This window comes from Acinetobacter piscicola (assembly GCF_002233755.1).
Taxonomy (GTDB): Bacteria; Pseudomonadota; Gammaproteobacteria; order Pseudomonadales; family Moraxellaceae; genus Acinetobacter; species Acinetobacter piscicola.
In genome coordinates, this window is the sequence record NZ_NIFO01000004.1 from 1 (window position 1) to 57671 (window position 57671).

Here is a 57671-nt window from a genome sequence, read left to right on the forward strand (position 1 = left end):
AGCATACTTTTTAAAACACCACCTAGGGTTTTAATGGGGTCGTAATTATGACGCGGGAATTACGTTCAGAGCAGATTAGTGCACGATTACTCTTTCTCATGACGGTGGTAATTTTATCTGTATTGTTGATTGCTGTGCCTCAAATTGTGAATGGCTATCGCGATTATCTTCAGTCAAAACAAGCATTGATCGATATTCATAATCTACGTATTTTTGCTGAAACCTCCAATAAAATTTCCCGTGAAAGAGCGCCGTCTAATAAGGCAATGTCAGCAGAGACGGCTGAAGATTCCGTTATTAAATTCAAAGAATTACAGAAATATCGCCAAGGCGTAAATCAGCAAATTGATTTAACGGTTAAGACCTTAAATCAGGCTGGTTATTATGATTTAGCAAAACAAGTTGATGTGCAACTTCGTGCTGATTTACTGATTGCACGTAAGCAGATCGATGATTATATTTTTTTAGCGAAAGAAGCACGTACATCTGGACAGATGGATGATGCAATACTCGGGATGTTTGCTGCATGGGATAGCTGTAGAGTAATTTTTAGGCAGCTTGTGATTGAATCAAAACATAAGAATAGCGAAGTTACAAATTATGCCACGATGGTTTTGTTATTGGCAGATTTGAGAGATCAGGCTGGGAGAATTGGATCTAATATTATGGCTCCATTAAGCTTTTCTGAAAAAATTTCTGAATACAATGCTGCGCGGTCTTTACAGGCTCAGGAGCAGGCGAAATATTTGTGGCGATTAACAGATTCGATCCAGCCAGAAGAATTAAAAACCGATGAATATACGAATTTACATCAAGCCGTAAAATACCAATTTATTGATCAAGCAATTCCTATGGTCAAGCGTTTGCTGAATGAAAGTAGAACTGACCAACCGTACTTTATGAAAGCCAATCAACTGACTGAAGCATTGGTTGATAAATTTACGACAGTCATCAATTTACAAACCTATTTATTGGACACACATGCACAAGTAGCACTCAAGGAAATGCGTATTGCCCAAAGACAATTTGTTTTGACACTTTTGATTTCATTGATCTCATTGGCTGTTATCTTTTTTACGATGCTGTACATCCGAAAAAAACTACTCGAACCGCTTATTGAAGCACGCAATACCATTGTAGATTTATCTCATGTTCATGATGAAACTGCATCAATTCAAAGCAATGATACTTATACTTTATATGATGCCATTCATAAACTAAAAGAAATGTTGAAACAGCGTGATGCATTTGAGTTTCAATTAAAAGGAATGGCAAATACGGATAGTTTGACAGGTGTTTCCAACCGGCTTGCTTTGGACGCTTATCTCAAAGATATTGATACAAAAAAGAGTGATTTTAGACAGTTTAGTTTAATCGTCTTAGATATCGATAATTTTAAAGTGGTGAATGATCAATTTGGACATACATTGGGTGATATGGTCATTATGGAAATTGCGGAATGTCTAAAAACAAATATTTCACATTTGGATTTAATTGTACGTTTTGGTGGAGATGAGTTTTTGATTTTATTGGCAAAATCTCAACTTGATTGGACGATGCAGATAGCGGAAAGTATTTTGGCGGATGTTTCACGATTGCGAATTGATTTACCTGCTTCTTCAGAGAAATTAAGGGTTTCAGTCAGTATTGGTGTTGCGACTGGAGCTGATAATTGGAAAGAGTTATTTAATAAGGCTGATGAGTCGTTATTTAGAGCGAAAGCACAAGGTAGAAACAAAGCAGTGGGATGATTGCTCTGGTCTATTCACATTTGATTGAGCCATTCTAAAATTTTTATGGAATAAATAAGATGAGTGAAAATTGTATCTTTTGCAAAATAATAAACAATGAATTACCATATCACCTGATTGATAATAATGATGATTTTATGGCATTCCTTACAATATTTCCCAATACTTTAGGCGCGACTGTGGTTATTCCGAAACAGCATTATTCAAGTTATGCATTTGATTTGGGTGATGATGTACTCAGTGATTTGGTTTTATATTCAAAGAAAGTTGCGCGAAAGTTAGATGGTTTTTTTGAGGATGTTGGACGTACCGCAATGGTATTTGAGGGTTTTGGTGTAGATCATGTTCATGCCAAATTATTTCCAATGCATGGTACTAAACAAGTGCACGAAAACTGGCAAGCTGTGAACTCGAATGTCGATAAATATTTTGAGCAGTATGAAGGTTATATTTCCTCACATGATTTTCAGCGAGCGGATGATGATGAGTTGAAGTTGTTGGCTGAAAGGATTAGGGGGAGGGAATAATGAAAATTTCTTGTTTAAGAAATATTGGTCATATTTAGTATTTCTTCAGTCAGTTTTTGAAATGAAGACCTTCATATTTTAAAATAATTCAAATAAAACTAAATTAGTAGAATATTTATGAGTTTAAATGAATTGATATGAACAAAATATACCAATTACAAATTTATGAAGAGATTCAAAAAAGACAGTCACTTTGGAACAATATTGCTAATCGTTCTGGGGAGCATAGTGTTGAAGATGTAATGATTGAGGCATGGTTATTTACATGTGAAAGCTGGAAATTGAGTGAATTCTTCCAGATTGATAATGAGGGAGATTGGAAATATTTATACGGAGCAATAGATAAAAAATTAGTCCAGTACTCTGAGAAAAATGTGAAATATGGTGTCCAAATAGATCAACCTTATGTTCAGAATTCTTTTGAAGAAAATGAACATCCTGTTTTAAAAGTATTGTTTGCAGATGAATATTTGGAACCACTGAAACAACTTGAAAAATTAGAAGAACAACAAGAATATGAACAAGATTTTAATCAAAAAATTGAGCTGTTAGGTTATTCAAAACTTTCAGCATTTCTACTTTTATCTCATAGCTTTAATACTTCACGTATTCAAACAGCACAATATATGAATATGTCTTATTCATGGTTTTATCGAAGTGGGCAAATATTTCAAAATATTTATAATGTGCAAAACTCTCTTTTTGATGAGATTGATGCAAAAATACAGCTAGAGCAACTTAGAACTTGGAGAAAGTTTAGAATTATTCTTTATAAAAATCTAGTTAGCACAAAGCAGCTTAATTTATGTTTTTAATCCTGAGCCATATGATAGAGGAAAAGGACACTTACGATTAATGCCAGTCAGTTAAGAGTAATTTAGTCGTTATTCATCGAAGAATCTCCCCTAACCCCTCTTTGATAAAGAGGGGAACACCATTTGACCAATAATGGGAACTCCTTCCTTTTTAAAAGGTGAGGAGTATGCTCCGCAAGGGGAGGATTAAATCGTATTACTTCAACAACGGCTTCAAAAACTTAGCTGTATGTGAAACTTTAGATTTCACTACATGCTCAGGTGTACCTTCCGCAATAATCATCCCACCACCTGCACCACCTTCAGGGCCTAAATCAATCACCCAGTCCGCAGTCTTGATCACATCCAAATTGTGCTCAATCACCACAATGGTATTGCCCTTATTACGTAACTCATGAAGAATATCTAGCAGTTTGGCAATATCGTGGAAATGTAGACCTGTGGTTGGTTCATCCAAAATGTACAACGTTTTACCTGTATCACGTTTGGCCAATTCACGTGCCAATTTCACACGCTGCGCTTCACCACCAGACAGTGTAGTTGCAGACTGACCTAGACGAATATAACCTAAACCGACTTGATTCAGCGTTTCTAAACGACGGTGAATGACAGGAATCGCATCAAAGAAATGCATCGCATCTTCAACGGTCATATTCAGTACATCAGAAATATTCTTACCCTTATAACCTACTTCTAAAGTCTCACGGTTATAACGTTCACCATGACAGTTATCACAAGGCACATACATATCAGGTAAGAAGTGCATCGCGACTTTGATCATGCCGTCACCTTCACAGGCTTCACAACGACCACCTTTCACGTTAAACGAGAAACGACCCGCAGCATAACCACGCGCTTTGGCTTCAGGTGTTTGTGCAAATAATTCACGAATCGGGGTAAATAAACCTGTATAAGTTGCAGGGTTAGAACGAGGTGTACGCCCAATCGGACTTTGGTCAATATCAACTACTTTATCAAGGAATTGTAGACCATCAATCGAATCAAATTTTTCAGCAGTTAAAGTGGTCGCACCATTCAGCTGTGTTGCAGCCAAAGGCAATAAAGTACGATTAATCAGCGTCGATTTACCCGAACCAGAGACACCAGTAACACAAGTCATCACACCTAAAGGAATGACTAAATCTACATTTTGTAGATTATGACCCGCAGCACCCATCAGTTTAATTTGTTCTTCAGGCTTTGGCGGTTCAGTACGTTTTTTCGGTACTTCAATTTTCAATTTGCCTGATAAATACTGACCCGTAAGTGATTCATTATTGGCAAGGATTTCATCATAAGTCCCTTCAGCAATCACATGACCACCATGAATACCTGCGCCTGGGCCAATATCAATAATATGATCCGCTGCACGAATGGCATCTTCATCATGCTCGACGACCAAAACGGTATTACCCAAATCACGTAAACGGACTAAAGTTTCCAATAGACGATCATTATCACGTTGATGCAGACCAATGGATGGTTCATCGAGGACATACATCACCCCCATCAAACCTGCACCGATTTGTGAAGCGAGACGAATACGCTGTGCTTCACCGCCAGATAAGGTTTCTGCTGAACGAGAGAGACTTAAATAATTCAAACCAACAGAAACTAAGAAATGTAAACGTTCACGGATTTCTTTAAAAATTTTATCGGCGATTTCACCTTTTGCACCATCAAGATTCAAATCTAGATAATAACTTGCTGCATCACCAATCGACATTTTGGTAATTTGAGCAATGGTTTTGTCTTTGACACGAACGTGGCGTGAAATTTCATTTAGACGTGATCCACCGCAGGCATCACAAGCGGCATTGGATAAATATTGTGCCAAATCATCACGTACATAATTTGATTCGGTTTCACGATAGCGACGTTCTAAATGTGGCAAAATCCCTTCAAAAGGTTGTACACGGCTATGCTTACGACCACGTTCATCGATATAACTTAAATCAACTTTTTCTTTACCCGTACCATATAGAAATTTCTTCTTGGTATCTGCGTCCAATTCATTCCAAGGCGTATCCAAAGAAAAGCCAAAATGCTCAGCGACTTTTTGAATCATGCCGTAATAATACGGACGTTGTCTGTCCCAACCTCGGATTGCACCTTGGCTGATAGAAACATCAGGACTTGGAATTAATTTTTCAGCACTAAAATGACTACGTGTCCCTAAACCGTCACAGACAGGGCATGCGCCAAATGGGTTATTGAATGAAAATAGACGAGGCTCTAATTCTGCAACTGCACGGTCACATTGAGGGCAAGAGTGTTTTGCTGAAAAAACACGTTCAGGATGTTCGCCATTCATCCAAGATAAAACAGCAATATCACCACCTAAACGCAGTGCTGTTTCAAAAGATTCTGCAATACGGTTGCCTAAATCATCACGTACTTTAAATCGATCGACCACTACTTCAATGGTGTGTTTTTTCTTCTTGTCTAGCTCAGGTGGCGTATCAATATCAATCACTTCGCCATCGACACGTGCACGAACAAAGCCTTGACTCTGCAACTGTTCAAACAAGTTGCTATATTCACCTTTACGCTCACGCACCACAGGAGCGAGCAACATCAACGCAGTTCCTTCATCAAGGGCTTTAACTGCATCGACCATTTCAGATACAGTTTGAGCCACCATCGGTAAATCATGTTCAGGGCAATACGGTGTCCCCACGCGTGCATAAAGTAAGCGTAAATAATCGTAAATTTCGGTGATGGTTCCCACGGTTGAGCGTGGGTTATGACTTGTTGATTTTTGTTCAATTGCAATCGCAGGGCTTAAGCCTTCGATCGAGTCTACTTCAGGTTTTTCCATCTGTGATAGGAACTGTCGTGCATAGGCAGACAAAGATTCCACATAACGACGTTGACCTTCTGCATATAAAGTATCAAAAGCCAGTGACGACTTCCCTGAGCCTGAGAGTCCCGTAATTACCACAAACTTGTCGCGTGGAATATCGAGTGACACGTTTTTTAAATTATGGGTTCGTGCGCCTCGAATACGGATATGACTTTGGCTCATACAACTTTCTCGAAATTATGCAAATTAAAGTGGTATATGATAGCGATTTAATTTTGTTCAAGCTGTAAAAATTAATTTTTTAGCGACAATTTGTGTCTCTTAAATGATGAAACACGTCACTATCTTACTTTAATGAAGAATAACAAATTGTTATGGAGCACTTGATTTAGACGTTAAGTGATTTTCACTAAGTTATATCTCTATATAGTCTTATTAAAATTAATTAAAAAATAAATACTGATCAAATCAAAAATATTAATCATCCAAAATGGATTGGTACTGAATTTTTATAAAAATTATTTCACAATGACACACGTCACATTATTGTGATTTGAGCATTTTATTGAGCTATTTTCTGAGTGGTTTGACACATTTACTGTGCTTAGATTGAAAATAAAATACTTAAAAATAGGGATATACAACTTTTGAGCAATCATCAATAGTAAAGCTATATAGATGAAAATTCTTTTAGAAAATTTAATTAAATTAAGTGATTGTATTTGAATTTATGCAAATTGATTTATGGGTATGAAGAAAATTCATTCGTCCATTTAAATATGAATATTTGCATATCAGGTCATATCGTTATGCGATTAGCAAATTTTTATGAATGGTTCAAGACATCATTCATAAAAAAAAGAATAATCGTTAGATAATATTGCTGTGACATATGGTGTAAGTTGTGTAAAATATGTAAATAAAATCACATTTGTGGGGTGGGAAATGGATATACGGAAAATCATGGTGGTGATTTGTTGTACATTTTCTAGCTATGCGCTAGCTGAAGAGAGCTCGCAAGTTATATTCCAGCAAATTCTAAAAATTAAACCAGAACAACGCTACGAAGTTGAATTGGAAAATGTTCAAGCAAGCGATCAAATTTGGACAGCTGTTTATTTGATTGGGAAGCAGAATTATCCAGGACCGACTTCTAAAGTTGATTTTCTCATCGAAAATCAAGGTTTATTAAATAAAGCCAATGCCAGCGAGCATATAATTACCAAACAATTGGTTGCTGAAGAGCTGCCTGAAACACATTATTATTCCCTCAATCAATTTAAACAATTAAGACAATTTATTGAAAAAGAAACAGAGCAAAAAATAGAAGATCCAATTTTGGAAGAAGGAGATACCATTCGTATTTATAGCCAAGTCAATGATTGGATTCCTGAATACAATAGCTATGAAGCGACAAAAGTAAAAATAGCGGTTCAAAACCCTATAGATTTTAATATTGTGGCTGCTTATGTTTTGGTGGGTAAAGGTGAAAAACCTACACAATTGAATGAGTTGGATTTTAATCGTGTTTTAGTCACCGATCATTCAAACTCAGTAAAACCAATGATTTCTGAAAGTACTTATCGCTCAGATATGAGCATGACACGTTCCAATTTTAAACTGATTTGGGCTTTGGGTATTGCATTGGCATTTGCTTGTTTTGCCTTTATTTATCGCAATAAACTACGCCATCATCGCTTTTAATGATGGCTATATTCGAATAACTTTCATTTGAATTTAATTTTAATTTTTTAGACTTGGCGTAAACTCTGTTACTTCTACCAGTACAGAGTTTTTTATGCTGTCTCTATTTTTGAAATGTGCTTTAGGTGCTGCGGTTGTTTTATTGATTTCGATACTTTCCAAAAGTAAGGCATTTTATATCGCGGGCTTAGTGCCTTTATTTCCTACATTTGCTCTTATTGCCCATGTGATTGTTGCGCAAGAAAGAGGCGCAGAAGCACTGAAACAAACGGCATTATTTGGTTTGTGGTCTTTAATTCCTTATTTCATTTATTTGTTATTGGTTTATTTATTGGCAACCAAACTTTCGATGTGGTCGTGTTTAGGTGTGGCAACAGTGTGTTGGGGGATTGCAGCAGCAGGTTTGATTTATGGCTGGCAAATATTTCAACATTGATGTGTGTTCAAAAATTAAAAGAATCATTCTATTTTGACAAAAATGGATATCATCATAAAAAAGCCCTTTTACAAGGGCGAATGAATTTAAAATACTAATGCTGCTTATGCAATAAATTGTTTTGGGGATTTCAAACTTTTAATTGCATTGATAATTTGATCCGCATGGTTACAGACAATCAGTTTGGCACGATGCTGAGGAGGTAAAAAACCTTCTTCTACGGCATGATCAAGTTGTGCAATCATATGGTCATAAAAACCATTGACGTTATACAGCATCATTGGTTTCTGATGCTGATTCAATTGCCCCCAAGTGGCAACTTCTAAAATCTCTTCAAAAGTGCCGAGACCACCTGGTAGCGCAACAAAAGCACTCGCACGTTCCGCCATCATGGCTTTGCGCTCATGCATGGTTTGTACAATATGCAGTTCGGTCAATGTGTTATGCGCAATTTCATAGTCCAACATAAACTCTGGAATGACACCGACGACTTCACCACCATATTCAGTTACTGTATCTGCGACTTGTCCCATTAAACCAATGCTTGCTCCACCGTAGACAATACCAAACCCTTGTTCAGCAATACTTTGTGCGAGGTGAATGGCTTTTTCTTTATAAATGGGTTTATTTCCAAATCGAGAGCCACAATAGAGCGCGATGAGGGTTTGAGTTGTTTTTTGATTGGATTGATCTGGTTCAAACGATTCATTCATCATTACAGGTAATACACTATTCATAAATTATTTTTTCACCTTAACTTATCATGTTCTTATACTTGACACTACTTTAAGGCACATCTAAGACGAAAATATGACAATCACAGGTTATTGCTGTTAGATTTTGCAACTTTTTGTAGTGTTTAAGCCTCAGTCTAGTTCATATAAATCAACATAAAAAAGATGAAATTTTTATTCGAATTGCCTATACTGAACGCTTGTTTATCAACAAATGAATCAACATGGGTAGTGGTTGTAGTCGCTTAGAAAGTGCTCAATTTTTCGACATAATAAAAGTACAAAACCTGCTGAAGTTTCACTTCAAATCTTCTATTTTTACAGCAAAATCAGAATCAAACGCAATGGAGTTGGATCAATGATACTCGAATGGATGTCTGATCCATCTGCATGGGTTGGTCTCGCAACTTTAGTCATTCTCGAAATTGTTTTAGGAATAGATAACCTCGTATTTATTGCTATCCTTGCGGAAAAATTACCACCAGAACAGCGTAATAAAGCACGTATTCTCGGGCTTTTATTAGCGTTGTGTATGCGAATGGTGTTATTGGTATCTATCGCATGGGTCATTACCTTAACGCAGCCTTTATTTAATATCTTCGATCATTCATTTTCTGGACGTGATTTAATTTTATTGTTCGGAGGCGCATTTTTATTGTTCAAAGGGACAATGGAGCTGCGTGAACAGTTAGAAGGTCAGGGACAAATTAAAGAAGAAAATCCAGTACATGCAGCTTTTTGGATGGTTATTGTTCAAATTGTTGTTTTAGATGCAGTTTTTTCTTTAGATAGTGTTATCACTGCTGTAGGTATGGTGAAACAACTTTCGGTGATGATGATTGCCGTCGTGATTGCCGTGGGGGTCATGCTGTGGGCTTCAAGACCACTGATGGAATTTGTGAATAAGCATCCAACCATTGTAATTTTATGCTTATGTTTCCTGATGATGATTGGTTTCTCGCTCATCGTAGAAGGCTTTGGTTATCACATTCCTAAAGGTTATTTATACGCAGCGATTGGTTTCTCTGTCACGATTGAGTTCTTTAACCAAACCATGCGTAAAAACCAAGAAAAAACCGTGACAACGACTGATTTACGTTTCCGTACAGCTTCCGCTGTGATGAGAATGTTAGGTGGAAAAAGTCTGAGTACGTCAGATAATCAAAACCATAAATCTGATAATGTGCTTGCAACTCAAGCGTTGGCAGATGAGATGTTTGACCCTGAAAATGGCGTATATCATAGTGTCATGGTTCAAGGTGTTTTAGGCTTATCTGAACGCCCTGTGAAGTCAGTCATGACACCACGCCCTGAGTTGGAATGGATTGATTTAGATGATGATGCTGTTTCAATCAAAGAAAATTTAATGTCGATGACGCATTCTCGTTTAATCGTTGCGCATGGTGAACTTGATAATATTGCGGGTGTAGTTCTGACGCATAAAGTTTTAAATGATTACATTGAAACAGGTGTTCTAGACTTGGAAAAGCATTTACGTGAACCTGTCATTGTGCATGAAAATGCACAAGTGCTCATGGTCATGGAGCAGCTTCGACAAGCACCTCTTCAAATGGCTATTGTCCTCAATGAGTATGGTTCTATTGAAGGAATTGCAACGCCAATTGATGTATTGGAAGCCATTGCAGGAGAGTTTCCTGATGAAGATGAGTTAGAAAATGCTGCAGAAAGTCTTGCTGATGGCTCATTGATACTTGAAGGCTCAACTGATATTCGCCATGTATCCTTGCTTTTAGGCCGTGATTTAGTCGATGAAACTGAACAATATTCTACACTTTCAGGCTATATCTTATTTCATTTAGGGCGTTTGCCTGAAAATGGTCAAAAACTTCAAGCAGATGGTTATGTGTTTGAAGTGGTCACAATGGATGGCCATAAGATTGAGAAGGTACATATCATGGCGCTTAAACCTTCTAAAGATGATGAGTAAAGATTGATTTTGAGTAGAAGAAATCTATTAAAACCTGTCAAATGACAGGTTTTTTTATTGGTTTTAAAAAGTAATTTTGATTTATTTTCATACTTTATCTCACCGATTTTTATTCGATCTAAATGTGTGATACGTCTAAATATTGTGTCAATAAATACATTTCAGTTACACAACCACATTCATTAAACACAAATAAGGAGTGAAAAGACTCTTTTGTGCTTAATATTTAGTCGAAATTGTTTCATAAATTAACATTCCGTAATTTAGTTCTATTTTTATATAGGCTTGTGCCAAAGACTAATCACTAGGATTCTCAATGCTCAAGTTTAAAAACAATATTGTTCATGGTGCAATTTTTGATATGGATGGCACAATGTTTGATACTGAACGATTGCGTTTTCAAACACTCAAGCAAGCATCGAAAGAGCTGATTGGGGTCGAGTTTTCAGACACTTATCTCATGGCGTGTTTGGGTTTAAGTGCAAGTAGTGCACTCAAACTCGCACAGCAAGAATATACCGAGGACATTCCGTATACCGAGATTCGAAAACGTGCAGATGCGCTTGAACTAGAAGCTGTGCGTCAGTTTGGTGTACCGATTAAAAAGGGTTTATTACAAGTTTTAGAACGACTACGTAAGTCAGGGCTACGTATGGCTGTTGCGACATCTAGTCGCCGTGCAATTGCAGAAGAATATCTGATTAATGCCAATGTTTATAAGTTCTTTGATGTTCTGGTCTGTGGTGATGAGGTTGAGCAGGGAAAACCTCATCCTGAAATTTTTCTTCGTGCAGCAGAAAAAATAAATTTAGCACCGCAAGATTGTTTGATGTTTGAAGACTCTGAAAATGGTATTCGTTCTGCACATGATGCAGGGGGGATTTGTGTGCTATTCAAAGATATTAAAGCACCCAATGAAGCTATGCTGTCACATGCTGACTATTATTATGAGTGTATGTATGATTATTTAGACGTGCTAGATACATATACAGCACACTTAGATATGCCGAAAGTACCAGAAGCATTTCCACAAACCTTAAATCAGCTGAGTGTAGGTATTCATGGTTTTGGTGCGATTGGTGGCGGTTACTTAGCGCAAATTTTTTCACATTGGGACGGCTATACTCGCCCTAAAAGAATGTATGCTTCTACACGAAATACCTTATTTCGTTCAGCAGTCAATGCGTTTGGCAGCTACTGTATTCGTTATGGACAATTGTCTTATGACGAACGCATTGAAAATATGAATATCATTGATGCTGAAAATATTCAACATATCCAAGAAATGTATACCGAGTCTGTTTTAGTTGCGATTTGTTTGCCTGAAAGTGCAATCAAAACTGAAGCCACTGCAATTGCCCAAGGATTATATGCACGTTATGTTGCTCAAGATATGCAAGTAACAAGCCCCTTAACCGTGCTGATTATTTTAAATAAGATCGGAGCAAAACAGTTATTACTCAAAGCTGTGCGTGAAGCTTTAACGACAATCACAAATTCTACGGTTGTCGATATTATTCTTGGGCAAAATTATTTTTGTGATACGGTTGTGAACCGAATGGTTTCAAAACTTACAGATCAGAACCTATATCGTCAGTTGAATATTAAATACAATATTTTTAAACAATATCAAATAGATGATGATAGTAATCAGGTTGATATAGAAGATGCGACGAAATTAAATTTAGTGCAACAACAACAAGCAAATATTTATATAGAAGACATGCGTCAAAATTTTCAGTCAGGTCATATTTTACAAAATATGGATTTGATATTATTCAATGCTGAAATTGATATGCCGATTTATGTGGAAAATAATAGCCCACTGTTGCAAAAAATGCGTCAAATGGTGCTCGTTGATCAAATTAAAGATATTCAGACGATTAAAAGCCGACTTTGGAATGGCATTCATGCCATGATGGCTTGGTACGCAAGCTTACTCGGTCATTCAACGATTGGTATCGCCATGGGAGATACGCAAGTTCGAGCGCTTATTGAAAAATTGGTTGCGGAGGTCAAAATAGGATTGTCTGAGCAAATGCCAACGCGCCGTTCAGAACTCAATCGTTTAGCACAAAGTTTTTTAGATTCATGTCAATTTGCCTATAAAGATCCATGTGAGCGTGTTGCTCGAGATCCTTTACGGAAACTGCAAGCTCAAGAGCGAGTATTTGCATCACTGAGTTATAATATTGAACATCATTTAGCATTTGGTGCTTTACTCAAAGGTGCTGTATTGGGCTATGTTTATGCGACTCAGAATGACCAATCATCAGGTTTAGACATACAACAGCATTTAAAACAACAAATAGGGCTTTTACCTCTACAAGACCGTGATCAGAAATATTTAATGGACATCATTTACGAATCTGTTGAACTTATTGATTCGGGAAAAATTAGTATTTCGGGTTTTATGTTATTGAATGACTTAGATTTAAATTAAATCAGGCTTAGATCCAAAGCGGAATCAAAAAGTGAATCAGAAGAGCCTTAAAAGAGGGCAGGCAACCGATCTATAACAAGTGAATAGATGAAATACTTGCGGTGATACAAGATCGATGAGGGATGTATCATCGCTAAAAATAATCTAGATAGAGCAAAGAAAAATGTCGAATATAGCTGAAGCATATTTTTGATTTTGCTAAGCTAAAGTTGGTTAAATATGGGTATGTGGATTTCGGATGTCAGATCAAACTTGTCCTTGTGGTTCAGCACAATATTCAGAATGTTGTCAACCATTGCACTTAGGTAATGATAAAGCCCAAACAGCTGAACACTTGATGCGTTCCCGTTATAGCGCATTTGCTAAGCATGAAATTGATTATATTGTGAAAACCACTGCAATAGGGCAGCAACGAGCTTTAGATGTTAAAGCCATTACAGATTGGAGCAAAGCCAATCAATGGTTAAAACTCGAAGTGGTTCAATCAAATGAAAAAATAGATAAAAATCATGCACAAGTTGAATTTAAAGCACATTACCATGATGGTAAACAAGCCCAAATCCATCATGAGGTTTCGCACTTTGTACAACATGAAGATACTTGGTACTTCTTAGATCCTACGACAAATCAGCAGGTCACCATGAAACAGGCATGTATTTGTGGATCAACCAAAAAATTTAAACAATGTTGTGCGCAATATCTATAGTTTTTTTCTAAAGATGCCTTAAAATAGCGCGCATCTTTTACCCATCAGTGGATGAAGGGAAATGTTACTCACGATTATTTATATTATTGCAATTACAGCTGAAGCTATGACAGGAGCGTTATCCGCAGGACGACGTAGTATGGACTGGTTTGGGGTGGTTTTGATTGCTTGCGTCACCGCACTTGGTGGCGGTTCAGTCCGCGATGTTTTATTGGGACACTACCCACTCACTTGGGTTAAACATCCTGAATACTTGGTGCTAACGTGTTGTGCCGCATTTGTTACAATTTTAATTGCCAAATGGATGAAACATTTACATTCTATTTTCTTATTACTCGATGCTTTAGGTTTGATTGGCTTCACCATCATTGGTTGCCAAATTGCCTTGCAAATGGGACATGGCTTTGTTGTTTCAGCAGTTGCAGGTGTTTTGACAGGAGTATCAGGCGGAATTTTACGTGATATTTTATGTAATGATGTTCCTTTAGTATTCCGTCGTGAGCTTTATGCTTCAATTTCTTTTGTTGCTGTGATTTTTTATTGGTTCTGTATCGATGTGGGGTTATCACTTGAAATAACTGTGATTTCAACTTTGGTGTTTGGGTTTGCACTACGTTGTATCGCGATTTATTTTGGTTTGGAAATGCCTAAATTTATTTATAAAGATGATGATGCTCACTCTGCATCTTCAAAAGATGAGACTTGATGTAAAAAATAAAACACTTAATTTTTAAATTTACCATTGAATAGATGATCTTGTTAGCAAGATCATCACAATAACAAATAAAATTAGAAGTCCTGTTGTGAAAGCAGTATCTCCATTTTTCATCTTACACAGAGCAATGTTATGGACTTAGTTTCGCGAGTACAACGCTTACCGATTGGCAAATTTCACTATACTTTGCTCTGGGTGATCGGGTTGGGGTGGATGTTTGATGCGATGGATACCGGTCTCATCTCGTTTATTCTCACCAAGATGGCTGAAGAGTGGCAGATGTCACCGACTGAAAAAGGTTGGGTGGTGTCGATCGGTTTTGTTGGAATGGCGATTGGCGCAGTATTCTCTGGTGGGCTCGCAGATAAAATTGGTCGGCGAACGGTTTTTGCGATTACCTTAGTCACTTATAGTATTGCTACCGCTTTATGTGCTTTTGCACCGAATTTAACATGGCTCTTGGTGTTCCGCTTTATTGTTGGCTTAGGTTTAGGTGGGCAGCTTCCTGTTGCAGTAACATTGGTCAGTGAATATATTCCTGCGCAAGTGCGTGGTCGTTTTATTGTTCTTTTAGAAAGTTTTTGGGGTTTAGGCTGGCTAGTTGCCGCTCTTATTTCTTATTTTGTGATTCCAGATTATGGTTGGCATATCGCCTTTTTAATTGGTGGTTTACCTGCACTTTATGTGTTTATGATTTTAAAGAAAGTTCCTGAATCTGTTCCCTATTTGATTAATCGTGGTCGTATTCAAGAAGCGCATGCATTGGTACAAAAGTTAGAACGTCAATGTGGTGTAGAGGTGATAGACACGATCGAAGTTAAACCTGTTGCTGAGAAGCAAAGTGTTTCTTTTTCGCAGCTTTGGTCAAATCCATTTGCTAAACGTACTCTTATGCTATGGTTGATTTGGTTTGGAATCGTGTTTTCTTATTACGGAATTTTTACGTGGTTACCGAGCCTTTTGGTCAAACAGGGCTACAGTATTGTGCAGTCATTTGAATATGTGTTGGGTATGATTTTGGCTCAACTGCCTGGTTATGTTGTTGCTGCTTGGTTGGTGGAAAAACTGGGGCGTAAAGCGACATTGGCAGGTTTTATTGGCATGTGTGCTGTTTCGGCTTATTTCTTTGGGCAATCGACAACGGTCAATATGATTATGCTGTGGGGCTGTTTAATGTCGTTCTTTAATTTAGGTGCATGGGGTGTTTTATATACGTATACACCTGAACAGTATCCAACCAACATTCGTGCTTTTGGTTCGGGTTGGGCATCTGCGATTGGGCGTATCGGCGGTATTGTTGCCCCTTTGGTAGTGACGCATATGATGGTGGCATCGAATGGCTTTAGTGCAGTATTTATGATGTTTACTGCGGTACTTTTCGCTGTGGCTGCGGTGATTTTAGTTTTGGGTGAGGAAACCAAAGGCAAAACTTTGGAAGAGATTGGGCTATAGTTCTCCATAAAGAGAAAGAGTTATAGTCTATCAATGTTAACTACTTTTGAAATTAAAAAAGAATAAGTTGCTCATTTCCCCAAAAATGGATAATTTTACGTCATTAGAAAGATCTAAAGACGTAAATTGTCGTTGCGGAACATACTTGCACTTGTGTAGTCAGACTCTGCGACTTAGCATAAGAACTTAGATATAAACATTTATTTAGCACGAATTTATTTAGGATAAAAGGTTGTTATGACAAGCCTTGCGCATCATGCGACAGAAAACCGTTCCGTAGCAGAATTTACCGAACAAGCTTATTTAAACTATGCCATGTACGTGATTATGGATCGTGCATTGCCACATATCAGTGATGGTTTAAAACCCGTACAGCGCCGTATTGTCTTTGCAATGAGCGAACTGGGTTTAAAACCAAGTGGTAAGCCTAAAAAATCTGCACGTACCGTCGGTGATGTATTGGGTAAATACCATCCTCATGGCGATTCTGCGTGTTATGAAGCCATGGTATTGATGGCACAGCCATTTAGTTATCGCTATCCATTTATTGAGGGACAAGGCAACTGGGGTTCACCTGACGATCCTAAATCATTCGCAGCAATGCGTTATACAGAAGCCAAGCTTTCCCCTTATAGTGATTTATTGCTTGCAGAATTAGGTCAAGGGACATGCGACTGGCAAGATAACTTTGATGGTTCAATGAAAGAACCAGTGAATTTACCTGCTCGTGTACCGAATATCCTATTAAATGGTACAACAGGTATTGCGGTCGGAATGGCAACAGATATTCCACCACACAACCTGCGTGAAGTGATTAAAGGAACGATTGCTTTGATCCGCAATCCGAACTTAACCGATGAAAAAGTTGCAGAATATATTCCTGCACCAGACTTACCGACCAAGGCTGAGATTATTACGCCGCCTGAAGAATTATTAAAAATTCAAATGACAGGCCGTGGTAGTTATCGCACTCGCGCAATCTATACGATTGAAAAAAATGAAATTGTGATCACTGAGTTGCCATATCAAGTTTCTGGCTCGAAAGTGATCACTCAAATTGCAGATCAAATGCAGGCAAAAAAATTGCCATTGGTCAGTGATTTACGTGATGAATCAGATCATCGAAATCCGACTCGATTAGTTATTGTTTTACGTTCAAATCGTATTGACGCTGAAGCGGTAATGAGTCATTTATTTGCAACCACGGATTTAGAATCAAGCTATCGTGTCAATATGAACATGATTGGTGCAGATGGACGTCCACAAGTTAAATCGATTCGTCGTATTTTATTAGAATGGATTGAAATTCGTAAGAATACCGTTACTCGCCGTTTGCAGTATCATCTCAATAAGATCGAAAAACGTTTACATATCCTCCAAGGTTTAATCATCGCGTTTTTAAATATCGATGAAGTGATCAAAATCATTCGTGAAGAAGATCAACCAAAACCTGTGTTGATGACACGTTTTAATATTGATGAAATTCAAGCCGAAGCCATTTTGGAACTCAAGTTACGTCATTTGGCAAAGCTTGAAGAAATGGAAATGCGTCGTGAGCAAGAAGAACTAGAAGCGAGAGCCGCTGTGATTCGTGAACAGCTTGCAAACCCAGAATCATTGAAGTCTTTGATCATTGAAGAATTAAAAGATGATGCGAAAAAATTTGGTGATGATCGCCGTTCGCCAATCGTACAACGTTCAGAAGCCCAAGCGATCAGTGAACAAGATCTCATGCCTGCTGAAGCTGTAACCGTTGTACTTTCAGAAGCGGGATGGATTCGTTCTGCCAAAGGTCATGAAGTCGATGCTGAAAATCTGAATTTCCGAGCAGGGGATCAATATTTAAGTCATGCGCAGGGCAAGTCTAACCAAAAAGTTTATATATTAGATGAAACGGGTCGTAGTTATGCCTTAGCCATTAACAGCTTACCTTCGGCACGAGGTTTGGGAGAACCGCTGAGTTCAAAACTTTCTCCTGCCAATGGGGTTGGTTTTATTCAAATCATTATTGGCGAGAATGATCACGAAATTATTGCAGTAAGTTCTAAAGGCTATGGCTTTAAGTCATCTGCGAAACAGTTGGATACAAATGCAAAAGCAGGAAAAACCTTCTTAACTGTAGCTGATAATGCCAAGGCCATGCCGTTATTAATGATTGAAAATCATACACATTTAGCTATACTCAGCTCGGCAGGACGCTTACTTTTAATTGATTTGTTGGAATTACCTATTCTTAATAAAGGTAAAGGAAACAAGTTGATACAACTTGAAGGCAATGAACAGATTTTATCCATGACAACTGTGGACTTAAATGAAATAATTCAAGTGCTTGCAGGGAATCAACAGTTAAAACTTAAAGGGGAAGATTTGCAAAAATACGTTGGTAAACGTGCCTCAAAAGGGCAACTCCTACCACGTGGATATCAAAAAGCAAATAGACTGTTGGTTCAAAGATAAAACTAGCATCCAATGATCGAAATACGTTATATATGAGAGGTATTCGTGAATATGGATGTAATATTGAGCAGAAATAAACTAAAAAATTATGTTCAGTATTGAAAAACAGTTTAAAACCAGGGATTACTGATTGGAGAATGTGGCATATGGAAAAGATTTGGTTCGCTGAATACCAAAAAACTGGGATTCCAGAGACAGTAGAATTGCCGCCGGAAAATACCTCACTTATTGACATTTTTGAAAGTAATTTCCAGAAATTTGGTTCACGTGATGCCTTTATCTTTATGGATAAAGTGTTGTCATTCAGTGAGCTTGAACTTGCGAGCCGTAAATTCGCTGCATATCTTCAAAGCCTTGGTTTAGCAAAAGGCTCTCGAGTTGCAGTGATGATGCCGAACGTTCTTCAATATCCGGTTGTTGCTTTGGCAGTATTCCGTGCAGGTTTGGTATTGGTGAATGTTAATCCACTTTATACTGCACGTGAGTTAGAGCATCAACTTAACGATTCTGGTGCAGAAGCACTTGTTATCGTTGAAAACTTTGCAACAGTTTATCAAGCAATTTTGGGTAAAACACCAGTAAAGCATGTGGTTGTTGCTTCAGTTGGTGATATGCTTGGTACATTAAAAGGAACTTTGGTTAACTTTGTTCTACGTAGTGTTCGTAAGCAAATTCCAGCGTGGAATATCCCTGGGCACATTAAATTTAATGCTGCATTATCTAAAGTCAGCCCAAGTAACTATAAACGCCCAAGTATGACTTTAAGTGATACTGCTGTATTGCAATATACGGGTGGTACTACAGGTGTATCTAAGGGTGCTGAACTTACACACCGCAACCTAGTTGCTAACTTACTGCAATGTGATGGTATTTTCCAAAGTAAATTTGGACAAGGTGATGGTGCAAAAGATGATCGTATCTTCTGTGCATTACCGCTTTACCATATCTTTGCGTTCATGGTGTGTGCGCTTTATGGTATGTACAAAGGTCAGGCGAACGTTCTCATTCCTAACCCACGTGACTTACCTGCAGTAATTAAAGAATTACGTAAATATCAGCCTGGTTTCTTCCCAGCAGTAAATACATTATTTAATGCATTGGTACATAACGAAGAATTTAGACAGCTTGATTTTAGCAAGTTGAAAATGGCGATGGGCGGCGGTATGGCTGTATTACCATCGACAGCAGAAGCGTGGAAAAAGTTAACAGGTACGATCATTATCGAAGGTTATGGTCTATCTGAAACTTCTCCTGTTGCAACTGCAAACCCACCAACAACAACTGAATTCAGTGGTACGATTGGTGTTCCATTACCATTAACTGATGTTGCTATTTTAGATGATGATGGCAATCATTTGGCTCAAGGTGAGCAAGGTGAAATTTCGATTCGTGGTCCTCAGGTGATGAAAGGTTATTGGAACCGTCCTGATGAAACTGCGAAAGTAATGACGGCAGATGGTTATTTCCGTACTGGCGACATCGGTATTATGGATGCTCGTGGTTATTTCAAAATTGTAGATCGTAAAAAAGACATGATTTTGGTATCAGGATTTAACGTTTATCCTTCTGAAATTGAAGAAGTGATTGCAACACATCCAAAAGTGCTTGAAGTTGCGGCAATTGGTGTGGTGGATGAAAAATCTGGCGAAGTACCAAAATTGTTTGTTGTGAAAAAAGATCCATCTTTAACAACTGAAGAAATTCTTGAGTTTGCTAAAGAGAACTTAACTGGCTATAAACGCCCACGTTATGTTGAATTTATGGATGAATTACCTAAATCAAACGTAGGTAAAATCTTACGTAAAGATTTACGTAAATAATTGATCTAGAATTAAATATGAAAAAGCGCCGAATATGGCGCTTTTTTATTGTTGCATGAAAATTTGATTGTTATCACTGATTGTTTTTAGAGCGAATATACCAACCATCGATATAAGGGCGGCTATAACCTACGATTGCGGTAAAAGTTAGCATCGTACCCATTTGGCGGCCTAAGGCAGAAGGTGGGATACTGCCATAGCTAAAATAAATATCAATGAAGCAATAGACTGCAATAATTGCCAACCATAGGTATAGATTCATACGTTTGATGCCCACGGAAAAGAAAGCAACGGTCAATACAATCAACGTGCCTAAAGTGGATTGCCAATTGTAGTTGGCGCAAATCACGCAGAGCAAAAAAGCCATAATCGGTAATGCAATTTTCAATATACGATCAATTTCAGCCTGCTGTTGCCGTTGTTTTTCCAAAGTTTCAAACAACTCTTTTTGATCTTGTTGCACGATAATGTCCTCTTTGCACAATTTTGCAAAACTCTTTATTTAACAAAAATTATTCGGTAAATGCCATGCTATGATAACCCGCATTAATACTTCATGAGAACAGATCATGGCTGGGATAGATGGCATCATATATTTAATTCTAATTGCCTGCATACTTCCTTATGTTTTTACCATCATCGCAAAAGTTGCTGGCGGTTTTACACTTGCAGATAATCAGCATCCACGTGAATTTCTAGCCAAAACGACAGGGCTTGCAGCACGTGCCAATGCGGTGCAGCAGAACAGTTTTGAAAGCTTACCATTATTTCTTGCCGCTATTTTAATGGCTGAATATATGGTGGTTTCACAGCATCTGATTATGATGTTAGGGATTGCTTATATTATATTACGTATCATTTACGGTATTTGTTATCTTGCCAATATATCAGCGCTTCGTTCAATCATTTGGTTCTTGTCGATGGCTTGTCCAATCATTTTATTGTTATTGATTATTCGAATGATCTAAGTTTTTTCTGATTCATGCTAGGTTCATTTTCATGAAGCAAAATGTATAATCGGCAACTGTTCACGCAATTTAGCGTTATAATCAACAAGATTTTAAATAAGACCTCACTTGAAAGAGTATTCTATGAGCTATAGTAATATCCCTGCTGGTAAAGATGCACCAAATGACATCTATGTAATTATCGAAATTCCTGCAAATGCAGCACCGATTAAATACGAAATTGATAAAGATTCTGATGCATTATTTGTAGACCGTTTTATGGGTACAGCAATGTTCTACCCAGCAAACTATGGTTATGTACCAAATACTTTATCTTTAGATGGTGACCCATTAGACGTATTGGTTGTAACACCTTATCCAGTTGAGCCAGGTTCTGTAATCCGTTGCCGTCCAGTGGGTAAATTGAACATGGAAGATGACGGTGGTGTAGATGCGAAATTGATTGCTGTTCCGCATGAAAAATTAACACCGCTTTATAAAGATGTTCAAGAATATACAGATCTTCCAGAATTATTGATCAAACAAGTTGAACACTTCTTTGCTCACTATAAAGATCTTGAAGCTGGTAAGTGGGTTAAATTAAGCGGTTGGGAAGGTTCTGAAGTTGCAAAACAAGAAGTGCTTAGTTCAATCGAAGCTTACAAAGCTGCAAATAAATAATTCCAACTAGGAATTTTGGTTAGGGCTTTTTAGTTTAGGTCTTAACCCAATAAAAAACCTGCATCACATGGTGCAGGTTTTTTTATAGCTAGAAATTCGAATGAATTAGAATAATGTCACAGGAATATCAAGGAATATACGCCATTCATTCGTATCATTCATATATACAGCGCTATAAGCATCATCAGCACGGTAATGTGAATAACGTACACGTAAGCTAGCATCTTTCGCATAGCCACTTTGCATGGTGTATTTCACTTGGTTGAAGAATTCGCTTTCTTTTGCATTGTTATCAGTTGGAGTTTTGATGTCCCAACCGTAAACATAAGCACTTGTCCAATTTAAACCAGGAACACCGTAACCAGCAAAGTCTAAGTTATATTGAACTTGCGCTGATTTTTCGTGATTACCGACAAAGTCAGAAAGGTATGAGTTTGGTAGGTAAATACTTTGGAAACCATCAGCATTTTGACCATAGTCATAACCCGTATTCCCTGTGTTTTGTTGGTAAGCCAACATTACAGAGTGAGGACCTTGGTTATAAGTACCAGATAAAGCCCAAATATTATTTGAACGGTCATCAGCAGCAACATTACCTAAAGTTGAATAAGTAGAAGCGTCTTTATCCCATTCAGTATGGTAGCCACTGAAGTCAAAAGTTAATGAACTTTGATTTGCAAGTGGATATTTATAGTTTGCGTTCACATAGTGACGTTCTAAAGCATTTTTAGAATCTAAACCATAATATGAAGCACTTAACTGATCATCAAACTTATATTTTGCGCCCCAAACCACAGCATCATCTAATCTGTTTTGGTCAGTTGCAATTTGGTCAGACATCTGGTCTTTGGTAAATTTACCAGCAACAAGCTCAAGATTTTTGATTTCACGGCTTGTAACTAAAGTACCTTCAAAATATTCAGGAACTAGACGAGTTGTATTACTTGCCAATACAGGTAAGTCTAAAACTTGAGTACCGTAACGCACAGTTGTATTTGAGAAACGTGCCTTAACGTTTGCACCACCACGAGCCCAATGATCATAAGGATTACCCTCATCATCACGTGGAATCATGTTGTTACCAGAATGGTTATTAGGACCAATTTTAAATGAACCATCACCAACAGCACCAACACCAAAACCAACGATACCTTTGGTAAAGCCAGAATCAAGCGTTACGATACCTGTTTGAGCAAATGAGCTTTTATCTGTATCTGGTGCAACACCTTTGTAGTCACGGCTGATATAGCCAGTACGGAATAAAATAGATCCTGTTGCTTCTTCTAAAAATCCTTTTGCTTCACTTTGTTCGCTAGCAAATGCTGGAGTAATAATGGCAGTATTAATTAATACTGCTAAAGTAAGTTTTGTAGCTTTAAGCATGTGTTTCCTCGTAAGCGAGAGAATATGGTAATCACTGCCTGAATTCAGAACAGATAATGAATGAATTGTATATTTAATCTATAAAAATGGAATCACTTTTGATCAAAAATATTTCATTTTTGTAATATATTTATCCAATATAAAGTCATTAACTTATGAGAAAAACCGCATAAGCATACCTAAATTTATGAAAATTATAGAAATATGAAAATATGGCGGATTAATATCTAAAATTTTTACCAAAAATTCAAAAGCACGGTAAAATTTCACTTTATTTTTCTCCTGTTTTTTTTTAAGTCTTCATGCAATTAATTTTTTCCAAAATACTATGGGCTGTGCTTGTAGGTGTATTTTCATGTTCAGCAATTGCTGAAGAGTCAAAACTTTCTGTAGCAAATGGGCTTGTCTCTGGAAATATAGGTTTAGTTTCAAAGTATATTTATCATGGTGGTGTTGAAAATGATGACCTTGCAATACAAGGTGGGTTGGAATATGCGCATAAAAGTGGCATTTCTATCGGGTATTGGGGATCAACTTTAAATTATGATCCGTCAGATGAGACACAAGACCATGGTTTTGAACATAATATCTTCTTATCTTATGGGCAAGAAATTGCACAAAATTGGAGCTATAACCTTAAAACCACAGCTTATGTCTATCAAAAAGGTGGAAGTATTTATGCGGATCAAAGTGTGCGACGTAAAACAACGGCTTTTGATGTATTAGGTGAGTTAGCTTATAAGAATTTAACTTTAGGCACTTCTGTAATGTTAGCGGATGCCTCTTCTGCCAATGCCGGCGATCTGTATTTTAGTGCTGCTTATAGCCACCCTTTAACTCAAGGTTTTACTTTCAATGCGGTACTTGGTGCGTCTGCATATAACAGTAGTCGTGATGATGAGATTGTCCAGACTAAAAAAGATTTTGCTTTGAATGAAGTTCGCTTCGGTATAAGTAAAGAGGTTGCTCAATCTGGCGTCACAGCAAGTTTTGATTATGTATTGGGCGGTGAAAATCGCTTAGGTGAAGATTTTGATAATAATGTTATTTTTGGTTTAAATTATAGTTTCTAAAATAATGGCGTCTTATTGATATCTATTTAAAGAAATGCATTGTTGGCGATAGCAATGCGTTTTTATGTATTTTGAGCTAAAGTGTAAATTTAAGATTAAAAATAAAGTGAATAATAACAATAAAATGCAATTTTATAAGGTGCTTTTTATCAAACTTGGTTAAAAAGTTGGCATAGCAATTGCTATGCAATTAGGGAGTTTATTAAATTTTAGCAAAACAAATATACATCGAATGATGGGGGAGCACTCAATATGAAATTCTCAACTAAAGCACTGACATTGGCTATTTTGTCGTCAACAGCAACAATGACAATGGCGGCAGATGATGCGCTTTCAAAATTAGGCTTAAGTTTTTCTGGTAGTGCTGCTGTAACGAGTGATTATCGTTATCGTGGAATCACACAAACAGGGAATGATGCAGCGGTACAAGCAGGTTTTACGTTGTCGCACAATTCAGGTTTATATGCTGGTCTTTGGGGTTCAAATGTAAACTTTGGATCGCCTGACCCACATTTGGAACTCGATCCTTTCATTGGCTATTCAACAACATTAGATGGTTTTGCGAGCAAGCCAATTTTAGATGTTGGGGTTTGGTATTATAGCTATCCAAGTGCAAGTGATCTTAATTGGGTTGAGCTGTACGGTAAATTAATCTTTAAAAATGCATTTGCAGAAGGTGATAGCATTTTAACCAATATTAACTACACAAATGACTATGCAGGCGCAGATGCAAATAGTTGGAATGTGAATGTTGGTTATTCTGTACCATTCGGATCGACAGGTTTTGGTGGTGTTGCCAATGTTGGTTATACCGTTGTTACTGACGATGACAAGTATGATTTCAATGGTGATGATAATTATGTTGATTGGAAAGCAGGTGTAACGTATACATTTAAGTCGCTTCCAACAGTAACTGCTGAGCTTGCTGCTATTGGTACCAATATTGATACCAAAGATATGACAGATTCAGTTAAGCGTGGTGTTGAAACAGGTGCTGTATTTACCTTGACTAAAGCATTCTAAAATTATCCGTTCAAGAAAAAGGTGACATTAGGTCACCTTTTTGCATTTTTGCTGATTGGAAATTGTGACTGAATCACTTTATTGGGTTGCTTCATTGGGTTGCTTCAAAAGCTTGAGAATATTTTACTTCACCTTGTGGAAAACTTTGATTAAAAGAGAGGGCTTGAAAATATTCAGCAGGTACATTTGCTAAAGTTAAATTTGGAATCATATTGAAACCAAATTTTGAATAATATGCAGGATCACCTAAAACCACACAGCCAGCTGCGCCGAGTTGCTTGAGCTGTTGTAATGAATAGCGCATTAATGCTGAGCCAACACCTTGTTGTTGATATTCTGGTGCAACAGAAATAGGACCTAAACCATACCAATTTGGTGCACCCGAGGAAATTTCTACAGGGGAAATTGCAACATGACCAATAACCTGTTGGTCTAGTTCAGCAACAATTGAAACGGTTAATTGTTGTGCATTTCTTAAAGCATTGACAATAAATTGTTCGGTGTGATCTGTATGTTCAGCATTTTCAAAAGCACGCTCAGTGAGTTTGAAAATCGCATCAATATCATGATTTTGTTCATTTCTTAAAATTAAATTAAGCATATTCATCCTGTTTTAATTCTCAAAGTTTAAGACTGAGTTCCTCGATAAGATAAGGCTTCAGTCAAATGCGTACTTTGGATTTCGTCACTTTGTGCTAAATCTGCAATGGTTCTCGCAACGCGTAAAATACGATGATAAGCACGTGCAGATAGATTTAAACGTTGTTGTGCCATTTCAATCATCTTTTTTGAAGCGTCATCTAATACCACATGCACTTCTAAGTCTTTAGGGGAAAGAGCATGATTTAGCCCGCCTTGTCTTTGAATTTGAAAATCAAAGGCTTGGATCACACGCTCTCTGACGATTGTAGAGTTTTCCACAGGTTGTGGATCTTGTAATTCCTGAGCTTTTAAGGGGGGTACATCGATATGTAAATCAATACGATCCAATAAAGGGCCTGAAATACGATTTTGATAGCGTTTAATGGATTCAGCAGAACATTGACAGCGACTGTCTTGATTAAATGCATAGCCACAAGGGCATGGATTCATTGCTGCAATCAATTGAAAATTTGCAGGGAAAGTAATTTGGCGTGACGCACGTGAAATCACGATTTCTTTGGATTCAAGAGGTTGCCTAAGGACTTCTAAAACTTTACGGTCGAATTCAGGCAACTCATCTAAAAATAAAACGCCTAAATGTGCAAGTGTAATTTCCCCAGGTTTCGGATGTGAACCCCCACCAACCAAAGCGATTGCTGACGCTGTATGATGAGGCGCTCGGAAGGGACGCTGTCCAAAATGGTGCTGCATATTGGCAATTGAGTAAATACTCGCGACTTCTAAATTTTCTTGTGGATTTAGTGTAGGTAAAATACTGGGCAGCCGTGACGCCAAAAGCGTTTTGCCTGTACCCGGTGGACCTCTAAATAAAATAGAATGCCCACCTGCTGCTGCAATTTCTAAAGCACGTCTTGGACGTAATTGCCCTTTAACATCGGCTAAATCGAATTTGTATTGTTGGGAATGTATGGTTTTCTGCGAAATAGCTGCTTCGATTTTTTGTGAGCTTAAAAAATGTTCACAAACCTGTTTTAAATGATTCGCGGCAAAGACTTGAAATTCAGGAAGTTGAGCAGCTTCATCAGCATTTTCTTTAGGCAACATCAGTTGATGTTTTGCCATTTGACATGCCATGGCAATGGTGAGTGTCCCTGTTGTAGGACGTAAATGCCCATCTAAGGCTAGTTCGCCAATAAACTCGAAATCATCTGTGACATTCTCAGGAAGTTGCCCTGTGGCAATGAGTATTCCCAAAGCAATGGGTAAATCTAGACGTGAGCCGTCTTTGGGTAAATCTGCGGGAGCAAGATTGATGGTTAAGCGTTTGGTTGGAAATTGATAACCACTGTTGATAATGGCTGAACGTACACGATCTTTACTTTCACGAACAGCAGCTTCGGCTAAGCCAACAATCGTTAGAGAAGGTAATCCTGCACTGACATGGACTTCAACTTCAATTAAAGGTGCGTGTAATCCGAGTAAGCCTCGGGTATAAATTTTTGCAAAAGACATTATTATTTTCCAGTTTGCTTTATTTTTAATCGTTTTATTGTTCTAGTTGCACTAAAAATGCGCAAATATTGTTAGCTATTTTTTTGAATTAACACTTCAAGTGCTTTAACTTGCTGTTGTAATTCATTTAGACGCAAAGTGGCGTTATTTAGTGCAGTTTTTTGACGTTCCATTTCATCTTTGGAAACGATATCCATTTTAGTGACTGTTTCATTCAGTAATGCACGTAAATTATGTTCTAAATCTTTTTTAGGTTGATCGACTTGTTCTAAAATTGCTTGTAATAATGTTTCAATCATGAGAAATCCGATAGTGTTATAGTCTTTGGCGAGTGTAACACCTCTCATTTTTTTTTGCTTTAGGAATAGTCGTTGCAAGCCTAAAAAACGATAAAGAACAATAAATACCGCACGGCATCCATTCATTTAAGCATGATAAAAGCGAGTGGGTGCACGACGTTTCCTTAAATTTACAGCAGCGTAGAGAACGTGTGTAACAGCATTTAAAACAAAAAATATGCATAATTTTTCAGTTTTTTAAAGCTCAAACTTCACCTATATGGATAGAATAGGTTATAAAGGCAAAGCATGTTAATCCGATGAGCATCCCCAACCGCTAGGAAGATTGGCATGAAAATTGAACATAAAACCTTACTGGTGAAATAAGCCGAAGGAAAACAATATGAAACTCGTAACTGCAATTGTAAAACCGTTTAAATTGGATGATGTGCGTGAAGCATTGTCTGAAATTGGCGTTCAAGGGATCACTGTAACAGAAGTGAAAGGTTTTGGTCGTCAAAAAGGCCATACTGAACTGTATCGTGGTGCTGAATATGTTGTTGATTTCTTACCTAAAGTAAAAATTGAAATTGCAATTAGTGATGACATGGTGGATTCAGTGATTGAATCAATTACACGTGTTGCTAGTACTGGAAAAATTGGTGACGGAAAAATTTTCGTGACGAATTTAGAGCAAGTCATCCGTATTCGTACAGGTGAAACAGGTCCAGACGCTGTTTAATTTGGCACGAAGTTTGCTGGTTATGTATATAGATACATAATTTACAAAATTAGGTTGGGGGATACGAATGAAAAAAATGCTACTAGCGCTCAGCCTGTCTGGCGCACTTCTTGGTGGATCAGTTGCGTGGGCAGAAGAAAATGTAACTGAGCCTACAACAGCAGTTGCTGTAAGTGATGCTGTAGTCACTGAAACAGTTGCTGCTCCTGAAACAGCACCTGCACCTGTCGCAATGACAGAAGAAAAACCAAAAGCTGATACAGGTGACACCGCTTGGATTCTCGTTTCTACAGCGCTTGTTTTGCTCATGACGATTCCAGGTTTAGCACTATTCTACGGCGGTATGGTTCGTAAGAAAAATGTGCTCAGTACAATGGCGCATAGTTTCTCTGCGGCAGCAATTGTCAGTATTGTGTGGGTGGTTATCGGTTATTCACTGGCTTTCGGTTCAGGCAATGCCTTTATTGGCGGTTTAGATAAAGTCATGCTTTCAGGGATAACAACAGATGCCTTAAGCGGCACAATTCCTGAAATTTTATTTGTTATTTTCCAAATGACTTTTGCGATTATTACTGTTGCGATTATTAGCGGTTCTGTCGCTGATCGTATGAAATTCAGTGCTTGGATTGCGTTCATTACGATTTGGGTTGTTGTGGTATATGCACCGATTGCTCATTGGGTATGGGGTGGCGGTTGGTTAATGAATGATGGCGCGCTTGATTTTGCAGGCGGTACAGTTGTTCATATTAACTCAGGTGTTGCGGGCCTCGTTGCAGCTTATTTACTTGGTAAGCGTATGGGTTTAGGCAAAGAATCTATGGCACCACATAATTTAGCGCTCACTGTTCTCGGTGCAAGTCTTGTTTGGGTGGGCTGGTTTGGTTTCAATGGTGGTTCGGCGCTTGGAGCAAATGGTTCAGCAGCGTATGCATTGGTTACAACTCAAATCGCAGCAGCAGCAGCAGCTATTTCTTGGCTAATCGTTGAGAAAATAGTACGTGGCAAAGGTTCTGTATTAGGTGCAGCATCTGGTGCAGTAGCAGGTTTGGTGGTCATTACTCCAGCAGCAGGCTTCGTCACTGTGGGTGGTGCATTAATCATGGGTTTAATCGGCGGTGTGGTTTGTTTCTGGGGTATTTCAGGCCTTAAACGTATCCTCAAAGCTGATGATTCTTTAGATGCTTTTGGTTTGCATGGTGTTGGTGGTATCGTTGGTGCAATCTTAACGGCTGTATTTGCAAGTGAATTCATCATGGGCGATAAAGCGCCAGTAGATATGATGCATCAATTGTGGGTACAAGTTGAAGGTGTATTGGCAACGATTGCATATTCAGCAGTTGTTACATTCATCCTACTTAAACTGATCGATGTTGTGATTGGAATCCGTGTTGAATCTGACGATGAGCGTATGGGTCTAGATTTGAGCCAACATGGTGAACGTATTGAGTAATACAATAACTGTATAATTTAAAACAATAACTATATATTGTGTAAAACAGCCCGAATGGGCTGTTTTTTTTCCATATCTTGCGAAATGCTCAACAAAAACCAGTTTTTTTGCTACACTAGCTGAAATCACGAATTTTGTTCAATTAAACCACTATGCATTGTCCATTTTGCAACGCCGCTGATAGTAAAGTTATCGATTCGCGCTTGGCAGCGGAAGGCTGTCAGATTCGTCGACGCCGTGAATGTATTAATTGTGGTGAGCGTTTCACGACATTTGAAAGTTATGAAGTGGTCATGCCACGTGTAACCAAGTCTGATGGTAAAAATGAACCATTTGACGAAGCAAAACTACGTCGTTCTTTAATGCATGCTTTACAAAAAAGACCTGTGACTCAAGAACAGATTGAAACTGTATTGAGTGATATTCAATTGCAAATCCGCCGTTTGGGTGAACGAGATGTTCGTTCCAGAACCATTGGCGAGATTGTCATGCAAGCTTTATTTGCGTTAGACCATGTTGCTTATGTGCGTTTTGCATCAGTTTATCAAGATTTCCAAGATGTAGAAGCATTCAGACATCAAATTGAGCAAATGCAACATCGTGAGCAAGACCATTAATTTATTTTCGAAAAATTATTTATCAGGAATGCTATGTCTGAGTTAAGTCAGAATACGAAGCATGTTGGATCTGATGTAGATCAATTTTGGATGCGTCAAGCAATTGCTGAAGCTGAGAAAGCGATTTATCGAACCCGTCCTAATCCTGCTGTAGGTTGCGTGATTGTGAAAGAGGGTGTGATCGTTGGACGTGGTGCAACAGCTCCAGTCGGTGGTCCACATGCTGAAGTTTTTGCGATGAGAGAAGCTGGAGAACAAGCACGTGGTGCAACAGCTTATGTCACACTTGAACCTTGCGCACATTATGGACGTACTCCACCTTGTGCAAAGGGATTGGTTGAAGCTGGGGTTGCAAAGGTCGTGATTGCCTGTGCAGATCCAAATCCTTTAGTTGCAGGGAAGGGTGTACAAATACTGCAAGACGCTGGTATTGAAGTGATTACAGCTGTTTGTACAGCTGAAGCTGAAATGCAAAATAAAGGCTTTTTAAAAGCCATGGCAACGGGCATGCCTTATGTACGTTTAAAAGTTGCATCGAGTTTAGATGGCCGTACTGCGATGGCTTCTGGTGAATCGAAATGGATCACTGGTACAGAAGCACGACAGGATGTGCAACATTGGCGAGCAATTTCAGGGGCTGTGATTACAGGTATTGATACTGTTTTGGCAGATGATCCTCAATTAAATGTGCGTGCCTTGCTAAATATTGACCTTGAAAATATTGTTCAGCCAAAACGTATTATTTTGGATCGTCAGGGACGTTTGCCTTTAACTGCACAGATTTTACAGCAACCTGAAACAGTGATGGTCATGGGGCCATTTCGTCAGGAACTTGCAGATTTAGGCGTGGTACAATTAGCCGTACAATCTTTAAAAGATTTGCTTGCGACTTTAAAAGATTTGCAAATTTATGATGTGTTGGTTGAAGCAGGTGCAACATTATCAACTGCATTTTTGCAGGAAAGCTTAGTTGATGAAATGATCAGCTATGTCGCACCTACTTTTTTAGGACAATCAGCACGTGCCATGTTCAATGCAGAATTTGAATCTATGGCACAACAACTTCGTTTTAAGCTTATTGACGTCATCCAAGTGGGTGATGACATTCGTTTAAGACTCATCCCTTCTCAAGAGTCAGTATGAATTCAGAGTCACCATCATCGGTTTATCACAAGCGTCGCCATGCTGCACGTACAACAGATGAATATCTTTTTCATCAGCTTGTTCCTTATTTGGGAAACAAGCGTCGTTTGTTACATCTGATTCTTGAAGCACTTGAAATTACAGGAACATTAAATACAGGCAGTAAACGTGCACCAATTTTTGCAGACTTTTTTGCAGGCAGTGGTGTGGTTTCACGTTTGGCACGTCAAAATGGTTATCGCGTGATTGCCAATGATTGGGAGCCGTATAGTCATGCACTGAATCATGCGATTCTTGCATGTACAGATGCACCAGCATTTAAAGAACTCGGTGGCTATCAAAAAGCCATTGATTATCTAAACCGATTACCTGAAGTTAAGGGTTGGGTGACGCATAACCTTTGCCCACGCAATGATGAAATTTATGATCCTGCTCGTGATCGTTTGTTTTTTAAACGTCGTAATGGCATGCGTATCGATGCAATTCGTCAGCAAATTGCGACATGGCAAGCACAGGGCGCAATTGATGATGTGGAAATGAGTGCTTTACTTGCACCATTGCTTTATTCAGCAAGTTTTGTCAGTAATACCAGTGGGGTATTCAAAAGCTTTCATCATGGTTGGGGCGGTAAAACTCAAACTGCTTTAGAACGAATTGAGTCTTTATTGTGGCTCACACCGAGTCGCTTTAGTGAAGTGGGTGACAATAAGCAAAAGACGCCCATGGCTGAAATGTGGTGTGTGGATGCACAGCACCTAGCCAATCAAATGAGTGGCTTTGAGGTTGATGTAGCCTATTTAGATCCACCGTACAATCAACATGCTTATAGTAGTAATTATCATGTGCTCAACTCTTTAACGCTTTGGGATCAAGTCGATTTACCGACACCAGATACCAAAGGTTTTAAAAGCGGGATTGATCGTGCATGGCGAAAAGAGCGTCCAAGTCCTTATAATTCATCGAAATATGCGCAAGAAGCATACGAAAAATTGTTGGAAACCATCAACGCGCGCTATATCCTGACCAGTTATTCAACCGATGGAAATATTGAAGCCAAAGATTTATTGGCTGCCAATTTAAAACGAGGCAAAGTCACGTTATTGACGCAGGATGTACCTCGTTATCGTGTTAGTAAGCAACGCCAATCTGAACGAGCGCGTGTACTTGAGTTTATTGTCATTACGGATACACATGCCAAATCAGGGCCACCATTGCGTCAGTTATTGGGGCAGCTTTATCATTTTGCAGAATTAGGTGGCGTTGATACTTCTGGGGTAAGCACTCAACTGGTGCTTTGGTAAGCCCTTTAAAAAATACAGAATGGCACAACATAGTAGATAGAGAATTTGGTTTGAATCCCTCATTCATTGAGGTAGTAGGATAAAAATATGTTCACAGGCATTATTGAAAGTTTAGGAAAGGTTGAAAGTTTGCAAAGTGTCGGTGGCGACGTACGTTTACGTATTCATACCGATTTAGATATGTCTGATGTACATTTGGGTGATTCGATTGCCACCAATGGTATCTGCCTTACTGTTATTGAATGGGGGGATCACTGGTATGCAGCTGATGTTTCTCGTGAAAGTTTAAATCGAACCACTTTAGAAAATTGGAAAGTGGGGCAGCCAGTGAATGTAGAAAAAGCCATGCTACCTACGACACGCTTTGGTGGACATATTGTGAGTGGCCATGTCGATGCTGTTGGTGAAATTACTGTTGTTCGTTCAGATGCTCGCTCAATTTATTATGAAGTGACAGCACCAGCAGAGATTGCTAAATATTTAGCTGAAAAAGGCTCTGTGACTGTAGATGGAATCAGCCTGACGATTAACCATTTGCGTGGTAGCGTTTTAAGCTTAAATTTAATTCCTCATACAGCTGAACGAACCAATATTGGAACGTGGAAAGTCGGTTCTAAAGTCAATTTAGAAGTTGATGTATTGGCGCGTTATATTGAGCGCTTATTGCTAGGTGATAAAGCTGCGGAACAAAAAACTGAATCAAAATTAAGCATGGAATTTTTGGCTGCAAATGGCTTTCTAAAGTAATATGCACTGAATATATGAAGAAAAAACCTAATCTATTTAGGTTTTTTTGCATTTATATCGTCAAATTAGACTAATATATTACAAATGCTTCATCGAAGAGAGTTGTGTATTGCTTGATTTTTTACTGCATTTAGAACAATTATTGCCCACGCTACTAGAAAATTATGGGCTTTGGATCTATGCAATTCTGTTTTTGATTATTTTTGCAGAAACAGGTTCCGTATTTATGTTTTTTTTACCGGGTGACAGTTTGCTGATCGCCATTGGTGCTTTGTGTTCTACGGCCGAGTCTGTACATTTACATTATATGGGGGTACTTTTATTTATTGCCTCTGTATTAGGTTATATCGTCAATTACTATACAGGTCGTGTTCTGGGGTTTAAATTTTTCCATGCACACTCCCGTTGGTTTAAGCCTGAATATGTTAAAAAAACCAATCATTATTTTGTGAAACATGGTGGAAAAACTATTCTTGTTGCTCGTTTTGTACCTTTTGTGCGTTCTTTTGCGCCATTTGCCGCAGGTGCAGGGCATATGAAAATGCCTGTATTTATGTTGTATAACATCTTAGGTGGCTGGGTTTGGATTGCCTTATTACTTGGGATGGGCTATGGGGCAGGTAATTTACTTTCTTTACTGATCGCTTGGTTATAGATTTTACTCATGCGTTTAAAAAAGCCCTAATTGGGCTTTTTTTGGCAGTCATACACGTATTTTACCCATGTTTAGAGACGTTTACTCAAAGCTTAGTTGAATTATCTCAAAATATCTTAGGATGAAAATGGCAATGCTTTATTCTTTTTCAGCTGAAAAGTTAGAATTAGCTAAAATGTATTCAATTTCTTCTTTAGCTGCAGATTCTAGTTTAGAACGGAAAGCATTTACAGTTTGCTCAATCAGTGTTTCAGCTTCAAGTTCAAGTCTTAAACGTACACTTTCTAATTCAGAAGTGATTTGACGATCATCAATTCTAAATTGACCACTGGCATAGTCGATAGCGGATACATCTGGGTTTTTTGTGTATTTTTCACTATATTCAGAAATTTCAACATCAATATGTTGTCGCAGATTTTGCAATGTAAGTTGTTGATCTTTAAACTGTTGAATTTCATCTTGCTGTAATTGTTGATTATAAGCATCTTGTTGTGCACGTTTTTCGGCTAACGCTTTTTCCAATGCCAACTGTTTGCGAATACGTGCTTCTTCAATGAGTTGTGCTTTTAAATCGGCATAGGCTTGCTCAACTTTAAGTTGTGCAATTTGCATTTGGCGCTGATCATTATTGAGCCAATTTTGTATGTCTGTTACAGGACTTAAAAGGTCACAGATGCGATTGAGGTCATCGACAAAAGTTTGGCGCACGGTTTCAGGCGTGTCCAACCAACGCTTTTTAAAATCTTGACCGACATTTAATGCCACCACGCATCTCCTTTGTTTTTAGGTATGAATATCAATAAATTAGAGTTTGAAGGTTTGAGGTGTAATGCTCATTCGCCGATACGCTTTGTACTTTTCACGACCAATTTGCTTTGCAGACTCATCATTTTCAACAATTTCTATAATGTGACTAAATTGTGTCACTTGTTCAAGGGGTTGATTGTTAAAATTAAACACAATCCATTCAACTGTACTTGATCCTGCTTGTGCTAAGGGTAATTGTGCTGAAATACAAATAGGAGCATGAGTTTGGTCAATACCATGGGCTAAAAAGCTTGTTGGATCAAAGCTCCATAAGTGGTCATCGAGTTGTTGTTGCAATTCAGGATCTGGGCAATGCAGCCAAATTTTAGCTGCATTTCGTAAAATTTTACGACATAAACGACAGGCACTTTCAACCTGCCGTTCAGGGCTTTTTTCAAACAGATAAAAGCTAATTTTAGCCATTTGATTGCGCGCGTTTAGCAATAAATTGCATTAACAATGGAACTGGACGACCTGTTGCACCTTTATTTGCACCTGAGTTCCAAGCCGTGCCTGCAATATCTAAATGTGCCCAACGGTAATCACGTGTAAAGCGCTGTAAGAAACACGCTGCTGTAACTGCGCCAGCTTTAGGTCCACCAATATTGGCAATATCTGCGAATGGCGTATCAAGCTGTTCTTGATAATCCTCATACACAGGCATACGCCATACACGGTCAAAAGAAGTATGACCTGCTGCAATAATTTCTTCAGCTAATTCATCATCTGGTGTGAATAATCCAGAAACTACAGAACCTAAAGCAATCACACATGCACCTGTCAATGTTGCTACATCAATCACCAATGCTGGATTGAAACGTTTGATATAAGTCAAAGTGTCGCACAGGACTAAACGACCTTCTGCATCAGTATTTAAAATTTCAACAGTCTGTCCACTCATCGTTGTGACAATATCACCCGGACGAGTTGCATGACCTGAAGGCATATTTTCCGCAGCAGCAATTGTACCCACAACATGGATTGGTAGTTTTGCTTCACACAATGCGCGAATTGTACCCAACACTGAGGCCGCGCCACACATATCGAATTTCATTTCGTCCATGCCTGCGCCTGGTTTTAATGAAATACCACCTGTGTCGAATGTTACACCTTTACCAACAAGAACAATCGGTGCTTGATCAGCGTTGGCTTTATATTCTAGGGTAATGATGCGACCTGGGCGATCTGAACCTTTGCTCACAGCAAGGAAAGCATTCATACCTAAATTAGCCATCTCAGGCTCTTCAAGAACAGTTACTTTTAATAAGTCTGGAAATTCAGCAGCAAGTGCATGAGCTTGTTCAGCCAAATATTCTGGAAAACAAATATTGCCAGGACAGTTTCCAAGATCACGTGCTAAATTTTGTCCGTTTTGGACTGCTTCAACAAAGCTTAATTGTTCATTGGTCAATGTTGATTGATTTGCAATAAATTCAATACTTTCTAAACTAAATTCATTTTTCTTAGATTTAAACTCATCGTAACCATAAGCCACTTGAGTAATGCTTAAAGCAAATAAATAATGGAACTCAACTGGAATAGCTGAGATATCGATACTGATTTGTTTGGATTTTTTTTGTGAAGCTTTGATAACTGTTTGTGCGATTTTTGCTAATTTCGCTGCCGTTATTTCAGAGGCTTTATCGATACCCACTAAAGTACATTGTGCAATTTGAGTCAGTTTTCCGATGAGTGGTAATGTCTCATTGAAACTTGCTTTGTAGTCTATTGCTTTGGTTAATGAATCTAGATCATTGATTTTATATACTTCTTGAGCTATTTTCGGGTTTTCAGAATCCACCAAAATAAACAACGATTGGCTAGATGTAGGCGTTGAAAACGATGGGTTTATTGTAAGTTTCATATGCTGTATTTGTGCCTTTTTAACGTTTCACTTCATTAAACCATTGAACCACTTCCAATGGTAGAATTTCAATGTGGTTTTATATTTTTAACTTCGGGTAAACTAGTACTACTTCACGATTTACTCTTATTTGGAAGATTAATTTGATTATTCGACGTTATCTCGTCAAGCAAGTGGTTTCGACTTCTTTGGTGGTCGTTGCACTATTAACACTCATTATGATGGGTGGACGTTTGATCAAGTATTTTGGCGTGGCAGCGCAAGGTCGTTTAGATGCCAGCATCCTGTTTAGTATTATTGGCTATCGCTTACCTGAATTTTTAACATTAATTCTTCCTTTAGGTTTCTTTATTGGGCTGATGCTGGTTTTTGGTCGTTTATATGTCGACCATGAAATGGCTGTGTTCAATAGCAGTGGTTTGAGTCGTATCCAATTGGCTCGTTTGCTCATTCCGCTGACCGTGATTTATTTATTTGTACAAACGATTTTAATGGTGTGGTTGTCCCCTTGGGGACTGCGTCAGTATGAGCAACTGGTGTCAACGCAAGCAGTTCGAACTGGATTTGATTTGGTTCGACCCAAAGAGTTTATTTCCTCAGGGGCTTATACCATCTATGCTGGTTCGTTATCCGAAGATCGTAAGAATTTAAAAGATATTTTCTTTTATCAGCGTGCTGAAAAAGAAGGTAAACCTGATGTGATGATTTTGGCAAAAGAAGCCACACGTGTTGAAATGGCCAATGAAACAGCCAGTATTGTCGATTTAATTCAAGGGCGTCGTTATGAAATTTATCCGGGGACACCAAAATATAGCCAAGCGGAATTTCAATCGTATCGCCTGCGTTTAGAAAGTGATAAAGAAGCCAAATTTGAAAGTGGTGAAGTCGAAGCCTTACCGATTGGAAAATTACTTGCAGTCAAAAATGACCCAGTGGTTGAGAGTGAGTTGGGGTGGCGTATTTTCGTGCCATTTTCAATGATTGTTGCACTCATGCTTGCAACAGCATTGTGTGAGGTGAGCCCTCGACAAGGTCGTTATTTAAAACTGTTTCCAGCCTTATTGATTTTTGCCAGTTTAATTGTGGCATTGATGGCAATTAAAACTCGAATTAGTAAAGCTGAGGTTGGGATTTGGGCTTATCCTGCGGTGCTTTTGGTATATGCCATTGCGGCGGCTTTATTCTCTAGAAAACAGAAATTAGCACCTAAGATTAAAAAGCAGATTCAACGAGTGAGGTCATAATGTTAGCACGTAGAATTGTCGCCAAGCATGTGACTAAAACCACAGCACTCGCAATGTTGGGTGCAACAGCTGTGCTATCGGTATTACAAATCCTATTTACTTATTTAGGTGAGTTGGGTGATTTAAAAGAAGGTTATACCGCTTGGAATGCTTTGCAATATGTGTTTTGGGGCGCACCACGCTACTTGTATGAAATTCTCCCGATCTCTGCATTGATTGGTGCAGTACTGGGTTTAGGTTCAATGGCTTCTAATAGTGAACTCATCGTGATGCGTGCGTCAGGGATTAGTTTATGGCGGATTGTAGGTTGGGTAATGCGTTCAGCCATGCTTTTGGTTGTTTTGTCTTTTGTACTAAGTGAATTTGTTGTTCCTTATACCAATGAACATGCAAAAAGCATTAAAAGTCATCGTAGTGTTGCTGCTTTAGGTGAAGTAAAAGGGTATTGGACACGTGAAGGACAACGTTTTATTTACATTGACTATGCCAATTCACAAGGGACTTTAAAACAAGTTCAAGTGATTGATTTCGATGATAACTATCGGATGAAGTCTTTATTAAATTCTGAACAAGGTAAGTTTGTTCATGATGGACAATGGAATTTACAGAACAGTACTCAAGTGAACTTACTTGTAAATGGTCAAGCTCAAGCTGCAAAAACCAATCAACAAGATTTAGCACTGGCTTTACAACCGAAGTATGTACATATGGTAACGATTGATCCTGAAGACTTGGCACCGAGCCAATTGGTGAGTTTCATGAAATATATGAATGAATATAGCCAAGTTCCAAAAACCTATTTACTGGCTTTTTGGAAAAATGTCGGATCACCATTTGCGTTATTGGCTTTAGTTTTGATTGCTTGTTCATTTATTTTTGGACCATTACGCCAACAATCTATGGGTTTCCGTTTGGTCATTGCACTGTTTGTTGGTCTTGGTTTTTATTATTTACAAGATTTCTTGGGTTATGCGAGTTTGGTTTATGCATCATCACCTGTATGGTTCGTATTTTTACCGATTGTACTCATGTTTGGCGCAGGAAGTTATTTGCTCTACAGAGCGCGCTAATCCATGAGATAAATCAGAAATTCAGATCATCAACATCAATGTTTGTCATGGTCTGAGCATAGAGTCTGCCGTAAAAAAACGGTAAGATAGCACGATTAATTTGTAAACAGAAAAGAGTGTAAATCATGACGGATGCAACTGCTGGCAAAATCCCTCACGTTCTAGTGATTATGGATGGTGTGGGTCATCGTGAAGCGGTCGAAGATAATGCGTTTTTAGCAGCAAAAACGCCAAATCTAACCATGATGCAAGAAAAGCATCCGCATAGTTTAATTTCTGGTTCAGGTGAAGATGTTGGTTTACCCGATGGACAAATGGGGAATTCAGAAGTTGGCCACATGAATTTAGGTGCAGGCCGTGTGCTTTATCAAGATTTTACGCGTATTACCAAAGACATTCGTACGGGTGATTTTTTTGAACATGAAGTTCTGATTGATGCTGTAGAAAAAGCCAAAGCTGCCAATGGTGCAGTACATATCATGGGGCTATTGTCTGAAGGTGGTGTGCATTCGCATCAAGATCATATCGTTGCAATGTGTGAGCTTGCCCTAAAACGTGGTGCGAAAGTGTATTTACATGCTTTCCTTGATGGACGTGATACACCACCTCGCAGTGCTCAACCATCATTACAAAAATTAGATGCAGTTTTTGCACAATACCCAAATCAAGGTCGTATTGTCACGATGATTGGTCGTTATTTTGCCATGGATCGTGACAATCGTTGGGATCGTGTAGAGCAAGCTTATCGTTTGATGACCGAAGGTGAAGCTTTCCGTGTGGTTGATTCAGCGATTGAAGGTTTAGAACAAGCGTATGCAGCCAATGAAAACGATGAGTTTGTAAAAGCAACTCGAATTGGTGAGATTACCAAAATTTCTGATGGTGACAGTATTGTGTTTATGAATTTCCGTGCCGATCGTGCTCGTGAAATTACCAAAGCTTTTGTTGAAAAAGATTTTGCAGGTTTTGAACGTAAAGTTGTGCCAAATTTATCTAAATTTGTCATGTTGACGCGTTATCAAGCCACAATCGATGCACCTGTGGCATATATGCCAGAAGGATTGAAAAACTCAATTGGTGAATATTTATCATCATTGGGCAAGACTCAACTTCGTATTGCAGAAACAGAAAAGTATGCACATGTGACTTTCTTCTTTAGTGGTGGTCGTGAAGATGAATATCCAGGCGAAAAGCGTATTTTGATCCCATCACCTAAAGTTGCAACTTATGACCTACAGCCTGAAATGAGTGCGCCTGAAGTGACGGACAAACTTGTTGATGCGGTTAATTCAGGTGAATATGACTTATTGGTGGTGAACTATGCCAATGGTGATATGGTTGGACACACAGGTGTATTTGATGCGGCTGTGAAAGCTGTTGAGGCTGTAGATCTAAGCTTAGGCCGTCTATATGAAGCTGTGATGGCAAAACATGGGCATATGTTGATTACAGCAGATCATGGTAATGTTGAGCAAATGCAGGATTATGTGAGTGGTCAGGTACATACTCAACATACAACGGAACTCGTACCTTTCATCTATGTGGGACCAAGCTCAGCGACCATTGCAGAAGGTGGCGTTTTAGCGGATGTTGCACCAACAATTCTGAGTTTGATGAAGCTTCCAGTACCATCGGAAATGCAGGGGCGTAATCTAATTACGTTGAACCCATAAGATAACAATACATAAAATACAGGTGTGTGAATGGCTCAAGCTTGGAAATATATTGCTGTTTTAACAGGATTACTGACCAGTGGAAGCCATTCTATATGGGCAGCTGAACATACTGCCCCACTTGATTTTGATGGAGAAATTGAACAGGCGGTTACAGAAGTCCCTATTGAATCGATAGAACAATTTGTCCAAATTTACGGAATTGTTAAAGATAACTATGTGGAAGAAAAACCAGATGATGTTTTGTTCTTACAAGCAACTAAGGGTTTAGTCAGTGGTTTAGACCGTTATTCACGTTACTTAACTGCTGAAGAATACAAACAACTGATGCAATACACAGAAAGTGATCTTGCGACAGCAGATTTTGAGTTGGTCTTAGATAATCATAGTCATCAATGGAAAATTAAAAATTTACATGAAAATTCAGATTCAACAAAGTTGGGTCTTAAAGATGGGTTTAGTGTTTTTAAAATTGAAAATCAAGAACTTAAAAATTTAAATGCAGAACAAGTCGATGATTTATTGCATGGATCGATTGGTTCGGCCTTTCAATTACAGCTGAATGAAAAAAGTCCGATATTAACGATTGTGAGAAATCGGAAATTAGATGTCGCTGATATTGAAGCGATGATGTTGCACAATCAAGTTTTAGTCTTGAAAGTGAAAGTGTTCCAACAAGATACTGCCAATGAAATTAAACGTTTAATTGAAGAATATAGTTCCCAAAAAGTGAAAGCTGTTTTATTGGATTTGCGTAATAATCCAGGAGGATTATTATCTGCTGCGGTTGAAACTGCTGATTTATTTTTAAATCAAGGTACGATTGTTTCAACCAAAAGCCGTTCGGAAGGTAATCAACAATTCCAAGCTTTGCCGGGGAATGAATTTCCAAATATCAAATTGGGTATTTTGATCAATGGTCGTTCGGCATCTGCGGCTGAAGTCTTTACTGCAGCGATGAAAGAACACCAACGAGCTTGGGTCATTGGTGAAAAAAGTTATGGTAAAGGCGTGGTGCAGAAATTATTCCCATTACCCAATGGTGCAGCATTACAAATGACGGTTTCACATTACTTCACACCCAATGGAAATATGATTGATGGGCAAGGCATACGTCCAGATTTGGAACTGCCATGGACGATCGATTTAAAAGAAGAAAGTTATTTAAATAATGTTTCTGATCAATTGCTTAAACATCGTTAATATTTGATTTATTACACTGAAGAATAGATCAAGTAATAAAAAAGCTGAGAATAACTCTCAGCTTTTTTAGTTTTTAAAATGATCAAAAAACGATCATTTTAATCATCATCTGTATCTAAACCAAATTTTTTCAAACGATAGCGTAGAGAACGGAAAGTCATTCCCAGTTTTTTTGCCGCTAAAGTTCGATTCCAATGCGTTTGATTCAATGCAGAAAGTAGCACTTCTTTTTCTACTTTTTCCAAATATTCCTCTAAACCTTCTTCAGGAATCTTTTGAGCTTTCGATGAAGTTTCAGTTTGAGTGGTTGTTTTTATATCCGCTTCAACTGGTTCACTGTAATTGATTCCGCGAATAGGTGCAGGTTGTAGGTGCTGAATATCCAATTGATCTTCATCACTCATGGTAATGGCTTTTTCAATGATATTGCGCAGTTCACGAACATTACCAGAGTAGTGTTGTCCCAATAAAAATGCTTTTGCTGCTTCTGTAAGCTGTTTGGTTGGAATTTGCCACTCCGCACAGATCACTTGAATAAAATGAGCAGCTAAAATCAAAATATCTTGATCACGTTCACGTAAAGGAGGCAGTACGACATCCATCACATGGATCCTAAAAAATAGGTCGTGACGGAATTTACCTTGCTCTACTAACATTTCAATATCTTGATGACTAGCACTGATAATACGAAAATCGACTTCGATTTCTGTATCACTACCCAAAGGACGAATTTTCTTTTCTTGTACGGCACGCAAGAGTTTAGCTTGCATTGCCAATGAAAGCTCTGCAATTTCATCTAAGAATAAAGTACCGCCATTTGCAGCTTGGATCAGACCTTGTTTGTCTTGTGTAGCACCAGAAAAACAGCCTTTTTTATGTCCAAAAAGCTCACTTTCCATCAAGTCTTCTGAAATCGCACCACAGTTAATGGCAATAAAAGGGCTATCACTGCGATTGCTTAACTTATGAATCAAGTTGGCAACAACTTCTTTACCTGTACCTGATTCACCTGTAATAAATACAGGCGCTTGCGAACGTGCAATCTTTTTAATGGATTCTCTCAGGCTACGAATGACTTGAGAGTTACCGATGAGCATAGATTGCTCAATTGGAATTTCTGCAACATCGACATCCAATTGAGGCACATGCAACGCTTTTTGTAAGAGCTGTTGTAAGTGTAATTGGTTAATCGGCTTGCTGACGAAATCAAAAGCGCCTGCTTTTAGAGAAGCAATTGCGATTTCCATGTTGCCATAAGCTGTTAAAACAGCAATAGGTGTTTTAGGATAATGCTGAGACACATGTTTAACCAGCTCTAAACCACTTCCATCAGGCAGGTTGAGATCTGTAATACAAGCATCATATTTGTATTCGCTAAAAAAATATTTGGCTTGCTGTAAATGATGAGCCATATGGGTTTTGATGCCCATTCGAGAAAGGCTCATTTGCATGAGCATACATAAATCTTGCTCATCATCGACAAGTAAGACCAATGGTTGTCGTGTAGTCATATCCCCAAAAACCTAGTTTATTCCGTGAGTGGGCATTCGATTCGAAAACATGCCCCTTGTTGTTTTTGCTCTACGTAAATTAATTTCGCTTGATTCGCTTCACATATACTTTGTGACAGGTACAATCCTAAACCAGTTCCGTTGATTTCGGTACTAAAAAATGGTTGAAATAATTGAGAGAGGTCTTGTTTTGACACCCCTTTCCCGTAATCAATCACATCTATACATAGGTGATGTTCGTTTTTAAATGCTTTTAGTGAAATATAATCTGCCAATTCATCATTATGACGCAGTGCATTACGAATTAGATTGATGAGTACTTGTCTGAGTTGTAAGTCATCAAAATAGATCGAAAGATGAGCTTGTAAATCGAGTTGAATATTTTGGCGAACATCTTGTAAATCACTCACAAGCAAATCATTCAAGAAGTCTTGTAGAAGCATTTTGGTTGCTGTCGTTTTTCTATTTTTTGCCATATCTAAAGTATCTTTAATGATACTGTTAATACGAACCGCTTGTTTTGAAATCATTTGATGAAGAATCGTTTGCTGTTGCTCATTACTTCCCATAATTAAATCATTGGCTTGTACAATGGCTGCAAGCGGGTTTCTAATTTCATGGGCAATACTGGCAGATAATTGCCCTAAGGCTGCAAGTTTTAATTGCTGAACCTTTTGATTGATTTTCTGAGCATCCTCTAAAACCAAAAGCGTCAGTGCTTGTTGCGGAACAATCAGTTTTTGTACACGGATATCAACGGTATAAGCAGATTTATGTGATTCAAATTGAAAGCGTTCATTATCTTTGATTAAGGTATTCTCTAATATTTCAAATAAGTCAGGTTGAAAATGAGAAAGAAGATACTGCTCATGTGCATAAAGCGGAGGAATGCCTAAAAGTAAGCAGGCTGCAGGGTTACTGACAATAATTTTATATTGTTCATCAAGAACCAAATAGCCAACTTCAATTTGTTCTAAAATATAGCGATTAATATTTTGCAGTTTAAATAATTCAATAGATTGGTACGTATTTAATGATTCAAGGAGTTGAAAACGGTTAATTGCAACTTGTCCAATGCCATAAACCATAAAAAATAAGAAAGCCAGTAAAGCACTATTACCAATATTATTTAAGTTTGAAAAATCAAAAAAACTTCCAAAGAATTGCTGATAAATAATAGCAATCACAGCAACCAATGTAACCAATAACGCTTTTCTTTTTGTAAGTAAGAAATTTGCGACAAATACAGTAATAACGAACAGGATACTAATGGCTAGGTTTGGGCCATCTAGTGCGAAGGTAAGTAAACTTAGAAAAGGAATATCAATAATAAAGAAGCCAATAAATTGCTTATTGACCCAATGAGGATAAAACCTAAGCAGCATCATTTGTAAAGCTGCAATGACTGTAAAAGCGGCAACAGAGTAAAAATATAAACTTGGATAAGTATAATGAGAATCTTGATTTTCTAAGGTAATCAAAAAGATGATGGTTAGACAGCAAGCAATGACAATTCGATAAACTGAATACAGTGCGCCTAGGCGGTAAATTGTTTGATAGATAGGAACAGATACCGTAGGCAGCATAATGTACTCAAATAAAACTTTATATTTTTAATAGGTTTAAGGCTTAATCAAACCATAACGTATAGCCAGATGCGTCAATTTAACATCACTATCTAGACCTAGTTTTTCAAAAATACGATAGCGGTATGTATTGACAGTTTTCACACTGACAAAAAGTTTATCGGAAATTTCTTGGGCACTTACACAGTTTACAACCATCATAGCAACTTGCATTTCACGTTCTGAAAGCGCATCAAAAGGAGAGGTTTGTGTATCTGATAAATATGAACTTGCCAATTGTTCAGCAATATCTGCGCTAAAGTATTTACCGCCTTGCATGACCTTTTTGATTGCTCGAACCATTTCTGTAATTGGAGCACCTTTGGTGATATAACCTCTAGCACCTGCTTTAAGTAACAATGATGGATACGGTTCTTCAGCAAGTCCACTGACGGCTAAAACTTTGGTATCGGGTGCTGTTTGTAATAAACGGCGAGTTGTTTCAACGCCACCAATCCCGGGCATATTGACATCTAATAAAACCACATTAGGGTGCTGCTGTCTGACGATTGTAATGGCTTCTTCACCTGATTCAGCCTGCCCAACCACTTGAATATCAATCTGATCTTCTAGCATTCTGCAGATGCCTGTTCTTACTAATTCATGGTCATCTACCACTAAGACAGTAATCACTTACACCTCCTCACAATTCTTAATATCAATATTTTTGTTACACAACGCAAAAAATACTTGCAATGTCATCACAAAATTAGCAATGCTATTCCTAATATCCGTAAAATATTTATGCACAATACTGTGATTAAAATATTTGTTTTAATATAGTCACGTTTGAGTGTAAATGTAAGTCATATTTGAGGCAATTAGCAAGTTTGTGAAAACCTCCCTGAGATGAGTAAATTATCGTGAAAAATCCCAAAAATACGTTAATGCATGTATTGAGTTTATCAATACTACTCAGTTTGAGTTCAACTGGTTTTGCTGACATTGTTATGAATTCACCAGGGACGGCAGGGCAAGCGACTGTTACTTGGTCTTCTTCAGATGCAAGCCAATTGTTGAATGATGACTCTGTAGAAGATGAGGATGAGCCTTCACCGCAAGGGTCAACAACCTTAACTACAACACTTCGTGCTTCAAATGCTGCACCTACAGGATTGACCAATAAATCTGTACAGATTGTTGATACCAATAGTTTTAGCAGTCAGCCTTCAGTCAATGCACGTGCGGCATTGGTTATGGATGCAAAAACAGGCGAAGTACTGTTTAGTAAAAATACCAATATGGCGATGCCAATTGCATCTATTACTAAATTGATGACTGCTGTCATTACTGCTGATGCACGTTTGAATATGTCTGAAGACATTACACTACAACAAATCGATTTTGCCGGCGCAGGTGGTAAAAACTCAAGTTCAACGTTAAAAGCTGGCGATACCATGAATCGTGCTGAAATGTTACTTGTTGCATTGATGAAATCTGAAAATCCAGCAGCTGCAGCTTTGGCTCGTACTTATCCAGGTGGTCGTCAAGCATTTATCGCTGCTATGAATGCTAAAGCACGTCAATTGGGAATGAATTCTACGCATTATGCTGAATCGACAGGCTTAGACCCACGTAATATATCTTCTGCGCGTGATTTGGGTATTTTAGTTAGCGCTGCGTCTCAATATGGTTTGATTCGTCAGTTTTCAACCACAGCGCACTATGACTTCAATTTAGGTTATCGTGTTCTAAAATCGAATAATACCAATGCATTGGTTCGCAACGGCGGTTGGAATATTAATATTTCGAAAACAGGTTATATCAATGAGGCAGGGCGTTGTGTCGTGATGCATACAACGGTCAACAATCGCCCAGCAGTGGTCGTATTATTAGGAGCGAGCTCATCTCAAGCACGTACCAATGATGCAACTAATTTATTGAATTGGGTGAGTAATTTACCAAAACGTATTTAATATTTTTGTTATAAAAAAGCTCTTCTTTATGAAGAGCTTTTTTATGCCTAAATTGAAGCAACAACTTTCTTAATATCAATAAATTATATTCGTTTTTTTATTAAAATAAGTTAATGTTAGATCACAACAAGAAATGATGACATGACAATATGAATGCAATGCAACATGCACGTATTTCTGCAAAACGTTGGGGTAGGGAACCTGAAGATTACTATGAAATACATCGTTTTATAGACAGTACCAAAAGTTTATGTAGTGATGCTCGACATCGAATTTTACATACATTATGGGGTGTAAATTCAGTTGTTGTTCCCGTGTTTGGACATAGCCTTCAAAATAGTGCAGGCAAATCAATTGATATTAAAGATTTGTGCGAACGTGATCATTTATTGGTGGATTATCAACAACGTTTTATTCCGACTTTAAATGATTTTGTAAATGCGATAGATGCGACGCAATTACCTAAAAATTTTGAACAGCAACTAGAGCAATTACATCAATATTATTTGCAGGATAAAACACTTTCACAGTTGATGTTATCGCCACTCGCATTAACAGGAAAGTTACATTCTTTATTACTTACACATAATAACTGGTTTATTTACGATATTTTGCCTCGTATTGGGCAGTTGCCCAAATTAGAAAATATTCTATATAGTCCCGCAGATTTTTTTAATGCGATGCGTTTTGAGTTGTGGATGGATAATGGAATGGCAATACCTTTAAGCGCTCAGGCTTTACATCAACGAAAACAAATAACTCAGCTACATATCAATTAGGGGATTTTTATGGCTACGTATGTCATACGTGCGAAATACTTTGGTTATAACGATGAAGTTTTTTACGTTGCGGGGAATCGTGTTACCAATATTTTTGATCATAAACAACAAGCAGAAGCCGCTTATAAACAGCTTGAAGTGGATAGCGCACGTGATTTTGCTTTGTATGAGATCGAATCACTTTTTGATGCGGATGACACGCATTTAAAACAACTGGATGACTTTGTATTTTCACGTTGTGGTGTGCATATTTATAAGGATGGTCGTCTTTCTGATGATATATTACCCAAAAAACTCAATGATGATGATACCTTTGAATTTATTCAGCTTGCTGAAATGCAAAAATATCAACTGATTCAATTTGATCAGGAAGTAAAATTTTATGGATTGTGGTCGACCAAAAAGCAGCAGTGGGTTGAAGAACATGATGAGTATTTTACAGGTTTGGTTTATTGTGAAAATCCAGAACAGTTAAAAAGCGAAGTTAGAAATATCTTTGCTGATTATGATTATGCATCAATTGAGTTAAAGGGTTCACTAGAAGAGCTTTCTGAGCAACCCGTATTATTGAAAGCACTGCTTACCACAGAAGTTGGTCTGAACTATGATGAGAATAAGAAAGTATTAACCATAGATTCATGGCAACAAGAAGCTTTGTACACGCTCAATCCTTTACTCAAACAACCGTTGTTTGAAATTAAACAGATTGATTTTGCTGAAATTCAACGAATTGAAAAAGAATTGGCGAAGCAAAATAGCTATGATGAAGATTATGAGTATGAAGAATAATAATTTTTGGATATAGAAGGTAAAAAACCAGTTGCAAGCAACTGGTTTTTATTTCAAATAATATTCTTACATATTTGAAAGAATAGAGTCTTTCACTTGATTCATCGTTGCATCAATGGACAACATGACTGCATCAGCACATTGTTTGATTGCAGTATCAGGATCTTTTAGGCCGTTACCCGTCACAGTACAAACAATCATAGAACCTTCAGGAATTTTCCCCGCTTTAATATCACGGATTGCACCACCAATAGATGCAGCAGAAGCAGGTTCAACAAATACACCTTCATACATAGAAAGTAGACGTTGTGCTTCTAAGATTTCAGCATCTGTTAATTCATCAAACCAACCATTTGAATCACGAACAACGGCTTTTGCATGATTGAAACTTTGTGGGTTACCAATACGGATTGCTGTTGCAACAGTTTCAGGGTTTTCAACTGGGCCACCACGTAAGAATGGTGCAGCGCCAGATGCTTGATAACCGACCATGATTGGGCGACCTTCAGGATTTGGACCAGTGAATTTGTCAGTTGCTGCGTCATAAACCACTTGTTCAAATTCTTCAACAGGCTGGTTTGCAACAGCTTCGGTATAACCCATCCAGTGTGCAGTGATATTACCTGCATTACCGACAGGTAGGCAGTGATAATCAGGCGCACGACCTAATGCTTCAACGATTTCATAAGCAATGGTTTTTTGACCTTGCAAACGGTAAGGGTTGATTGAGTTTACAATCGTTACTGGCGCTTGATCTGCAACTTCTTTTACAAGACGCATACCGTCATCGAAGTTACCACGGATTTGCATGGTGATTGCGCCGTACATCATGGCTTGCGCCATTTTACCCATTGCAATTTTGCCTTCAGGGATCAATACAAATGCCTTGATACCTGCACGAGCAGCATAAGCAGCGGCAGCAGCAGAAGTATTGCCTGTAGATGCACAGATAATCGCTTTAGAGCCTTCTTCAACCGCTTTAGTCACAGCCATGGTCATACCACGGTCTTTAAATGAACCTGTCGGGTTTAAACCTTCATACTTCACATAAATTTCAACATTCTTACCAATAATACCGGGAATATTGTCTAATTTAATGAGCGGTGTATTACCTTCATTTAAAGAAATAGCACGTGTAGTTTTCGATACTGGTAAGCGGTCACGATAGCGATCAACAAGTCCTGTATAGCGATTGGCATTAGACATGATGGTGTTCCAATTGTATGTAGAGCAAATAGAAATATTCTTTTAACCCCTAAGTTCTCTATTCATCAAGAGGACATAGGGGGATTTAAAACCCGATTAGTTATCGAGCAATTCTAAACGAATTCTGACGATTTCGCCATGAATAGCAGGCAAAGCTTGAATTTGAGAAAGCACAGTATTCATGACTGATTCTTGAATTGGATCGGTTAAAATCACAATAGGAATCAAATCTTTTAGACGAGGTTGTTGCATAATCGCGTCAATGCCGATACCTGCGCGACTTAAAATCGTCGTTACATCTGCAAGCACGCCAGTTTGATCTTCAGCATTTAAACGCAAATAATAACCTGTAGTCATCTCATCACTAGACAGAATATGCAAGTCTGAAAGTGCTTCAAAGGCAAGTTGTGGAATTGTTCCAGCACCATCTTCGGTGTAGATAATGTCACGGACAATATCCACGACATCGGCAACAACAGCAGAAGCTGTAGGGCCTGCACCCGCACCTGCACCGTAGTACAATGTTGGGCCCACAGCATTGGCTTGAACCAATACTGCATTTTTCACACCATTGACATTGGCAATCAATTCTTCATCTGGAATCAAGGTTGGGTGAACACGAAGTTCAATCCCTTTTGCTGAACGACGTGCGATACCTAAATGCTTAATTTTATAACCTAATTCTTCTGCATATTTCACATCTTGCGCAGTGATTTTGGTAATACCTTCGGTATAGACTTTGTCAAACTGTAAAGGAATACCAAATGCACATGAAGCGAGGATCGTCAGTTTATGTGCAGCATCAATACCTTCAACGTCAAAAGTTGGATCTGCTTCTGCATAACCCAGTTCTTGCGCTTCTTTGAGTACGTCTGCAAAGGCACGACCTTTTTCGCTCATCTCGGTGAGGATAAAGTTACCTGTACCATTAATAATCCCAGCGAGCCATTCAATTTTATTGGCCGCTAAACCTTCACGAATGACTTTAATAATCGGAATACCGCCTGCAACAGCAGCTTCAAAGGCAATTTGTACATGATGGTCATCGGCAGCTTTAAACAATTCATTACCATGTTCTGCTAAAAGTGCTTTATTTGCAGTAATGACTTGTTTGCCATGTTTAATGGCTTCCATAATGACTTCGTAAGCAGGGTGAATACCGCCCATGACTTCAACGACAACATCGACATCAGGTTGACGTACGATATCGAGTAAATCCGCACTTTGTTTAATACTTGCAGGTAAATTTAAATCTGGACGTGGGCGACGCGTACCCACATGAGTAATCTCAATTTCACGACCGGTGCGACGTCGAATTTCAGCAGCATTTTCTTGTAGTAGTTTAAGGGCTCCACCGCCTACGGTTCCTAGACCGAGTATTGCCAGACGAACTGGTTTCACGTCACACTCCAATTATGCATATAAATTATATTAAGCTTAGATCATAGCTAAAAAATGCGCCAGACTCTAGGGTCTGGCGCACTTTATATTGATGTATAAATAATAGTAAATTTATTGATAAAAACTATTTATTTAAACGGCTTTCAATTTCATCTGCGGTCATGTAACCACCTAGATATTCACCCTCTGAACTGTAAATTGCTGGTGTACCATTTACGCCCATTTTAAGACCTAAAGCATATTGATCACGAACTGGGTTTTTACATGTCGCAGGTGGAAGAGCAACGCCTGCAATTGCTTGGTCAAATGCAGTTTGGCGGTTGGGACTACACCACACACTTTCCATTGCTGGAATAAATTGTTCCCCACGTGGCCATGCGATATAACGGACTTCGATTCCTTTCGCTGTGATCTCGCTCATATGCTCATGCAGTTTATGGCAATACGGGCAACTTGCATCGGTAAACACATAAACGACGTGTTTTGTTTTGCCTTGTGTCGGGTAAACCAGTAAGTCTTCAACTTTTAAGCTGGCAAAATGTTTCTTGTTCTCAGTTGCTTGAATTTTGTCACCAATACTGCTGAGTTTTTTATCACCCAAGCGAATCACATCACCTTGAATAAGGTATTTACCATCAGCAGTTGCATAAACCGAACTCATGCCTTCCATGCTAACCCAGTACATATTTGGCATTTCAGTCGGCTTAACATCTAAAATTTTGGCATTGATGTCTGCTTTTTTGAAATTGGCTTGTAATGTTTGAATTAAACGTTGTTGTTTGTTTCGCTCAGTTAAATTAGATGCTTCACCAGTTGCTGGGGAAGTTGCTGTTAGGGTGTCATCTTTTTTTGAGTCTTGGTTTTTTGAGCAAGCACCTAATGCCATTGCACTTGCAACGATACAAGCGAGCATCAATTTTGAACGATTAAATTGCATAAATAACTCTTTATGTTTTTTCAGCATGATTTGAGCGAATTCGCTTTGAGGGAATTAGCATAACAAAATTTTTGGTGATATTCGTTAAAACTTGATTAAGGGATAGAAATTGCCGATATATATCTGCAATGCGGTTCATTGAAAAGTGATTTAAAAATCTCCTCTAACCCTGAGCCATATCTGACGCAAGGAAAAGAGGGGGATTACCGAGGATATATTTATTTTATGAGATAAGAAAAACATGCCTCATTCGATCTTTATAATTTAAGCCCGAGGGTGGTATTTCTCATGTAGTTGTTGCATACGAACTTGTGCGACATGCGTGTAAATTTGAGTGGTGGATAAGTCGCTATGTCCGAGAAGCATTTGAACGACACGCAGATCTGCACCATGATTTAACAAATGGGTTGCAAACGCATGTCTGAGTGTATGGGGTGATAACTCGGACTGAATATTGGCTTGTAGGGCATAACGCTTGATAGCATACCAAAAGTTTTGGCGACTCATAATACCACCATGTTGCGTAAGGAATAGGTAATCCGTAGAGGATTTATACAGTTGCGGGCGGGCATGAATTAAATATTTCTCAACCCATTCACACGCGACTTCTCCCAAAGGAACTAAACGTTCTTTATTGCCTTTACCTGTAATGCGTAAATAACCTTGTTTTAAATTGATCAACTCTAATCTTATATTTAATAATTCAGTGACTCGTAAACCACATGCATAAAGTACTTCAAACATGGCACGATCACGTAAACCCAATGCTGTTTCAGTATCTGGCGCTTGAATCAAAGCTTCAACATCCTGTTCAGATAAATCTTTAGGTAAAGCTCGACCTAGTTTGGGGGTTTTATGTGTTGCAACAGGATTATCAAGACGAATTTTTTGTTCTCTCAGGAATTTAAAAAAAGATCGTAATGCAGAAAGTGTGCGAGCGATTGAGCGAGGGCTTTTACCTTGTTTGGTGAGCTGGATCAGCACATCAGAAATATCGTCAGCAGTCCAATCGGGTAGGAATGAATTCACAGCTTCACTGCATTGAATGAGGTCAGATAAATAGGCATTGCGTGTATGTGGACTGACTGTTTGTGCAATTAAATAGTCACGAAAACCATTTAGAAAACTTAAATTTTCTGGAATTGTTACAGCCGTTGGAATCCGTGGTTTTTTATTCAGCATGAGTTTAGAGCATATAAATTTCGGTTTATTGTTGAAATGTAGACTAAAAATAAAGTGAAGTCGAATCCTGTGGGAAATGAGAATTGTAATCAAACCTTATTTGGTAATTATTCTCATTTGTATGTATAATAAATTATATATCGAATTAATTTTAGGATTAGTTGCAGTGCGTTTGTCAGACTTGAAAGTAAAGCAAACTGCCATTATCAGCAAGGTCAATCGTACCTCAGAAGATAATGTCAATCAGCCAGATTTAGTGGCGAGCCGTTTGGAAACATTGGGTTTTGTGCCTGGCACACGTGTTCAAGTCATCACTAAAGGTATTTTTGGTGGTGACCCTATTTTGATTCAGGTGGGTTTTACACGTTTTGCATTACGTAAGATCGAAGCTGCCAAAATTGAAATACATGAAGCATTGGAAGGAGCTCCAACATGAGCGAAACTTTACGTGTCGCTTTAGTCGGGAATCCTAACTGCGGTAAAACTTCACTTTTCAATCATTTGACAGGAACGCGTCAAAAAGTTGCCAACTATGCTGGGGTAACAGTTGAACGTAAAGTCGGTACATTTAATTTACCTTCTGGTCGTGGAGTACGTGTTTTAGATTTACCTGGAACATATAGTTTAAATGCAACCAGTCCCGATGAAGCGATTACTCGTGATGTGGTCATGGGTAAAATTGCTGAAGAAAAAGCGCAAGATGCGTTTTTATGTATTGTCGATGCGACAAACTTAAAACTGCATCTTGGATTAGTTTTGGAAGTGATTGAACAAGGTAAGCCGATTCTACTTGTTTTGAACATGATGGATGAAGCGCGTCGCCGTGGCATGCAGATCAATACGCAAAAATTGTCACAGCGTTTAGGTGTGCCTATCGTAGAGACTGTAGCCGTACGTAATGCAGGGATTGAAAACCTGATGGCTGCTTTGGATAGTGAAAAATTCAAAACACCAGATACAGAATTGAGTGATGTGAACTTATCGGGTTCAAATCATGAAAAAATTGACCAAATCTTAAAAGATGTGGTGATTTTTGTTGACCATGAAGATAAGCGTACAGATTTCCTTGATAAAATATTTTTACACCCCGTTTTAGGTTTACTGACACTTGCATTGATGATGTTTGTGGTCTTTCAGGCAGTTTTTGCTTGGGCAGAACCTGTGATGACCTTGATTGAAGATAGTTTTGCATGGTTAGGTGGGTTCATTGGTCCATTTATCTCGCATCCTTTGCTGAAAAGCTTGGTTGTGGATGGGATTATTGCGGGCGCTGGCGGTGTTGTGGTGTTCTTACCGCAAATTCTAATTTTATTCTTCTTTATTCTTGTTTTAGAAGAATCAGGTTATCTACCTCGTGCTGCATTCTTACTTGATAAATTGATGTTTAAAGCAGGGCTTAGTGGTCGAGCATTTATTCCACTTCTTTCAAGCTTTGCTTGTGCTGTACCAGGAATTATGGCGACACGAAGTATCAGTGATCCACGTGACCGTTTAACCACGATTTTTGTTGCGCCATTGATGACCTGTTCTGCACGCTTACCTGTATATGCATTGTTAATTGCTGCATTCATTCCAGAAAAAATGGTTTGGGGCATTTTTAATTTGCAAGGTTTGGTACTGTTTGGCCTCTACATGTCAGGTATTGTCAGTGCTTTACTTGTGGCAACTGTGTTGAAGTTTTTGCAAAAAGATAAATCTCAACATGCTTTGCTTATGGAATTGCCAAGTTATCGTATTCCAGATATTCAAAGTGTTTGGATTGGATTGTTGGATCGTGCCAAGATTTTCTTAAAGCGTGTTGGTGGTATTATTTTCGCTTTATCTATCTTGTTGTGGTTCTTGTGTACTTTCCCACAACCCCCTGAAGGTGCAACTTTACCTGCGATTGATTATTCGTTCGCTGGGATGTTGGGGCATTTGATGCAGCCAATCTTTGCACCGCTTGGTTTTAACTGGCAGATTTGTATTGCTTTAATTCCAGCGATGGCAGCACGTGAAGTGTTGGTTGCATCGTTAGGTGTGGTTTATGCATTGTCTGCGACTGATGAAGATGCTGTGACCCAAGGTCTATCGCAATTGATCAGTCAGGGTGATTTGAGTTGGTCTTTGGCAACAGGTTTGTCACTTTTAGTGTGGTTTATCTATGCACCACATTGTTTAGCGACTTTAGCAACCGTAAAGCGTGAAACAGGGTCTTGGAAAACTGTAGCAGGAATGACGGCTTATTTATTTGGTTTGGCATACTTGATGGCATTTTTAACTTACCAAATTGCTTCGCGTTATTTTGGTTTGTAAAAACTGTGTAATGTACTTTTGAATTTGTCGATGTTTTGTTTAAGTCTATAAGCGAAGGAGCTTGAGATGATTGAATTATTGATTATTACAGCATTGGTGGCTTGGAGCGCGATCTTTGTCTTTAAGAAAGTATTTCCAAAGTCTGCATATTCGGTATTTTCGAAACTCTCTCAATTTTGCCGTTCGAAAGGCTGGAATAGTTTAGCAAAATGGTTGCAGCCTGCGATGGTTGCCGGTTGCGGTGGTGGATGTGGTTGCTCAAGCAATGATTCTGAAACACCTAAAAAACCTGAGGTTCAAGCAGTCAAGTGGAAGTAAATGACGCTTTCTAAATTTAACAAGCCATTCTAGAACTTAGGATGGCTTTTTTGTTTATATTTTCTCAAACTAAGATGACAAAATTTTTACGGACTGACACAAAAAATTATCAAGAAATCAAAAACAGAAAAAGCTTTCAAATCGCCAAAGTGCTAACATTTTGCAAGTTTCAAAATTTACTCTGAGTGGGACAATAATGTTAATTCAACGTGGTGGCTTAAAAGTCGTTGCTGGGCTAGGTATTTCTGGTGTTTCAGCGGTTAATTTCTTACATGAACAAGGCTACCGAGTTGCAGTCACAGATTCTCGTGAAGTTCCACCAGGCCATGACAAAATTCCTACTGAAGTACAAACTCGTTTTGGCCAATTTGATCAAGATCTATTATTACAAGCTGAAGAAATTATTATTAGTCCAGGGCTTGATCCGAAATTACCTGAGATTCAGGCAGCGATTGCAAAAGGTATTCCTGTCGTTAGTGAAATTCAGATTTTACGCCGTGCGACAGACAAACCGATTGTTGCGATCACAGGTTCAAATGCTAAAAGCACGGTCACCACGTTGATTGGTTTGATGGCACAAGATGCAGGCGTGAAAGTGGCTGTGGGTGGAAATCTAGGTCGTCCTGCACTGGATTTAACGTATGATGATCCAGATCTTTACATCTTAGAGCTTTCAAGCTTTCAGCTTGAAACAACGTCTAATTTGGCTGCTGAAGTTGCAGTTGTGTTGAATATGAGTGAAGACCATTTAGATCGTCATGGTGATATGTCGGGTTATCACACGGCAAAACATCGAATCTTTCAAGGCGTGAAAAAAGTCGTGTATAACCGTGATGATTCACTGACACGACCACTTGTTCCAGATGTAACCCCAATGCAAAGCTTTGGCTTAAATGCACCTGATTTAAATCAATACGGTATTCTTAGAGAAGACAATGGCACGATTTGGTTAGCACGTGGTCGTGAGCGTTTGTTGAAAAGTTCAGAGATGTATATTCAAGGGACGCATAATGTTGCCAATGCCTTGGCATGTTTAGCTTTGGGTGAAGCGATTGGTTTGCCAAGAGAAACAATGTTAGAAACTTTAAAAACCTTTAAAGGTTTAGAGCATCGTTGTGAATTTGTCAAAGAAGTACACAATGTTCGTTATTATAATGACTCTAAAGGGACGAATATTGGTGCAACATTGGCAGCGCTTGATGGTTTAGGTGCTGCGATTGAAGCGCAAGGCGGTAAAGTTGCCATTATTCTTGGTGGTCAAGGTAAAGGACAGGATTTTACAGCTTTACGTGATTCACTACAGAAGTATGCCAAAATCGCTGTCTTGATTGGTGAGGATCGTCCAATTATCGAAAAAGCAATTGCAGGTACAACAACACTGT

Annotated in this window: 51 protein-coding genes (1 of these 51 running past the window's edge); 34 read left to right on the plus strand and 17 right to left on the minus strand. The window is 38.4% G+C overall.

Going from position 1 to position 57671, the window contains the following annotated elements; genetic code table 11:
- Positions 1 to 47: 47 nt before the first annotated feature.
- From CDA10_RS08465 to CDA10_RS08475, 3 genes are all read left to right on the plus strand, one after another.
- On the plus strand, positions 48 to 1751 hold the full coding sequence (locus CDA10_RS08465; RefSeq protein ID WP_089605196.1) for a GGDEF domain-containing protein: 1704 nt from the start codon (positions 48 to 50) through the stop codon (positions 1749 to 1751).
- Between the two features lie 59 nt (positions 1752 to 1810).
- A complete protein-coding gene (locus tag CDA10_RS08470) occupies positions 1811 to 2278 on the plus strand; it encodes an HIT family protein (protein WP_089605197.1) in 468 nt (155 codons plus the stop codon).
- Between the two features lie 137 nt (positions 2279 to 2415).
- Complete coding sequence (locus CDA10_RS08475) at positions 2416 to 3093, plus strand: hypothetical protein (protein WP_089605198.1); 678 nt, start codon at positions 2416 to 2418, stop codon at positions 3091 to 3093.
- Positions 3094 to 3289: 196 nt separating this feature from the next.
- Here the strand turns inward: CDA10_RS08475 and uvrA are convergent, their stop codons facing one another.
- Complete coding sequence (uvrA, locus tag CDA10_RS08480; RefSeq protein ID WP_089605199.1) at positions 3290 to 6121, minus strand: excinuclease ABC subunit UvrA; 2832 nt, start codon at positions 6119 to 6121, stop codon at positions 3290 to 3292.
- A gap of 723 nt (positions 6122 to 6844) precedes the next feature.
- Between uvrA and CDA10_RS08485 the strand changes: the two genes are divergently transcribed.
- A complete protein-coding gene (locus CDA10_RS08485) occupies positions 6845 to 7603 on the plus strand; it encodes a hypothetical protein (RefSeq protein WP_089605200.1) in 759 nt (252 codons plus the stop codon).
- 94 nt (positions 7604 to 7697) lie between these two features.
- Positions 7698 to 8039, plus strand: coding sequence for a GlpM family protein (locus CDA10_RS08490; RefSeq protein ID WP_089605201.1), 342 nt, complete (start codon positions 7698 to 7700; stop codon positions 8037 to 8039).
- A gap of 104 nt (positions 8040 to 8143) precedes the next feature.
- Here the strand turns inward: CDA10_RS08490 and CDA10_RS08495 are convergent, their stop codons facing one another.
- Positions 8144 to 8776 carry an LOG family protein gene (locus tag CDA10_RS08495; RefSeq protein ID WP_089605202.1) on the minus strand — a complete coding sequence of 211 codons (633 nt, stop codon included), beginning with the start codon at positions 8774 to 8776 and terminating at the stop codon, positions 8144 to 8146.
- A gap of 355 nt (positions 8777 to 9131) precedes the next feature.
- On the opposite strand from CDA10_RS08495, the gene CDA10_RS08500 reads away from it, so the two are divergent.
- From CDA10_RS08500 to CDA10_RS08530, 7 genes are all read left to right on the plus strand, one after another.
- Entirely contained in the window at positions 9132 to 10721 is a 1590-nt protein-coding gene (locus tag CDA10_RS08500; protein ID WP_089605203.1) for a TerC family protein, read from the plus strand.
- A 316-nt stretch (positions 10722 to 11037) separates the two neighbouring features.
- A complete protein-coding gene (mtlD, locus tag CDA10_RS08505; protein ID WP_089605204.1) occupies positions 11038 to 13164 on the plus strand; it encodes a bifunctional mannitol-1-phosphate dehydrogenase/phosphatase in 2127 nt (708 codons plus the stop codon).
- Positions 13165 to 13402: 238 nt separating this feature from the next.
- Complete coding sequence (locus tag CDA10_RS08510) at positions 13403 to 13870, plus strand: YchJ family protein (RefSeq protein ID WP_089605205.1); 468 nt, start codon at positions 13403 to 13405, stop codon at positions 13868 to 13870.
- 61 nt (positions 13871 to 13931) lie between these two features.
- The gene (locus CDA10_RS08515) at positions 13932 to 14576 is read left to right on the plus strand and encodes a trimeric intracellular cation channel family protein (protein WP_089605206.1); all 645 of its coding nucleotides are present in this window, start codon (positions 13932 to 13934) and stop codon (positions 14574 to 14576) included.
- A gap of 141 nt (positions 14577 to 14717) precedes the next feature.
- Entirely contained in the window at positions 14718 to 16037 is a 1320-nt protein-coding gene (gene niaP, locus CDA10_RS08520; protein ID WP_089605207.1) for a niacin transporter NiaP, read from the plus strand.
- 237 nt (positions 16038 to 16274) lie between these two features.
- Positions 16275 to 18494: a DNA topoisomerase IV subunit A gene (gene parC / locus CDA10_RS08525; RefSeq protein WP_089605208.1), complete on the plus strand. Its 2220-nt coding sequence runs from the start codon at positions 16275 to 16277 to the stop codon at positions 18492 to 18494.
- A gap of 146 nt (positions 18495 to 18640) precedes the next feature.
- A complete protein-coding gene (locus CDA10_RS08530) occupies positions 18641 to 20314 on the plus strand; it encodes a long-chain-fatty-acid--CoA ligase (protein WP_089605209.1) in 1674 nt (557 codons plus the stop codon).
- A 73-nt stretch (positions 20315 to 20387) separates the two neighbouring features.
- Here the strand turns inward: CDA10_RS08530 and CDA10_RS08535 are convergent, their stop codons facing one another.
- Positions 20388 to 20780 (minus strand): hypothetical protein, encoded by a 393-nt coding sequence (locus CDA10_RS08535; protein ID WP_228704616.1) that lies wholly within the window; start codon positions 20778 to 20780, stop codon positions 20388 to 20390.
- A 103-nt stretch (positions 20781 to 20883) separates the two neighbouring features.
- On the opposite strand from CDA10_RS08535, the gene CDA10_RS08540 reads away from it, so the two are divergent.
- Together CDA10_RS08540 and ppa are read left to right on the plus strand one after the other, a co-directional pair.
- A complete protein-coding gene (locus CDA10_RS08540; protein ID WP_089605211.1) occupies positions 20884 to 21282 on the plus strand; it encodes an MAPEG family protein in 399 nt (132 codons plus the stop codon).
- Between the two features lie 123 nt (positions 21283 to 21405).
- Positions 21406 to 21942, plus strand: coding sequence for an inorganic diphosphatase (gene ppa, locus CDA10_RS08545; protein WP_089605212.1), 537 nt, complete (start codon positions 21406 to 21408; stop codon positions 21940 to 21942).
- A gap of 105 nt (positions 21943 to 22047) precedes the next feature.
- Here the strand turns inward: ppa and CDA10_RS08550 are convergent, their stop codons facing one another.
- Positions 22048 to 23325 (minus strand): OprD family outer membrane porin, encoded by a 1278-nt coding sequence (locus tag CDA10_RS08550; RefSeq protein WP_089605213.1) that lies wholly within the window; start codon positions 23323 to 23325, stop codon positions 22048 to 22050.
- 302 nt (positions 23326 to 23627) lie between these two features.
- Here CDA10_RS08550 and CDA10_RS08555 point away from each other — a divergent pair, with 302 nt between their 5' ends.
- Both CDA10_RS08555 and CDA10_RS08560 read left to right on the plus strand, forming a co-directional pair.
- Positions 23628 to 24398, plus strand: a complete 771-nt coding sequence (locus CDA10_RS08555) for a TorF family putative porin (protein WP_089605214.1) — start codon at positions 23628 to 23630, stop codon at positions 24396 to 24398.
- Between the two features lie 252 nt (positions 24399 to 24650).
- Positions 24651 to 25421 carry a TorF family putative porin gene (locus CDA10_RS08560; protein ID WP_089605215.1) on the plus strand — a complete coding sequence of 257 codons (771 nt, stop codon included), beginning with the start codon at positions 24651 to 24653 and terminating at the stop codon, positions 25419 to 25421.
- Between the two features lie 91 nt (positions 25422 to 25512).
- Here CDA10_RS08560 and CDA10_RS08565 read toward each other — a convergent pair whose 3' ends face one another.
- The 3 genes from CDA10_RS08565 to CDA10_RS08575 form a co-directional block, all read right to left on the minus strand.
- A complete protein-coding gene (locus tag CDA10_RS08565) occupies positions 25513 to 26022 on the minus strand; it encodes a GNAT family N-acetyltransferase (RefSeq protein ID WP_089605419.1) in 510 nt (169 codons plus the stop codon).
- 26 nt (positions 26023 to 26048) lie between these two features.
- Positions 26049 to 27536, minus strand: a complete 1488-nt coding sequence (locus CDA10_RS08570; protein WP_089605216.1) for a YifB family Mg chelatase-like AAA ATPase — start codon at positions 27534 to 27536, stop codon at positions 26049 to 26051.
- A 71-nt stretch (positions 27537 to 27607) separates the two neighbouring features.
- Positions 27608 to 27835 (minus strand): accessory factor UbiK family protein, encoded by a 228-nt coding sequence (locus tag CDA10_RS08575; protein ID WP_089605420.1) that lies wholly within the window; start codon positions 27833 to 27835, stop codon positions 27608 to 27610.
- Between the two features lie 382 nt (positions 27836 to 28217).
- Between CDA10_RS08575 and glnK the strand changes: the two genes are divergently transcribed.
- The 7 genes from glnK to CDA10_RS08610 all read left to right on the plus strand — a co-directional run bounded on the left by glnK (position 28218) and on the right by CDA10_RS08610 (position 34469).
- Complete coding sequence (gene glnK, locus CDA10_RS08580; protein ID WP_004868205.1) at positions 28218 to 28556, plus strand: P-II family nitrogen regulator; 339 nt, start codon at positions 28218 to 28220, stop codon at positions 28554 to 28556.
- 67 nt (positions 28557 to 28623) lie between these two features.
- A complete protein-coding gene (locus tag CDA10_RS08585; protein WP_089605217.1) occupies positions 28624 to 30006 on the plus strand; it encodes an ammonium transporter in 1383 nt (460 codons plus the stop codon).
- Positions 30007 to 30158: 152 nt separating this feature from the next.
- Positions 30159 to 30623: a transcriptional regulator NrdR gene (gene nrdR, locus CDA10_RS08590; RefSeq protein ID WP_089605218.1), complete on the plus strand. Its 465-nt coding sequence runs from the start codon at positions 30159 to 30161 to the stop codon at positions 30621 to 30623.
- Between the two features lie 33 nt (positions 30624 to 30656).
- A complete protein-coding gene (gene ribD / locus CDA10_RS08595) occupies positions 30657 to 31766 on the plus strand; it encodes a bifunctional diaminohydroxyphosphoribosylaminopyrimidine deaminase/5-amino-6-(5-phosphoribosylamino)uracil reductase RibD (protein WP_089605219.1) in 1110 nt (369 codons plus the stop codon).
- The gene (locus CDA10_RS08600) at positions 31763 to 33067 is read left to right on the plus strand and encodes a DNA adenine methylase (RefSeq protein ID WP_089605220.1); all 1305 of its coding nucleotides are present in this window, start codon (positions 31763 to 31765) and stop codon (positions 33065 to 33067) included. Before ribD ends, CDA10_RS08600 begins: the two co-directional genes overlap by 4 nt.
- 87 nt (positions 33068 to 33154) lie before the next feature.
- Positions 33155 to 33814 carry a riboflavin synthase gene (locus tag CDA10_RS08605; protein ID WP_089605221.1) on the plus strand — a complete coding sequence of 220 codons (660 nt, stop codon included), beginning with the start codon at positions 33155 to 33157 and terminating at the stop codon, positions 33812 to 33814.
- Positions 33815 to 33923: 109 nt separating this feature from the next.
- Complete coding sequence (locus tag CDA10_RS08610; protein ID WP_089605222.1) at positions 33924 to 34469, plus strand: VTT domain-containing protein; 546 nt, start codon at positions 33924 to 33926, stop codon at positions 34467 to 34469.
- Between the two features lie 138 nt (positions 34470 to 34607).
- Here the strand turns inward: CDA10_RS08610 and blhA are convergent, their stop codons facing one another.
- From blhA to CDA10_RS08625, 3 genes are read right to left on the minus strand one after another with little or no spacing between them, the layout of a single operon-like run.
- Positions 34608 to 35234: a cell division protein BlhA gene (blhA, locus tag CDA10_RS08615; RefSeq protein ID WP_089605223.1), complete on the minus strand. Its 627-nt coding sequence runs from the start codon at positions 35232 to 35234 to the stop codon at positions 34608 to 34610.
- Positions 35235 to 35273: 39 nt separating this feature from the next.
- Complete coding sequence (locus tag CDA10_RS08620; protein WP_089605224.1) at positions 35274 to 35699, minus strand: DNA polymerase III subunit chi; 426 nt, start codon at positions 35697 to 35699, stop codon at positions 35274 to 35276.
- Positions 35692 to 37140: a leucyl aminopeptidase gene (locus CDA10_RS08625; protein WP_089605225.1), complete on the minus strand. Its 1449-nt coding sequence runs from the start codon at positions 37138 to 37140 to the stop codon at positions 35692 to 35694. The genes CDA10_RS08620 and CDA10_RS08625 overlap by 8 nt, the downstream gene beginning before the upstream one ends.
- A gap of 143 nt (positions 37141 to 37283) precedes the next feature.
- On the opposite strand from CDA10_RS08625, the gene lptF reads away from it, so the two are divergent.
- The 4 genes from lptF to CDA10_RS08645 all read left to right on the plus strand — a co-directional run bounded on the left by lptF (position 37284) and on the right by CDA10_RS08645 (position 42330).
- On the plus strand, positions 37284 to 38384 hold the full coding sequence (lptF, locus tag CDA10_RS08630) for an LPS export ABC transporter permease LptF (protein ID WP_089605226.1): 1101 nt from the start codon (positions 37284 to 37286) through the stop codon (positions 38382 to 38384).
- Positions 38384 to 39454, plus strand: coding sequence for an LPS export ABC transporter permease LptG (lptG, locus tag CDA10_RS08635; protein WP_089605227.1), 1071 nt, complete (start codon positions 38384 to 38386; stop codon positions 39452 to 39454). The genes lptF and lptG overlap by 1 nt, the downstream gene beginning before the upstream one ends.
- Before the next feature lie 125 nt (positions 39455 to 39579).
- Positions 39580 to 41127: a 2,3-bisphosphoglycerate-independent phosphoglycerate mutase gene (gpmI, locus tag CDA10_RS08640; RefSeq protein ID WP_089605228.1), complete on the plus strand. Its 1548-nt coding sequence runs from the start codon at positions 39580 to 39582 to the stop codon at positions 41125 to 41127.
- Between the two features lie 30 nt (positions 41128 to 41157).
- Complete coding sequence (locus CDA10_RS08645; RefSeq protein WP_089605229.1) at positions 41158 to 42330, plus strand: S41 family peptidase; 1173 nt, start codon at positions 41158 to 41160, stop codon at positions 42328 to 42330.
- 98 nt (positions 42331 to 42428) lie between these two features.
- Here CDA10_RS08645 and CDA10_RS08650 read toward each other — a convergent pair whose 3' ends face one another.
- Genes CDA10_RS08650 through gacA form a run of 3 tightly spaced genes read right to left on the minus strand, consistent with a single transcriptional unit; the run spans position 42429 to position 46099 of the window.
- Positions 42429 to 43841, minus strand: coding sequence for a sigma-54-dependent transcriptional regulator (locus tag CDA10_RS08650; RefSeq protein ID WP_089605230.1), 1413 nt, complete (start codon positions 43839 to 43841; stop codon positions 42429 to 42431).
- 17 nt (positions 43842 to 43858) lie between these two features.
- The gene (locus CDA10_RS08655) at positions 43859 to 45427 is read right to left on the minus strand and encodes a sensor histidine kinase (RefSeq protein ID WP_089605231.1); all 1569 of its coding nucleotides are present in this window, start codon (positions 45425 to 45427) and stop codon (positions 43859 to 43861) included.
- 36 nt (positions 45428 to 45463) lie between these two features.
- Positions 45464 to 46099, minus strand: coding sequence for a response regulator transcription factor GacA (gene gacA / locus CDA10_RS08660; protein ID WP_089605232.1), 636 nt, complete (start codon positions 46097 to 46099; stop codon positions 45464 to 45466).
- A gap of 230 nt (positions 46100 to 46329) precedes the next feature.
- Here gacA and pbpG point away from each other — a divergent pair, with 230 nt between their 5' ends.
- The 3 genes from pbpG to CDA10_RS08675 all read left to right on the plus strand — a co-directional run bounded on the left by pbpG (position 46330) and on the right by CDA10_RS08675 (position 48950).
- Positions 46330 to 47382, plus strand: coding sequence for a D-alanyl-D-alanine endopeptidase PBP7/8 (gene pbpG, locus CDA10_RS08665; RefSeq protein ID WP_089605233.1), 1053 nt, complete (start codon positions 46330 to 46332; stop codon positions 47380 to 47382).
- A 149-nt stretch (positions 47383 to 47531) separates the two neighbouring features.
- Entirely contained in the window at positions 47532 to 48161 is a 630-nt protein-coding gene (locus tag CDA10_RS08670) for a DUF6915 family protein (protein ID WP_089605234.1), read from the plus strand.
- A 9-nt stretch (positions 48162 to 48170) separates the two neighbouring features.
- On the plus strand, positions 48171 to 48950 hold the full coding sequence (locus CDA10_RS08675) for a hypothetical protein (protein ID WP_089605235.1): 780 nt from the start codon (positions 48171 to 48173) through the stop codon (positions 48948 to 48950).
- Between the two features lie 66 nt (positions 48951 to 49016).
- Here CDA10_RS08675 and thrC read toward each other — a convergent pair whose 3' ends face one another.
- The 4 genes from thrC to xerD all read right to left on the minus strand — a co-directional run bounded on the left by thrC (position 49017) and on the right by xerD (position 53676).
- A complete protein-coding gene (gene thrC, locus CDA10_RS08680) occupies positions 49017 to 50156 on the minus strand; it encodes a threonine synthase (RefSeq protein WP_089605236.1) in 1140 nt (379 codons plus the stop codon).
- Positions 50157 to 50252: 96 nt separating this feature from the next.
- Positions 50253 to 51557, minus strand: a complete 1305-nt coding sequence (locus CDA10_RS08685; protein WP_089605237.1) for a homoserine dehydrogenase — start codon at positions 51555 to 51557, stop codon at positions 50253 to 50255.
- Between the two features lie 124 nt (positions 51558 to 51681).
- The gene (locus CDA10_RS08690) at positions 51682 to 52494 is read right to left on the minus strand and encodes a thioredoxin fold domain-containing protein (protein ID WP_089605238.1); all 813 of its coding nucleotides are present in this window, start codon (positions 52492 to 52494) and stop codon (positions 51682 to 51684) included.
- 264 nt (positions 52495 to 52758) lie between these two features.
- Positions 52759 to 53676 carry a site-specific tyrosine recombinase XerD gene (xerD, locus tag CDA10_RS08695; RefSeq protein WP_089605239.1) on the minus strand — a complete coding sequence of 306 codons (918 nt, stop codon included), beginning with the start codon at positions 53674 to 53676 and terminating at the stop codon, positions 52759 to 52761.
- A 166-nt stretch (positions 53677 to 53842) separates the two neighbouring features.
- On the opposite strand from xerD, the gene CDA10_RS08700 reads away from it, so the two are divergent.
- The 4 genes from CDA10_RS08700 to murD all read left to right on the plus strand — a co-directional run.
- The gene (locus tag CDA10_RS08700; RefSeq protein WP_089605421.1) at positions 53843 to 54112 is read left to right on the plus strand and encodes a FeoA family protein; all 270 of its coding nucleotides are present in this window, start codon (positions 53843 to 53845) and stop codon (positions 54110 to 54112) included.
- Positions 54109 to 55971 carry a ferrous iron transporter B gene (gene feoB, locus CDA10_RS08705; protein ID WP_089605240.1) on the plus strand — a complete coding sequence of 621 codons (1863 nt, stop codon included), beginning with the start codon at positions 54109 to 54111 and terminating at the stop codon, positions 55969 to 55971. Before CDA10_RS08700 ends, feoB begins: the two co-directional genes overlap by 4 nt.
- Positions 55972 to 56037: 66 nt before the next feature.
- Positions 56038 to 56289, plus strand: coding sequence for a DUF6587 family protein (locus CDA10_RS08710; RefSeq protein ID WP_089605241.1), 252 nt, complete (start codon positions 56038 to 56040; stop codon positions 56287 to 56289).
- A gap of 196 nt (positions 56290 to 56485) precedes the next feature.
- Positions 56486 to 57671, plus strand: the 5' portion of a protein-coding gene (gene murD, locus CDA10_RS08715) for a UDP-N-acetylmuramoyl-L-alanine--D-glutamate ligase (RefSeq protein ID WP_089605242.1). Its footprint extends 161 nt past the window's final position; only the first 1186 of its 1347 coding nucleotides appear in the window; it begins with the start codon at positions 56486 to 56488; the stop codon falls past the right edge of the window.

Excerpts from the sequence above, each read along its gene's own strand:
- CDA10_RS08465 (WP_089605196.1), top strand. The coding sequence starts at position 48 with ATGACGCGGGAATTACGTTCAGAGCAGATTAGTGCACGATTACTCTTT.
- CDA10_RS08470 (WP_089605197.1), top strand. The coding sequence starts at position 1,811 with ATGAGTGAAAATTGTATCTTTTGCAAAATAATAAACAATGAATTACCA.
- CDA10_RS08475 (WP_089605198.1), top strand. The coding sequence starts at position 2,416 with ATGAACAAAATATACCAATTACAAATTTATGAAGAGATTCAAAAAAGA.
- uvrA (WP_089605199.1), bottom strand. The coding sequence starts at position 6,121 with ATGAGCCAAAGTCATATCCGTATTCGAGGCGCACGAACCCATAATTTA.
- CDA10_RS08485 (WP_089605200.1), top strand. The coding sequence starts at position 6,845 with ATGGATATACGGAAAATCATGGTGGTGATTTGTTGTACATTTTCTAGC.
- CDA10_RS08490 (WP_089605201.1), top strand. The coding sequence starts at position 7,698 with ATGCTGTCTCTATTTTTGAAATGTGCTTTAGGTGCTGCGGTTGTTTTA.
- CDA10_RS08495 (WP_089605202.1), bottom strand. The coding sequence starts at position 8,776 with ATGAATAGTGTATTACCTGTAATGATGAATGAATCGTTTGAACCAGAT.
- CDA10_RS08500 (WP_089605203.1), top strand. The coding sequence starts at position 9,132 with ATGATACTCGAATGGATGTCTGATCCATCTGCATGGGTTGGTCTCGCA.
- mtlD (WP_089605204.1), top strand. The coding sequence starts at position 11,038 with ATGCTCAAGTTTAAAAACAATATTGTTCATGGTGCAATTTTTGATATG.
- CDA10_RS08510 (WP_089605205.1), top strand. The coding sequence starts at position 13,403 with ATGTCAGATCAAACTTGTCCTTGTGGTTCAGCACAATATTCAGAATGT.
- CDA10_RS08515 (WP_089605206.1), top strand. The coding sequence starts at position 13,932 with ATGTTACTCACGATTATTTATATTATTGCAATTACAGCTGAAGCTATG.
- niaP (WP_089605207.1), top strand. The coding sequence starts at position 14,718 with ATGGACTTAGTTTCGCGAGTACAACGCTTACCGATTGGCAAATTTCAC.
- parC (WP_089605208.1), top strand. The coding sequence starts at position 16,275 with ATGACAAGCCTTGCGCATCATGCGACAGAAAACCGTTCCGTAGCAGAA.
- CDA10_RS08530 (WP_089605209.1), top strand. The coding sequence starts at position 18,641 with ATGGAAAAGATTTGGTTCGCTGAATACCAAAAAACTGGGATTCCAGAG.
- CDA10_RS08540 (WP_089605211.1), top strand. The coding sequence starts at position 20,884 with ATGGCTGGGATAGATGGCATCATATATTTAATTCTAATTGCCTGCATA.
- ppa (WP_089605212.1), top strand. The coding sequence starts at position 21,406 with ATGAGCTATAGTAATATCCCTGCTGGTAAAGATGCACCAAATGACATC.
- CDA10_RS08550 (WP_089605213.1), bottom strand. The coding sequence starts at position 23,325 with ATGCTTAAAGCTACAAAACTTACTTTAGCAGTATTAATTAATACTGCC.
- CDA10_RS08555 (WP_089605214.1), top strand. The coding sequence starts at position 23,628 with ATGCAATTAATTTTTTCCAAAATACTATGGGCTGTGCTTGTAGGTGTA.
- CDA10_RS08560 (WP_089605215.1), top strand. The coding sequence starts at position 24,651 with ATGAAATTCTCAACTAAAGCACTGACATTGGCTATTTTGTCGTCAACA.
- CDA10_RS08565 (WP_089605419.1), bottom strand. The coding sequence starts at position 26,022 with ATGCTTAATTTAATTTTAAGAAATGAACAAAATCATGATATTGATGCG.
- CDA10_RS08570 (WP_089605216.1), bottom strand. The coding sequence starts at position 27,536 with ATGTCTTTTGCAAAAATTTATACCCGAGGCTTACTCGGATTACACGCA.
- CDA10_RS08575 (WP_089605420.1), bottom strand. The coding sequence starts at position 27,835 with ATGATTGAAACATTATTACAAGCAATTTTAGAACAAGTCGATCAACCT.
- glnK (WP_004868205.1), top strand. The coding sequence starts at position 28,218 with ATGAAACTCGTAACTGCAATTGTAAAACCGTTTAAATTGGATGATGTG.
- CDA10_RS08585 (WP_089605217.1), top strand. The coding sequence starts at position 28,624 with ATGAAAAAAATGCTACTAGCGCTCAGCCTGTCTGGCGCACTTCTTGGT.
- nrdR (WP_089605218.1), top strand. The coding sequence starts at position 30,159 with ATGCATTGTCCATTTTGCAACGCCGCTGATAGTAAAGTTATCGATTCG.
- ribD (WP_089605219.1), top strand. The coding sequence starts at position 30,657 with ATGTCTGAGTTAAGTCAGAATACGAAGCATGTTGGATCTGATGTAGAT.
- CDA10_RS08600 (WP_089605220.1), top strand. The coding sequence starts at position 31,763 with ATGAATTCAGAGTCACCATCATCGGTTTATCACAAGCGTCGCCATGCT.
- CDA10_RS08605 (WP_089605221.1), top strand. The coding sequence starts at position 33,155 with ATGTTCACAGGCATTATTGAAAGTTTAGGAAAGGTTGAAAGTTTGCAA.
- CDA10_RS08620 (WP_089605224.1), bottom strand. The coding sequence starts at position 35,699 with ATGGCTAAAATTAGCTTTTATCTGTTTGAAAAAAGCCCTGAACGGCAG.
- CDA10_RS08625 (WP_089605225.1), bottom strand. The coding sequence starts at position 37,140 with ATGAAACTTACAATAAACCCATCGTTTTCAACGCCTACATCTAGCCAA.
- lptG (WP_089605227.1), top strand. The coding sequence starts at position 38,384 with ATGTTAGCACGTAGAATTGTCGCCAAGCATGTGACTAAAACCACAGCA.
- gpmI (WP_089605228.1), top strand. The coding sequence starts at position 39,580 with ATGACGGATGCAACTGCTGGCAAAATCCCTCACGTTCTAGTGATTATG.
- CDA10_RS08645 (WP_089605229.1), top strand. The coding sequence starts at position 41,158 with ATGGCTCAAGCTTGGAAATATATTGCTGTTTTAACAGGATTACTGACC.
- CDA10_RS08650 (WP_089605230.1), bottom strand. The coding sequence starts at position 43,841 with ATGACTACACGACAACCATTGGTCTTACTTGTCGATGATGAGCAAGAT.
- CDA10_RS08655 (WP_089605231.1), bottom strand. The coding sequence starts at position 45,427 with ATGCTGCCTACGGTATCTGTTCCTATCTATCAAACAATTTACCGCCTA.
- CDA10_RS08670 (WP_089605234.1), top strand. The coding sequence starts at position 47,532 with ATGAATGCAATGCAACATGCACGTATTTCTGCAAAACGTTGGGGTAGG.
- CDA10_RS08675 (WP_089605235.1), top strand. The coding sequence starts at position 48,171 with ATGGCTACGTATGTCATACGTGCGAAATACTTTGGTTATAACGATGAA.
- thrC (WP_089605236.1), bottom strand. The coding sequence starts at position 50,156 with ATGTCTAATGCCAATCGCTATACAGGACTTGTTGATCGCTATCGTGAC.
- CDA10_RS08690 (WP_089605238.1), bottom strand. The coding sequence starts at position 52,494 with ATGCAATTTAATCGTTCAAAATTGATGCTCGCTTGTATCGTTGCAAGT.
- xerD (WP_089605239.1), bottom strand. The coding sequence starts at position 53,676 with ATGCTGAATAAAAAACCACGGATTCCAACGGCTGTAACAATTCCAGAA.
- feoB (WP_089605240.1), top strand. The coding sequence starts at position 54,109 with ATGAGCGAAACTTTACGTGTCGCTTTAGTCGGGAATCCTAACTGCGGT.
- CDA10_RS08710 (WP_089605241.1), top strand. The coding sequence starts at position 56,038 with ATGATTGAATTATTGATTATTACAGCATTGGTGGCTTGGAGCGCGATC.